At 70.0% G+C, this 56,893-nt stretch carries 53 protein-coding genes (1 of these 53 running past the window's edge); 33 read left to right on the top strand and 20 right to left on the bottom strand.

Annotated elements, in window-relative coordinates:
* The 6 genes from ACWDOP_RS26585 to ACWDOP_RS26560 form a co-directional block, all read left to right on the top strand.
* Window positions 1-703, top strand: the end of a protein-coding gene (locus ACWDOP_RS26585; RefSeq protein WP_454200735.1) for a GMC family oxidoreductase. Its footprint begins 881 nt before the window's first position; only the last 703 of its 1,584 coding nucleotides appear in the window; the start codon falls outside the window, past its left edge; its stop codon occupies window positions 701-703.
* 344 nt (window positions 704-1,047) lie between these two features.
* Entirely contained in the window at window positions 1,048-2,145 is a 1,098-nt protein-coding gene (locus tag ACWDOP_RS26580; protein ID WP_456347204.1) for a septum formation family protein, read from the top strand.
* Window positions 2,146-2,233: 88 nt separating this feature from the next.
* Window positions 2,234-2,587 carry a metallopeptidase family protein gene (locus ACWDOP_RS26575; RefSeq protein WP_454200737.1) on the top strand — a complete coding sequence of 118 codons (354 nt, stop codon included), beginning with the start codon at window positions 2,234-2,236 and terminating at the stop codon, window positions 2,585-2,587.
* Window positions 2,588-2,665: 78 nt separating this feature from the next.
* The gene (locus tag ACWDOP_RS26570) at window positions 2,666-2,977 is read left to right on the top strand and encodes a PE family protein (protein ID WP_456347203.1); all 312 of its coding nucleotides are present in this window, start codon (window positions 2,666-2,668) and stop codon (window positions 2,975-2,977) included.
* Window positions 2,978-2,988: 11 nt separating this feature from the next.
* A complete protein-coding gene (locus tag ACWDOP_RS26565) occupies window positions 2,989-4,188 on the top strand; it encodes a PPE domain-containing protein (protein ID WP_456347202.1) in 1,200 nt (399 codons plus the stop codon).
* The gene (locus ACWDOP_RS26560; protein WP_456347201.1) at window positions 4,185-5,018 is read left to right on the top strand and encodes an ESX secretion-associated protein EspG; all 834 of its coding nucleotides are present in this window, start codon (window positions 4,185-4,187) and stop codon (window positions 5,016-5,018) included. Before ACWDOP_RS26565 ends, ACWDOP_RS26560 begins: the two co-directional genes overlap by 4 nt.
* 349 nt (window positions 5,019-5,367) lie before the next feature.
* On the opposite strand, the gene ACWDOP_RS26555 is transcribed toward ACWDOP_RS26560, so the two are convergent.
* From ACWDOP_RS26555 to ACWDOP_RS26545, 3 genes are all read right to left on the bottom strand, one after another.
* Complete coding sequence (locus tag ACWDOP_RS26555; protein ID WP_454200741.1) at window positions 5,368-6,027, bottom strand: histidine phosphatase family protein; 660 nt, start codon at window positions 6,025-6,027, stop codon at window positions 5,368-5,370.
* A complete protein-coding gene (pheA, locus tag ACWDOP_RS26550; RefSeq protein ID WP_456347200.1) occupies window positions 6,024-6,941 on the bottom strand; it encodes a prephenate dehydratase in 918 nt (305 codons plus the stop codon). The genes ACWDOP_RS26555 and pheA overlap by 4 nt, the downstream gene beginning before the upstream one ends.
* A 225-nt stretch (window positions 6,942-7,166) precedes the next feature.
* Window positions 7,167-7,592: a hypothetical protein gene (locus tag ACWDOP_RS26545; protein WP_456347199.1), complete on the bottom strand. Its 426-nt coding sequence runs from the start codon at window positions 7,590-7,592 to the stop codon at window positions 7,167-7,169.
* Between the two features lie 87 nt (window positions 7,593-7,679).
* Between ACWDOP_RS26545 and ACWDOP_RS26540 the strand changes: the two genes are divergently transcribed.
* The 4 genes from ACWDOP_RS26540 to ACWDOP_RS26525 all read left to right on the top strand — a co-directional run bounded on the left by ACWDOP_RS26540 (window position 7,680) and on the right by ACWDOP_RS26525 (window position 11,552).
* Window positions 7,680-8,450 (top strand): DUF2470 domain-containing protein, encoded by a 771-nt coding sequence (locus ACWDOP_RS26540; RefSeq protein ID WP_454200744.1) that lies wholly within the window; start codon window positions 7,680-7,682, stop codon window positions 8,448-8,450.
* Between the two features lie 17 nt (window positions 8,451-8,467).
* A complete protein-coding gene (locus ACWDOP_RS26535) occupies window positions 8,468-9,265 on the top strand; it encodes a CPBP family intramembrane glutamic endopeptidase (protein WP_456347198.1) in 798 nt (265 codons plus the stop codon).
* A gap of 213 nt (window positions 9,266-9,478) precedes the next feature.
* The gene (locus ACWDOP_RS26530; RefSeq protein ID WP_456347197.1) at window positions 9,479-10,912 is read left to right on the top strand and encodes an LCP family protein; all 1,434 of its coding nucleotides are present in this window, start codon (window positions 9,479-9,481) and stop codon (window positions 10,910-10,912) included.
* 91 nt (window positions 10,913-11,003) lie between these two features.
* Window positions 11,004-11,552 (top strand): ferritin, encoded by a 549-nt coding sequence (locus ACWDOP_RS26525; protein WP_454201016.1) that lies wholly within the window; start codon window positions 11,004-11,006, stop codon window positions 11,550-11,552.
* Window positions 11,553-11,893: 341 nt separating this feature from the next.
* Here the strand turns inward: ACWDOP_RS26525 and ACWDOP_RS26520 are convergent, their stop codons facing one another.
* The 6 genes from ACWDOP_RS26520 to ACWDOP_RS26495 all read right to left on the bottom strand — a co-directional run bounded on the left by ACWDOP_RS26520 (window position 11,894) and on the right by ACWDOP_RS26495 (window position 16,416).
* On the bottom strand, window positions 11,894-12,811 hold the full coding sequence (locus ACWDOP_RS26520; protein ID WP_454200747.1) for a DUF5926 family protein: 918 nt from the start codon (window positions 12,809-12,811) through the stop codon (window positions 11,894-11,896).
* Window positions 12,812-12,971: 160 nt separating this feature from the next.
* The gene (locus ACWDOP_RS26515) at window positions 12,972-13,136 is read right to left on the bottom strand and encodes a hypothetical protein (protein WP_456347196.1); all 165 of its coding nucleotides are present in this window, start codon (window positions 13,134-13,136) and stop codon (window positions 12,972-12,974) included.
* Between the two features lie 9 nt (window positions 13,137-13,145).
* Window positions 13,146-13,859, bottom strand: a complete 714-nt coding sequence (locus ACWDOP_RS26510; protein ID WP_454200748.1) for a TMEM165/GDT1 family protein — start codon at window positions 13,857-13,859, stop codon at window positions 13,146-13,148.
* A 303-nt stretch (window positions 13,860-14,162) separates the two neighbouring features.
* A complete protein-coding gene (locus tag ACWDOP_RS26505; protein ID WP_456347195.1) occupies window positions 14,163-14,684 on the bottom strand; it encodes a peptidase in 522 nt (173 codons plus the stop codon).
* A 245-nt stretch (window positions 14,685-14,929) separates the two neighbouring features.
* Window positions 14,930-15,553 carry a superoxide dismutase gene (locus ACWDOP_RS26500; RefSeq protein ID WP_354988159.1) on the bottom strand — a complete coding sequence of 208 codons (624 nt, stop codon included), beginning with the start codon at window positions 15,551-15,553 and terminating at the stop codon, window positions 14,930-14,932.
* Between the two features lie 251 nt (window positions 15,554-15,804).
* Window positions 15,805-16,416 (bottom strand): hypothetical protein, encoded by a 612-nt coding sequence (locus ACWDOP_RS26495; RefSeq protein ID WP_456347194.1) that lies wholly within the window; start codon window positions 16,414-16,416, stop codon window positions 15,805-15,807.
* A 336-nt stretch (window positions 16,417-16,752) separates the two neighbouring features.
* Here ACWDOP_RS26495 and ACWDOP_RS26490 point away from each other — a divergent pair, with 336 nt between their 5' ends.
* From ACWDOP_RS26490 to ACWDOP_RS26480, 3 genes are read left to right on the top strand one after another with little or no spacing between them, the layout of a single operon-like run.
* Window positions 16,753-17,124, top strand: coding sequence for a rhodanese-like domain-containing protein (locus ACWDOP_RS26490; RefSeq protein WP_456347193.1), 372 nt, complete (start codon window positions 16,753-16,755; stop codon window positions 17,122-17,124).
* A gap of 18 nt (window positions 17,125-17,142) precedes the next feature.
* A complete protein-coding gene (locus tag ACWDOP_RS26485; RefSeq protein WP_456347192.1) occupies window positions 17,143-18,267 on the top strand; it encodes a DUF4328 domain-containing protein in 1,125 nt (374 codons plus the stop codon).
* Window positions 18,264-19,031, top strand: coding sequence for a glycerophosphodiester phosphodiesterase (locus tag ACWDOP_RS26480; protein WP_454200753.1), 768 nt, complete (start codon window positions 18,264-18,266; stop codon window positions 19,029-19,031). The genes ACWDOP_RS26485 and ACWDOP_RS26480 overlap by 4 nt, the downstream gene beginning before the upstream one ends.
* A gap of 27 nt (window positions 19,032-19,058) precedes the next feature.
* Here ACWDOP_RS26480 and ACWDOP_RS26475 read toward each other — a convergent pair whose 3' ends face one another.
* Window positions 19,059-19,727: a TetR/AcrR family transcriptional regulator gene (locus tag ACWDOP_RS26475; RefSeq protein ID WP_456347191.1), complete on the bottom strand. Its 669-nt coding sequence runs from the start codon at window positions 19,725-19,727 to the stop codon at window positions 19,059-19,061.
* Window positions 19,728-19,755: 28 nt separating this feature from the next.
* Window positions 19,756-20,667, bottom strand: a complete 912-nt coding sequence (locus tag ACWDOP_RS26470) for an SDR family NAD(P)-dependent oxidoreductase (protein ID WP_454200755.1) — start codon at window positions 20,665-20,667, stop codon at window positions 19,756-19,758.
* Between the two features lie 162 nt (window positions 20,668-20,829).
* Between ACWDOP_RS26470 and ACWDOP_RS26465 the strand changes: the two genes are divergently transcribed.
* Window positions 20,830-21,597, top strand: a complete 768-nt coding sequence (locus ACWDOP_RS26465; RefSeq protein ID WP_454200756.1) for an SDR family NAD(P)-dependent oxidoreductase — start codon at window positions 20,830-20,832, stop codon at window positions 21,595-21,597.
* Between the two features lie 104 nt (window positions 21,598-21,701).
* Here the strand turns inward: ACWDOP_RS26465 and ACWDOP_RS26460 are convergent, their stop codons facing one another.
* From ACWDOP_RS26460 to ACWDOP_RS26450, 3 genes are all read right to left on the bottom strand, one after another.
* Window positions 21,702-21,902: a cold-shock protein gene (locus ACWDOP_RS26460; protein WP_326312678.1), complete on the bottom strand. Its 201-nt coding sequence runs from the start codon at window positions 21,900-21,902 to the stop codon at window positions 21,702-21,704.
* Between the two features lie 343 nt (window positions 21,903-22,245).
* The gene (gene htpG / locus ACWDOP_RS26455) at window positions 22,246-24,201 is read right to left on the bottom strand and encodes a molecular chaperone HtpG (RefSeq protein ID WP_456347190.1); all 1,956 of its coding nucleotides are present in this window, start codon (window positions 24,199-24,201) and stop codon (window positions 22,246-22,248) included.
* Complete coding sequence (locus ACWDOP_RS26450; protein WP_456347208.1) at window positions 24,198-25,856, bottom strand: TM0106 family RecB-like putative nuclease; 1,659 nt, start codon at window positions 25,854-25,856, stop codon at window positions 24,198-24,200. The genes htpG and ACWDOP_RS26450 overlap by 4 nt, the downstream gene beginning before the upstream one ends.
* 466 nt (window positions 25,857-26,322) lie before the next feature.
* On the opposite strand from ACWDOP_RS26450, the gene ACWDOP_RS26445 reads away from it, so the two are divergent.
* The 8 genes from ACWDOP_RS26445 to ACWDOP_RS26410 all read left to right on the top strand — a co-directional run bounded on the left by ACWDOP_RS26445 (window position 26,323) and on the right by ACWDOP_RS26410 (window position 31,412).
* Window positions 26,323-26,958 (top strand): DUF6474 family protein, encoded by a 636-nt coding sequence (locus ACWDOP_RS26445; RefSeq protein WP_456347189.1) that lies wholly within the window; start codon window positions 26,323-26,325, stop codon window positions 26,956-26,958.
* A 100-nt stretch (window positions 26,959-27,058) separates the two neighbouring features.
* Window positions 27,059-27,643 carry a hypothetical protein gene (locus ACWDOP_RS26440; RefSeq protein WP_456347188.1) on the top strand — a complete coding sequence of 195 codons (585 nt, stop codon included), beginning with the start codon at window positions 27,059-27,061 and terminating at the stop codon, window positions 27,641-27,643.
* 48 nt (window positions 27,644-27,691) lie between these two features.
* Window positions 27,692-28,339, top strand: coding sequence for a YcnI family copper-binding membrane protein (locus ACWDOP_RS26435; protein ID WP_456347187.1), 648 nt, complete (start codon window positions 27,692-27,694; stop codon window positions 28,337-28,339).
* The gene (locus ACWDOP_RS26430; RefSeq protein WP_456347186.1) at window positions 28,336-28,869 is read left to right on the top strand and encodes a copper resistance CopC family protein; all 534 of its coding nucleotides are present in this window, start codon (window positions 28,336-28,338) and stop codon (window positions 28,867-28,869) included. The genes ACWDOP_RS26435 and ACWDOP_RS26430 overlap by 4 nt, the downstream gene beginning before the upstream one ends.
* A gap of 40 nt (window positions 28,870-28,909) precedes the next feature.
* Window positions 28,910-29,842, top strand: a complete 933-nt coding sequence (locus tag ACWDOP_RS26425) for a copper resistance D family protein (protein WP_456347185.1) — start codon at window positions 28,910-28,912, stop codon at window positions 29,840-29,842.
* A gap of 77 nt (window positions 29,843-29,919) precedes the next feature.
* Window positions 29,920-30,381, top strand: coding sequence for an SRPBCC family protein (locus tag ACWDOP_RS26420; RefSeq protein ID WP_454200764.1), 462 nt, complete (start codon window positions 29,920-29,922; stop codon window positions 30,379-30,381).
* An 83-nt stretch (window positions 30,382-30,464) separates the two neighbouring features.
* Window positions 30,465-30,845 carry a DUF5313 family protein gene (locus ACWDOP_RS26415; protein ID WP_456347184.1) on the top strand — a complete coding sequence of 127 codons (381 nt, stop codon included), beginning with the start codon at window positions 30,465-30,467 and terminating at the stop codon, window positions 30,843-30,845.
* A gap of 102 nt (window positions 30,846-30,947) precedes the next feature.
* Window positions 30,948-31,412: a DUF1707 and DUF4190 domain-containing protein gene (locus tag ACWDOP_RS26410; protein ID WP_456347183.1), complete on the top strand. Its 465-nt coding sequence runs from the start codon at window positions 30,948-30,950 to the stop codon at window positions 31,410-31,412.
* On the opposite strand, the gene ACWDOP_RS26405 is transcribed toward ACWDOP_RS26410, so the two are convergent.
* On the bottom strand, window positions 31,381-33,624 hold the full coding sequence (locus ACWDOP_RS26405; protein WP_456347207.1) for a serine/threonine-protein kinase: 2,244 nt from the start codon (window positions 33,622-33,624) through the stop codon (window positions 31,381-31,383). The genes ACWDOP_RS26410 and ACWDOP_RS26405 overlap by 32 nt on opposite strands.
* A 133-nt stretch (window positions 33,625-33,757) precedes the next feature.
* On the opposite strand from ACWDOP_RS26405, the gene ACWDOP_RS26400 reads away from it, so the two are divergent.
* Together ACWDOP_RS26400 and rraA are read left to right on the top strand one after the other, a co-directional pair.
* Window positions 33,758-34,264 carry a nitroreductase/quinone reductase family protein gene (locus ACWDOP_RS26400; protein WP_454200767.1) on the top strand — a complete coding sequence of 169 codons (507 nt, stop codon included), beginning with the start codon at window positions 33,758-33,760 and terminating at the stop codon, window positions 34,262-34,264.
* A 5-nt stretch (window positions 34,265-34,269) separates the two neighbouring features.
* Window positions 34,270-34,758, top strand: coding sequence for a ribonuclease E activity regulator RraA (gene rraA, locus ACWDOP_RS26395; protein WP_456347182.1), 489 nt, complete (start codon window positions 34,270-34,272; stop codon window positions 34,756-34,758).
* A gap of 98 nt (window positions 34,759-34,856) precedes the next feature.
* Here the strand turns inward: rraA and ACWDOP_RS26390 are convergent, their stop codons facing one another.
* On the bottom strand, window positions 34,857-35,078 hold the full coding sequence (locus ACWDOP_RS26390) for an RNA-binding S4 domain-containing protein (protein WP_454200769.1): 222 nt from the start codon (window positions 35,076-35,078) through the stop codon (window positions 34,857-34,859).
* A 101-nt stretch (window positions 35,079-35,179) separates the two neighbouring features.
* On the opposite strand from ACWDOP_RS26390, the gene lysX reads away from it, so the two are divergent.
* The 3 genes from lysX (at window position 35,180) to ACWDOP_RS26375 (ending at window position 39,600) form a co-directional block, all read left to right on the top strand.
* A complete protein-coding gene (gene lysX, locus ACWDOP_RS26385) occupies window positions 35,180-38,539 on the top strand; it encodes a bifunctional lysylphosphatidylglycerol synthetase/lysine--tRNA ligase LysX (RefSeq protein ID WP_454200770.1) in 3,360 nt (1,119 codons plus the stop codon).
* A 124-nt stretch (window positions 38,540-38,663) separates the two neighbouring features.
* Window positions 38,664-38,897 carry a hypothetical protein gene (locus ACWDOP_RS26380; RefSeq protein ID WP_454200771.1) on the top strand — a complete coding sequence of 78 codons (234 nt, stop codon included), beginning with the start codon at window positions 38,664-38,666 and terminating at the stop codon, window positions 38,895-38,897.
* A gap of 88 nt (window positions 38,898-38,985) precedes the next feature.
* A complete protein-coding gene (locus ACWDOP_RS26375; RefSeq protein WP_454200772.1) occupies window positions 38,986-39,600 on the top strand; it encodes a histidine phosphatase family protein in 615 nt (204 codons plus the stop codon).
* A gap of 106 nt (window positions 39,601-39,706) precedes the next feature.
* Here the strand turns inward: ACWDOP_RS26375 and ACWDOP_RS26370 are convergent, their stop codons facing one another.
* From ACWDOP_RS26370 to gltB, 3 genes are all read right to left on the bottom strand, one after another.
* Complete coding sequence (locus tag ACWDOP_RS26370; protein ID WP_456347181.1) at window positions 39,707-40,603, bottom strand: cutinase family protein; 897 nt, start codon at window positions 40,601-40,603, stop codon at window positions 39,707-39,709.
* 385 nt (window positions 40,604-40,988) lie between these two features.
* On the bottom strand, window positions 40,989-42,461 hold the full coding sequence (locus tag ACWDOP_RS26365) for a glutamate synthase subunit beta (RefSeq protein ID WP_454200774.1): 1,473 nt from the start codon (window positions 42,459-42,461) through the stop codon (window positions 40,989-40,991).
* A 59-nt stretch (window positions 42,462-42,520) separates the two neighbouring features.
* Window positions 42,521-47,194: a glutamate synthase large subunit gene (gltB, locus tag ACWDOP_RS26360; RefSeq protein ID WP_456347180.1), complete on the bottom strand. Its 4,674-nt coding sequence runs from the start codon at window positions 47,192-47,194 to the stop codon at window positions 42,521-42,523.
* A 900-nt stretch (window positions 47,195-48,094) separates the two neighbouring features.
* Between gltB and ACWDOP_RS26355 the strand changes: the two genes are divergently transcribed.
* A complete protein-coding gene (locus tag ACWDOP_RS26355; RefSeq protein ID WP_456347179.1) occupies window positions 48,095-50,008 on the top strand; it encodes a DUF4407 domain-containing protein in 1,914 nt (637 codons plus the stop codon).
* Between the two features lie 384 nt (window positions 50,009-50,392).
* Here ACWDOP_RS26355 and ACWDOP_RS26350 read toward each other — a convergent pair whose 3' ends face one another.
* Entirely contained in the window at window positions 50,393-51,970 is a 1,578-nt protein-coding gene (locus ACWDOP_RS26350; RefSeq protein WP_456347178.1) for an MFS transporter, read from the bottom strand.
* A 92-nt stretch (window positions 51,971-52,062) separates the two neighbouring features.
* Here ACWDOP_RS26350 and ACWDOP_RS26345 point away from each other — a divergent pair, with 92 nt between their 5' ends.
* Genes ACWDOP_RS26345 through ACWDOP_RS26325 form a run of 5 tightly spaced genes read left to right on the top strand, consistent with a single transcriptional unit; the run spans window position 52,063 to window position 56,869 of the window.
* Window positions 52,063-52,629: a TetR/AcrR family transcriptional regulator gene (locus tag ACWDOP_RS26345; protein ID WP_456347177.1), complete on the top strand. Its 567-nt coding sequence runs from the start codon at window positions 52,063-52,065 to the stop codon at window positions 52,627-52,629.
* Window positions 52,630-52,638: 9 nt separating this feature from the next.
* Complete coding sequence (locus tag ACWDOP_RS26340) at window positions 52,639-53,511, top strand: hypothetical protein (RefSeq protein ID WP_456347176.1); 873 nt, start codon at window positions 52,639-52,641, stop codon at window positions 53,509-53,511.
* Window positions 53,508-54,566 (top strand): DUF4129 domain-containing protein, encoded by a 1,059-nt coding sequence (locus tag ACWDOP_RS26335; RefSeq protein WP_456347175.1) that lies wholly within the window; start codon window positions 53,508-53,510, stop codon window positions 54,564-54,566. Before ACWDOP_RS26340 ends, ACWDOP_RS26335 begins: the two co-directional genes overlap by 4 nt.
* Complete coding sequence (locus ACWDOP_RS26330) at window positions 54,542-55,570, top strand: AAA family ATPase (protein WP_454200781.1); 1,029 nt, start codon at window positions 54,542-54,544, stop codon at window positions 55,568-55,570. Before ACWDOP_RS26335 ends, ACWDOP_RS26330 begins: the two co-directional genes overlap by 25 nt.
* Window positions 55,571-55,573: 3 nt before the next feature.
* A complete protein-coding gene (locus ACWDOP_RS26325; RefSeq protein WP_456347174.1) occupies window positions 55,574-56,869 on the top strand; it encodes a DUF58 domain-containing protein in 1,296 nt (431 codons plus the stop codon).
* The last annotated feature ends 24 nt before the right edge of the window (window positions 56,870-56,893 follow it).

The raw sequence follows: 56,893 nt of genomic DNA, 5'->3' as shown, positions 1-56,893 counted from the left end.
TCACCTGGCCGCGCCCATCGTCTACCGCACCCGCGGCGGGAGCCTGTTCGGCGCGGACAAGAGCATCCCCGAGCTGGCCAACTACCTGTTGCGCCGGCGCGGACAGCTCACCTCGAACGTCGGCGAGGCGTACGGATTCGTGCGCAGCCGTGACGAACTCCCGCTGCCGGACCTCGAACTGATCTTCGCGCCCGCGCCGTACATCGGCGAGGGCCTGGCCGAACCGGACGGGCACGCCATCACCTTCGCGGCCGTGCTGCTCAAGCCGACCTCGTTCGGCAGCATCACCCTGGCCTCGGCGGACCCGTTCACCGCGCCGCGCATCAACCCGCGCTACTGCACCGAGGCCGACGATCGCGCGGCGCTGCTCGCGGGTCTGCGGATCTGCGCGAACCTGGCGAGCCAGCCCGCGCTGAAGGAACACATCGGGGAGATCATGCAGCCGGGCGTGCCCGCGGACACCCCGATGGAGGAGGTGCTGCGGCGCTGCCTCGAGGATCACGCGCACACGCTGTACCACCCGGTCGGCACCTGCCGCATGAGCACCGGGCCGGACGGGGTGGTCGACCCGCAGCTGCGGGTGCGGGGGTTCGAGGGACTGCGCATCGCGGACACCTCGGTCATGCCGGTCATCACGCGCGGGCACACGCACGCGCCGGCGGTGTTGATCGGGGAGAAGGCCGCGGATCTGATCTACGCGTAGGCGGGTTGCCGCTCGCGGGCGGTTCCACGGGAAACATCGGGCCGGGGGCGACGTCCCCCGGCCCGAGTGGTGTTCGCGGTTTCGGCGGGTCGTGTTCGCCTCCGGCCGAGCCGTGCTCGCGTCTCCGGCCCGGCCGTGGTCGTGGCCCGCGAGCACGGCGCGCACGAGCGGCCCGCGGCCGGTGAGCGCGGATGCGGATGCCCGGACCGCACGGCGCCGCGGACCGGATCCGCTCGAATCGGGGGGTGCGAAGTCCGAACGGTAGCGGCGCCGGGCGGCGATCACTGCAATGATGGTTGGCGATGTCAGACGAACAGTTGCCTCCGCCGCCTAAGCGCGCACAGATGCCCCGGGCCAAGAGCTCGGGCACATCGGCGCTGCTCGGACCGCTGAACGCCGTGCGCCGCAGGTTCGACAACGACAGTCCGCTGTCGGCGCCGACCCTGCGCTACGGCCTGCTCGCCGTCGCGGTCGGCGCGGTGGCGGCGGCGCTCATCACCCTGTTCGTCTCCGGGTTCGACTCCAGCCGGGTCGAGGCGCACACCCCCGGCGGGGCACAGCCCACCGGCGCGGTGGCGGGCGCGGCGTTCGGCACCGCCACCCAGGGCGATTGCCTGAGCTGGACCAAACCCAACGCCAGCGACCTGGTGAAGGTCGAGTGCGACAGCAAGCACCTGTTCGAGGTCACGGCCGACGTCGACCTGAGCAAGTACCCCGGCAAGGAATTCGGCGACGGGTCGCGCTTCCCCGACTCGCTGCGGTTCTCCGAACTGCGCGACGAGCACTGCGTCAGCGCCGCCCAGAGCTACCTCGGCGGAAAGTTCGATCCGCGCGGCAAATTCGTGGTCGGCCTGATCAACCCGGGCGAGGCCGGCTGGAAGGCGGGCGAGCGCACGCTGCGCTGCGGCCTGCAGGTCGCGGGCAGCTCGGGCACCGCCACCCATCCCATCAGCGGCAGCGTGCGCACCACCAGCCAGTCCAAGGTGTACGACGTGGGCACCTGCATCGGCATCGCCCGCAACCTGCCCACCGATCCCGTGGCCTGCGCGCAGCCGCACGCCTTCGAGATCGTCTCGACCGTGGATCTCGCCCCGCGCTTCACCGCGGGCCCGCCGTCCAAGGACGAGCAGGACAAGTTCATGGAAGAGCAGTGCGCGCGGGACTCCACCGACTACCTCGGCGCGCCCGACGCGTTGCGCAACAAGACGCTCACGCTGTTCTGGGATTTCCTCGACACCCGCAGCTGGCTCGCGGGCAGCCGCGGCCTGAACTGCATGATCGGCAAGGGCGCCGATCAGGAGGGCTTCGCGACCATCACCGGCTCCGCGCGCGGGGACATCCTCGTCGACGGGCAGGCGCCGGTGCCGCCGCCGAACAACGGGCGCTCCACCCCGCAGCCGCTGCCCGGCGCCGCGCCGCCGGTCATTCCGCAGCCGCGATGATTCGCCGGCCGCCCGCGCGGTGTGATCCCGCGCGCGGGTGGCCCGCGGTCGCCGGGAACCACGCCGAGTACGCGCAGAACGGATAGCAATGGCGGTCTCCATGTCCGACGAGCGCTTCGAGGAGCTCGTCGGCGACGCACTCGACCTGATTCCGGCCGAATTGGCGCAGGCCATCGACAACGTGGTGGTTCTCATAGAACCGCGCAGCGACGAGGACCCGCATCTGCTCGGGCTGTATCACGGCATCGCCCTCACCGAACGGGACTTCAGCCACTACGGGGGCGCATTACCGGACACCATCACCATCTACCGCGAAGCGCTCCTGGAGATGTGCGACAGCGAAGCGGAGGTGGTCGACGAGGTGGCCGTGACGGTCATTCACGAGATCGCGCACTACTTCGGGATTGACGACGACCGCCTGCATCAGCTGGGATGGGGCTGACAGCTCCGGGGGAACCGATCAGCTAACCCGCGCGTCCAATCTCATATCCGGGAAGAGACTCGTGAAGGGGGCTCGATCATGGTTGGCCATGTCCTCGTACAACCCGAGGTCGTTCTCGCGGCTGCGCTGGAGCTGGACCTACTCGCGGAGCGACTCGCGGCGCTGTCCGCCACCACCGCGCCGGCCACCCACGTCCTGCCCTCCGGCGCCGAGGAAGTGTCCTTCCTGGCGGCCGCGCACTTCAATCAGGCGGCCCTGAGCCACGATCGAGCAACCGCCCAGGCTGTTCTCGAACTACACCACGCCGCCGCCACGCTGCGCAGCCAGCTCGCCCAGTATCTGATCCAGGACGCGGTGCGCGCGGCCGGGATCGCCGCTATTCCGGTGTAGGGGGTTCCGACATGACACTGGGGATCACGGGCGTCTTCTGGCTGCCCCGGATGGCCGAACTCAATTCGCTGTCGCTGAACGCGGGGGCGCACGCGGTTCCGATCGTCGCGGCCAGTACCGCGTGGGGCGCGCTGGCCGCCGGATGGGTCGACGCCACCACCACCGTGGCCCGGGTCATGGCCGAGGTCGGGGTCGGGCTCCAGGGTCTGAACGGCATCAACGTGCTGGGGCGGCTCACCGGGTTCACCGTGTGGGCGGAACAGCAGACGGTGATGGCGGGCGTCATGGCCGCCAAGACCGCCGCCAATGCCACCGCGTACACCGTGGCCTCGCTGGTCATGCCGAGCCTGCCCGAGATCGCGCTCGTGGAAGCGGCTCGGGTGGCGGCACATTCGACCGGCGGCGCGCTCAACGGCACCGCCGAGGCGGCCGAGGCGGCCAAGCTCGCCCTGGACATCCGGGCCGCGCTGGTCATGGAGACCTACGAGTTCGCGACGACCACGCTGGTCACGACGCCGGGCGAATTCTTCACACCGCCGCCGATCGCCACGGGCGCGGGGTCGGCCGAAGCCGGTGCGGCCGCGAACGCGTTCGGGGACGGGACGAGTCCGGTGCAGGCGGCGCTCGGCGCGGCGGCGGCGTTCGCGAACAATCCGGGTGTGCTGAGCGCGGTTTCGCAGGCCGCGCAGGTCGCGGGGACCGTGGTCACCGGGGTCGCGACCACCGCGGGCACCGTCGCGGAGACTGCCATCACCGCCGTGGGGAACGGGGTGGCGCAGGCCGTGCCCGGTGCGAATCCGGGGATCGCGGCCGGGCTCGGCGCGGCGGCGGCGGTGGCGGCCGGCGGGGCGGCGAGCACCCGCGCGGCGGGGATCGCCGGTGGCGGTGGCGGAGTGAGCATCGGAAACGGCGGCGGCACACTGCGATTGCCTGAGGGCTGGGGTGCGGGCAGCGGCATCGGTGGTGGTGCGGGGCCGGTCGCGCCGGTGGCACCGGTGGCCGAACCGGTGCCCGGCGCGGGAGCGGGGAACGCGGCGGCCGCGCCGGTGCGCCAGGGCCCCGGAGCCCACCCGCTGCTCGGCAATCAAGCCGCGCGGGACGAGGACGAGGCGCACGGCGGCAAGGGATTCGGGCGGTCCGAGCGGCCGTTCTCCGACGGCGACGCGCTGGTGCCCGCGGTGATCGGCGGCGAGCCGGGCGACACGAGGTGAGTGTGCTCGGCGCGGGGCGGGGGCCGTCGCTGCTGGGGGCGGTGACGCTCTCGCTCGACGACATGCAGTACCTGCTGGAGGCAGTGGGGATCGACGAGTTGCCCGTGGTGCTCGACGCCGTGGGCCGCTACGACAACGCCGCCGATCACGACGCGGCCATGGCGGCCGCCGCGGTGTCGCTCGCCGAGCGAGAACTGCTGGACGGCACCGAGATTCATCCCGAGCTGGCCGAACGGCTGCGGGTGCTGCACCGTCCGCACTGGGTGGTGGCGCTGCGCTGGTACGTGGGCGAGCAGGTCAATCGACTGTGCCTGGCCAAGGGTGACGACATCGACGTGGTGGCGCTGCGCGGGCCGCAGTCGTACGTCATCGACGAAGCGGGACACGATCTTCCGGGCACGATCATGGCCGCGCTCGGCCCCGCCGACCCGCTGGTGATCGAGGGCATGAACGCCCCCACCGCGGACCTGGCGCCCATCTTCGACGCCGCCGCCACCGACGTCACCGCCACCGCGACCCGCCTCGCCGCCGTCGGAAATCCGCCCCGCGACGCGAAAACCCTTGCCGCGGCCCTGATCCAGGTGCACTCCCACGCCGAAATCGTCGCCGTGGTCTACGCCGACGCCGCCCGCGAGGTCACCGACAACCACGTCGCCGTCTTCGACACCCGGCACGGCCGCCTGCTGGCGACCGCGACCCGCGCCGACGACGGCACGAAATGGACCGCCCTGACCGGCGCGACCCCCGCCCGCTTCCGCACCGCGCTGCAAGACCTGATCAACGCGCTCCCCCTGCGCGCGGAGTTTCCGCTGCGCCGGCCCACGGCCTGACGCGTCCGGCCCGGCAGCCGCTCACCGGCATCGGCGCGCCACAGTCGACAGGCTCGACCGGCGCCATACTTCTTTCACTTCGCGGCCCGAGTGTGCACACCGAGCCGGCGCGGCCACGCATTCGCCGTTCTGCGGATTCACCGGCCTCGCGTGCGCCACGAGACATCGTCCAGAAATCGCGGGCGTCCCATCTCCTGTTGAGCACACGGCGTGAATATCGGTGCTCCACACACACTTTCCCGCACATGTCGGTGGGAGTGGCGTTTCTCGGCTCGAGAAGTCCCCGATCGCACCGGTGGGGAGGGTCCGATGAAACCGCCTATCGGTGTTTCGCTGCGCGGCGGGCGGCTCAGCCCATCGGGTCGTCGCCGGTGGGGGCGGTGTCGCCGGCGAAGGGTGGGAGGTAGCTGCCCCAGCGGGTGCAGTCCCAGCCGCCGGGGACCGGGAGGAGCTCGATCGTCTCGGTGTTGTCCAGGTGGTTGTTCGCGGCGAATTGGCGGGGAACGCCGGTCAGTTCGCGGGAGACCAGGCGCATCGCGGCGCCGTGGCTGACCACGATCAGGTCGGGGGCCTCGGGGTCGGTCAGGTAGGTCTCGCGGAGGCGTTCCAGGGTGGGCACGTAGCGGTCCAGGACGTCGCGGCCGGACTCGCCGCCGGGGACCCGGACGCTCAGATCGCCGAAATGCCAGGCGTGGTAGACGTCCTGGAACGCCTCGTGCGCCGCGCGGGTGTTCTGGCCCTCCAGGTCGCCGAGCTGTACCTCCTGCAGATCCGCGAGCACCTCGAGGGACACGCCGGTGGCGGCTTCGATGTAGCCGCCGGTCTGGCGAGCGCGCAGGGCCTCGGAGGAGAACAACCGCTGCGGCGGGACCAGCAGGCCCGACCCGAACGTCTTCGCCTGCCCCGCACCGCGTTCGGTGAGGGGCAGGCCCGGTAGCCGGGTGTCGAGGATCTTGCCGACATTGCCTTCGGTCTCCCCGTGCCGGACCAGGATCAGTTTGCCGGTCACAGGTCGGCCTCCCCCTTCTTCAGATCGGCCAGCCAGGCCGCCGCCGGTTCGTCGGCGGGCGGCGGGGTGCCGGTCGCCGAGGTCGCGGGCCAGGAACCGAGGTAGCGGATCCGAGCCGCGGTGCGGTGCAACGCCTTCAGCGCCTCGGCCACCGCCGCGTCGTCGACGTGCCCGACGCAGTCGAGGTAGAAGCGGTAGGTGCCCATGCCGGTGCGGGTCGGCCGCGATTCGATGCGCGTCAGATCGATGCCGCGCGTGGCGAATTCGGCGAACGCGCGCATGAGCGAACCCGGCTCGTTGGCCAGCTCCAGCACGAGCGAGGTGCGATCGCGGCCGGTGCGCGCGGGCGCGGGCCGCGGCGGCGCGACCAGCACGAACCGGGTGACGGCCTGATCGTGGTCGGCGACGCCGGACGCCAGGGTGGCCAGGCCGAGGCGCTCACCCGCGAGCGCGGTCGAGACCGCGGCGTCGGCGTGCCCGGCCGCGACGTCCTCGGCGGCGGCCGCGTTGGAGGCGGAGGTGTAGAGCGCGGCGGCGGGCAGCCGGTGCGCCAGCCAGATCCGCACCTGCGCCGCCGCGACGGGGTAGGCGGCGACGGTGCGAACCTCGCCCAGCGACAGGCCCGGCCTGCCGACGATCGTGAAGGCCACGTCCAGTTCGGTTTCGGCGATGATCTGCAGGCGCGGGCCCAGGGCCAGCGCGTCCAGGGTCGGGGCGATGGAACCCTCGACCGAGCTCTCGATGGGCACCACCGCGCCCTCGGCCTCGCCGGCACGCACCAGTTCGATGGCCGCGCCCTGGCTCGGCGCGGGGACACGCTCGACCGGCCCGCCGAACGTTCCGGTGGACTCCAGTTTGGCGAGGGCCATCTCGGTGAAAGTTCCCGACGGCCCGAAGTAGGCGATGCGCGGCACGACTACGAGATTACTTGTGCCCGCGCGGGGCTCCCACGGTTTGCCTCGACCTGAACGCTTTGCCACGCCCGGGGCGGTTTTCGGCGGGCCGCGGGGGCGGTGCGGAGCGGGGATTCTGTGCGGTCCGGAGCGGGGATTCGGTTCGATCAGCCTCGGCCATCGGCCGCGGGCCGGACCCGGCGGCGGCCGCGGCGACGGGTGGATTCCGGGCGCGGCCGATCGCGGTCAGTCGGCGAGAACCGCGAGGGCGGCGCGCACGCTCTCGGGGTCGGTGGTCTCGACGGCGAGCAGGATGTCGCGCAGAGCTTCGACGGCCGGTCCCTTCAATCCCCGTAGGAACGCGACGTCCGGGCGCCGCAGGGCACGGCGGATGTCGTCGCCGCACAGGGCCGCGACGGTGGCGGCGACGATGGCCAGGGCGCGCTCGCCGGAGTCGGTGCGGGCGATGAAACCGCTGTCGCCGTGCGCGATCCGCACCAGGAACTCCGAGACGGTTTCGTCGTCGGCGGTCAGGTCGAGCACCGGTGTGGCACCGGGATCGGCGGTGATGGCCCGGACCAGGCCGTCGGTCAGGCCCTGGCCGCCGGGCTTGGCCGGAAAGCTCAATTGCAGGGGGACCGGCTCGGGCGCGGGATGCGAATCGTGGGGCACGGCTTCACGGTAGGCGAGGGCAAGGGTTGCGGAAGATCACACTCTGACTTAGCTTAGGTTTACCTAATTCCATTCCGGAGGTGTTGTATGCCCCGAACGGCCCCGGTCGTCGCCCCCACTACCGCTGAGCGTGTGCACAGCGCCTGCGCGCACGCCGACAGCGCGGTACTGGCGCTGCCCGGCCTCGACCCGGTACCCACCTCCGTCCACCTGCTGCGCCAGTGCGGCGACATCGTGATCGCGGTCCCGACCTACTCGGTCGCCGCCCAGCTCGTCGTCGGCAGCGGCACCACCGGCTCCCCCGCCGTCCTCGAACTCACCGACCACGCGCCGCTGCCGCTGCGCGAACCCGTGCGCGCCCTGGTCTGGCTGCGCGGCTGGGTGCACACCGTCCCCGCCAACGCCCAGCGCGCCCTGGCCTCCGCCGTCGCCGAGGACCACCCGCACCCGTCCCTGCTCGACGTCGGCCACACCGCCAGCCTGCTGCGCCTGGTCGTGGACTCCGCCGTCGTCGCCGACACCACCGGCGCGGATTCGGTTGGCCGGGAAGAACTCCGGCACACCCGGCCCGACCCGTTCGTCGGCATGGAAGCGGCCTGGCTGCAGCACCTGCACGCCGACCACGCCGACGTCATCGACCGGCTCGCCCGGCACCTGCCGCCCGGTCTGCGCCGCGGCGCGCTCGTGCACCCGCTGGCCATCGACCGCTACGGGGTCACCCTGCGCGTGGAGGGCACCGAGTCCGACCACGACATCCGGCTGCCCTTCGCCGCACCCGCTGACGACGTCGAATCGCTCAGCCGCGCGGTGCAGGCCCTGGCCGCCAACCCGTTTCGAGGCGGGCTGCATCGCATCTGAGCGCATAGATTGACCGCATGAGCGCGGCCGCCGACACCCCACCCCGGAAGTACCCGGTCGCCGAGACCGACGCCGAGCGGCGGGCCATCCGCCTCGAGATCGCGGTGGTGCTGGCCGTCACGTTCGGCCTGAGCGGGGCCTCCGCCGCGCTCTCCCTGATCGAGAGCGCGCTCTCCCCCGGCGGCGTCGGCGGGCAGACGGTGGCCCTGAACCCCTCGCGCGCCACGCAATCCACCATCGACCTGCTGTTCCAGCTGCTGAGCGCCACGCGACTGCTGGCCTGGGCGGCGCTCGGGCTCTACCTGTTGTGGCGCAGCGGAATCGGGCCCGCGGCCATCGGACTGGCGCGGCGCCTGCGCTGGCGGACGGACGTACTGCCCGGGCTGGCGCTGGCCGCGATCATCGGAATACCCGGGCTCGGACTGTATTTGACCGCGCACGCGCTCGGGGTGAGCGTCACCATCGTGCCGGGCTCGCTGCAGTACTGGTGGCGGGTGCCCATGCTGGTGCTGAACGCCTGGGCCAACTCGGCCGCCGAGGAGATTCTGGTCGTCGCGTTTCTGATCACCCGGCTGCGGGCACTCGGCTGGAGCGAGAATCGGTCACTGATCGCGTCGGCTCTCCTGCGTGGCAGCTATCACCTGTATCAGGGGATCGGCGGCGGCATCGGCAACGTCGTCATGGGTCTGATCTTCGGCCGGTATTGGCAACGGACGAACCGACTCTGGCCGTTGCTGCTGGCCCACGCGCTCATCGATACGGTGGCCTATATCGGGTACGCGTTACTGCGCGATCACGTCTCCTGGCTGCCATGATGTGCACAAGAGATGCACCCGAGATGAACCGTTCGGGCGGTTCGATACGTAGAGTCGTGGGTAATGAACGGCGACGACCCCCAGCAGTTTGCACGGATGCGCCGGGAGCCGCCGCCGGGACGCCCGGCGCAGCCCCCGGCTCGCCCGCAGCGCCCCGGAGCATCCCACGGGCAACCCCCGAGCGCGCACCCACCCGCTGATCGCGACAGGCGCATGCAGCGCGGCGAGCCGACCCCGAAACAGGGGTGGGGCGGGCAGCACGACCCACGGCAGCAGCCGCCGTACGGGCGCCCGCAGCAGCCGCCGCCCCGGAATCAGCCGCCGCGCAATCCGGTTCCACCGCAGCGGAACCCGAACGCGCCGCGTAATCCCGGGCAGGCGCCGGGCGGCCCGGGTCAGCGCGGTGGCGCGGCCGGCCCGCGCGGCGCGGGCCCGGCCGATCGCGTCGCCGCCCCGGGGCAGCGCAACGCCGGTTCCGGACAACGGGATCCGCGCGCGGCACCGCCCCAGCAGACCCGGCGCTACGAGCAGGCCGAGGAAGCGGCCCCCGCGCAGCGGCGACCCGCGCGTGCGAGTTCGCACGCGCCGACCCAGCGCCCCGAGCCGTATCGGGACGACGATCGGGGCACTCCCCCGCCGCCCGCGCGCCCGACCCGGCGGCGCGGCGGCGGCGGCGCGAGCGCGCCCCCGCCCCGGCGCAAACGGCACTGGGGCCGTTGGATTCTGGCGTTGCTGCTGGTGATCCTGCTGCTGCCGATCGGCGTCGGGTTCTACGTCGAGAACCACCTGGCCCGCATCGACGCGCTCACCAACTACACCGGGCGACCCACCAACACGCCCGGGACGAACTGGCTGCTGGTGGGTTCGGACAGTCGTTCCGGTCTGACGACGGAACAGGAATCCGAACTCGCGACCGGCGGTGAGGTCGGCTCCGAGCGGACCGATACGATCATCCTGGTGCACGTGCCGGAATCCGGTGAGCCGACGCTGGTCAGCCTGCCGCGCGACTCGTACGTCACCATTCCGGGCTACGGCAAGGACAAGCTCAACTCCGCGTTCTCCTTCGGCGGGCCGACGCTGCTGGTCGAGACCGTGGAGGGGGCGACCGGGATCCGCATCGACCACTACGCGCAGATCGGCTTCGGCGGCTTCGCCGACATCGTGGACGCGGTCGGCGGGATCGAGATGTGCCTGGACGACGCCATCGAGGATCCGCTGGCGGGGCTGAGCCTGCCCGCCGGCTGTCAGACGCTGAACGGCGCCGAGGCACTCGGCTTCGTGCGCACCCGCGCCACGCCGCGCGCGGACCTGGATCGCATGCTGAATCAGCGCAAGTTCCTCAGCGCGCTGCTGAAGAAGGCGGCCGGCCCGGGCACGCTGATCAACCCGTTCCGGTCGTGGCCGCTGATACAGGGCTTGACGAAGGCATTGAAGGTCGACACGAGCGATCACGTATGGAATTTGGCGTCCTTGGGCCGCGCGCTGGCGGGCGAGCCGGTCGCGACGACGGTGCCGATCAGTGGGTTCGACGACACCGACGTGGGCAACGTGCTGCTCTGGGACAAGGCCCGGGCCAGCAGGTTCTTCGAAGCCCTCGCCCAGGACGAGCCCATTCCGGCGGACCTCATCACGACCGTCGGCAATTAGCGAAATTAGGCAATACTTGCCTCATTTAGGCTGTGCTCAATAAGGCTGCACTTGGATGACACGCGCTCTGACCAGGGCTAATGTCGTCGCCATGTCGAGCCAAATCCAAACCAAGCGCAGCAAGTTCCACGGTTTGCTGCACGACCAGATCCGCAACGAATTCAATGCCGAACACCAGTACATCGCGATCGCGGTGTGGTTCGACAATGCGGATCTGCCCGTGCTGGCCAAGCACTTCTACAAGCAGGCGATCGAAGAGCGCAATCACGCGATGATGATCGTGCGCTACCTGCTCGATCGCGACATGACCGTCGACTTCGCCAGTGTCGACGCCGCCAAGTCGCAGTTCGAGAACGCGCGCGAGCCGATCGCGCTGGCGCTGGCGCAGGAGAAGACGGTCACCGACCAGATCATCCAGCTCGCCAGCACCGCCCGGGAAGAAGGCGATTACCTGGGCGAACAGTTCATGCAGTGGTTCCTCAAGGAGCAGGTCGAGGAAGTCGCGCATATGAATACGCTGCTCACGGTCGCCGACCGGGCCAGCGCCAATATGTTCGACCTCGAGAATTTCGTCGCGCGCGAACTGAGCTCGCCGCCGGATGCCTCCGGCGCGCCGTCGGCCGCGGGCGGCTCCATTTAGTTCTCGAATAGGAAAGGCCCGGTCCCTTGCGCTGGACCGGGCCTTTTCTGTTGCACTACAGCAGCATTCCTACTTCGCAGACAGGCTGCTGAAAAGGCCCTTGAGCAGACCGAGAATTGCGTCCATGGTGTTCTCCTCATCAGGTTTGCCCCGAGTTTCCGGGGTGACTCCCCGGTGTTCGGGGGCGAAGAGAACGTAACTCGAGTTCAGCGACCGAAATAGTGTTTTTTCAAAAATTCTTCCGGTAAAAATTTCGGGCCGTTCGCCGGCGGTCGCAACCGACCGGCAAACGGCCCGGAGATCGCCCGCTCAGCGCCCGGATGGGGGCTCGGACGCGGGGATCAGCGCAGCGTCACCTGGCGCGAGCGCAGGCCGTCGCGGGAGCGGCGCTCATCCGAGGTGAGGGGTTCGGTGTTGGCGAGCGCCGCGGACAGGCGGGCGCCGAACGCACGGGCGCCGGCCTCCCACTCGGTGGCGTGCTTCTCGGGATCCAGGTCGAACACCGGCACCAGCAGGCCGTGCGTGCGGAACGAGCCCGCGAAGCGCGAATCCTCGCCCAGATGCAGTTCGCCGGCCGCGTGCAGCCGCGCCAGCGCCAGCATGAGCTGATCCTCGTCCTCGGGCCGCACCCAGCGCAGATGCGCCTTCTCGCCCGCGTCGACCCACCAGGCCGCGCCGATCGCGTCCGCGCCCAGGTTCAGGCGCGCCGACGGCATGATGGCCTGATTGGCCTGCTCGATGGTCGCGGCCACCTGCTGGTCCGGGGTGACGCCCTCGGGCACCCACCAGTTGAAGTCCTGATGCACCGTGAGGTCCAGTGCGGCACCGGGATCCAGGACGTCGGCCAGTGTCGGCGCGCCGTCCACGCTCGCGGCGGCCAGCGACTCGCCCGGCTCCGCGGACTGGGTCCACAGGATCGCGGTGGCCAGATCGCTCGCCGGGTTGTCCGACTGGAACTGCACCTGCGTGCCGACGAAACCGATCGGCTCGTCGCCCGCCCGCACCAGTGCGGCAACCGCACCCGGCAGCACGGTCGCGAGGGTGACCTCGCGCTCGGCCGCGACGCCCGGCGACAGCTTCAGCGTGGCGGTAGCCGACGGCACGAATTCCCGTAGCGCGACCAGATCGCACTCCGCGGCCAGCCCCGCGAACGGCCGCGTGACGACCTGCGAAGCCTGCTCCTGCTCGGCCCGGCGCGCGGCCAGCTTCTGCGCCCGGTTGCTGTCCGGCTTGGGACTGTTGCGCTTGCTCTTACCCATGACGCGGAACAGTAGCAGGGCGACGTTTGTTTCCTTGCTTTGACCTGCCTGTTTGCCGCCCGGAACCGGAGCGGAACCGTCCGGGTTCCCCGAGACGTTCCGGCTGGTTCGCGAGTTGCTCTGATCGCGGCGGGTGGCTGCCCGCCGGCCGGCAGTGCCGCTACCCGCTCGACTCCCGTTGCCAGTAGAAGAAGTGGGTGGCCCCGTTCCCGGTGACCGTCGAGGTGACCAGCTCCCACCCTGCGGCGCTCCACTGATCAAGATGGGCCTGGATCTCCTCCGGGCCCGCACTCACCACGAAGCTGAGCTTGTAGCGCTCTTTCATCCGACCAGGTTAAGTGCGGACGGTCGGCTCTTCGTCGATCGCGGTGCGGGCGGCCGCACGGCGGCGCAGGAGTAGCAGGACCGCGCCCGCGGCCAGCGGGAGCAGGGTGCCGGTGGCGAGCATCGCCGGTGTCGCCAGATCGGGGGCGAGGGTCCCGAGCAGGGTGGTCGCGCCGAAGTAGAGGAACAGCAGGCCCGAGCAGACGGCGATCGTGCGTTCCGGGACGTGCTTGCCTACCGTGACGCCTACGAGGATTGCCAGGCCGCCCGCGGCCACCATGCCCAGGACCGAGCCGATCCAGACCGCGACCCAGCCGTTGTTGGTGGCCAGGGCCACGGTCGCGAACATCGTGCGGTCGCCCAGCTCGGCCAGTAGGAACGCGGACAGGACCACGAAGAAGGCCGAGCGGGAGGACGAGTGCGGGGTGTCGGGCGTCTCGTCGCCGTCATCCGCGCCGGGCAGCGTCTCGCGCAGCGTCCACAGGCCGACGGCTATCAGAATCGCCGCCGCGAACAGGGAGATGAGGTCGGTGGGCAGGGCCGCGCCGAGGAAGTGGCCGACACCGACGGCGATCAGGTTCACCAGCACGCTGGCCACGGTGATCGCGCTCAGCACCACCCACCAGCGGTAGCGCAGGGCGAAGGTCAGGGCCATCAGCTGTGATTTGTCGCCGAGTTCGGCGAGGAACAGCACGCCGAACGTCAGCAAAATCGTGGTGATCACATCAGCTCCCAGGGTTTCCGGCCTGTCGGCTGAAGATGCGGGGGCGCTTCAGCCGACGCCGCACCGTGTTTCGGTTTGGTTCTCGTCGGCCGAAGGTCTCGCCCACCGGTCGCCGTTCGAGGCGCTGACGGTTCACGCAGCCGGACCCGCGGGGGATCAGTATGTCGACTACGCGATTGGGGGCTACTCCCCTTCGCTGTCGGAGACTTTACCCCGACAGACCCGGTGGAGGCAAACACCTATCGCTGAAATCGCAATGCGCGCAATAAGTTTGGGAACGCTGCCGCGCGGTTTCGGGTACCCTCACGCGGCCAGCAGCATGGCCAGAACCGCGGTGTCGGGATCACTGATCGGGTCGACCCCGACCCGGCTCACCATGGAGGTGACCGTGCCGTCGGTGTCGGTTTCCACCCACGCCGCGCGGTGTTCCAGCCCCAGATGCGGCAGGCCCGGAAGCAGCAGGCAGCCCGAGGCGGCGCCGGTGCATTCGGGCAGTGACGGCCGGGTTTCGCGCGGTGGGTGCAGCATGATCAGCGCGGGTGGCACATGCTGGGCAAACCGTCCCGGTGCCAGCGCCTCCTGCCCGAGCACGGTGCCCTCGGCGATGACCAGCCCCACCATGCCCGGGTCCGGGTCGTCAGGGAGTTCCTCGCGGGCCCCGAACACGGTGGTGGTCGGCAGCAGTCCGGGCAGGCTGGCCACCCGCACCGCCAGGACCAGCACCTGGGCCCATTCCTTGGTCGAATCCGGCCATCGGCCCGAAATCACGAATCCGCGTAGCGACCCACGCGACTGAAACGGCAACACGCCGATCTGTTCGCTCATCACGCCCTCCCGAAGTGCGGAAATGCGGGGGCGGCCCTGCCCGTCCTGGTTGTGGATTCAGAGAATGCCCCGAAATCGGACTGGCACACAAGTACCAAAGAGTGCTAGCAGACGGGCAGGTCGGCGAACATCGCGCCGGTCAGGGTCCGGAAAAAGCAGAAGACCCACGAACCGGGGTCGGTTCGCGGGTCGCTGCGCCGGGCGCGTCGCGGAATTCGCTCCCGCTACGCGTTGCGACGGGCTGCTCAGCCGAAGATCAGGCCCTTGCCCTGGTTGACGGCGCGACCGAAGCGGTCCTGCACCTCTTCCCAGTTCACGACGTTCCAGAACGCCTTGACGTAGTCGGCCTTGACGTTCTTGTACTGCAGGTAGAAGGCGTGCTCCCACATGTCCAGGCCGAGCAGCGGGATGATGCCGAGCGGCACGTTGCCCTGCTGGTCGGTCAGCTGGAAGGTCAGCAGCTTGCCGGCCAGGGTGTCGTAGCCCAGCCAGGCCCAGCCCGAGCCCTGCAGGCCGTTGGCGGCGGCGGAGAACTGCGCGACGAACTTGTCGAACGAGCCGAACTGGTCGTCGATCGCGGCGCCCAGGTCGCCGACCGGCTTGTCGCCGCCGTCCTTGGACAGGCTCTTCCACCAGATGGAGTGGTTGACGTGGCCGCCCAGGTGGAAGGCCAGGTTCTTCTCGTTCAGGAAGATGGCCGCGTGGTCACCGGACTCACGGGCGGCTTCCAGCTTCTCGACGGCGGCGTTGGCGCCCGCGACGTAGGCCGCGTGGTGCTTGGTGTGGTGGATCTCGTTGATCTGCCCGGAGATGAACGGCTCCAGGGCGCTGTAGTCGTAATCCAGTTCTGGCAGCGTGTACTCGGCCACGATGTCCCTTCCTCAATGCTCAGTGTCGGAGCTGTGTGCCCTCGGCCCATGCCGCGGCGCACCCAACCTTCATTCGTACACCCGCTCCCGTGCAACCGGGCCGCGTGCCCCCACATTCCAGCGGTTACCCGGTTTTCCCAACCTATGGACACAGGCTGATCCCAACTCGGGCGGAGCGAGGGGAGAGAACGCAGACAAGGGCCGCCCGGTGCCTGATCCGGTGCGGCCCGTTCGAGATGCGAGGTCGGAAGTTACAGCGGCGGAACGATATTCGGCCGCATGGTGCGGGGGTCGCCCGCGGCGTGGGCCTGCCACCAGCGCACTCCGCCGGCGACGAACTCGTCCAGCGGAATCTCCAGGCCCGCCTTGTCCTGCACGGCGATGCCGTCGAACCACACCCGCATGTCGAGTTCGCGGGGGTCGATGCCCTCCTCCTGCGAGAACTCGAGCATGTGCGCGGCGGGCCGGTCGGACAGGACGGTGTCGAAGCTGAGCAGTTTGCGCCACTGCGTCCAGGCGGCGTCGTCGAGGTCGAAGAATTCCCAGCCGTGCAGCGAGCCGCCGCCGAAGCTGCTGACCGCGTCGTGCAGTCCGTCCAGCGCGAGCGGGAGCACCACCGGGTCCAGGTCGTCCCAGCGCTGCCGGCGCAGAGAGGCCGCGACCCGGGTGACCCCGGACAGGATCAGGAAGACGTCGCAGCCCGCCGGCGGCGGGCCGTCGGCGGGCAGGGTCAGCACGTCGAGCTCCAGGCGTAGCTGGGCCGCCGCGGTATCCACCTCCACCCCGAGGCAGGTCGCCTCGGAGAGAGCGGTGTTGAGTCCGGAAATGTCCACGCCGTCGAGTAGCCCCCTGCTCACAGTCATAGCGTCAGGCTACCGATCTTGCGTTGGCCGTCAGAGGATTTCCGATTATTGGTAGTGTTGTCGGTTTTTTCGGGGACCGACCGGCCCGCATCCTGTGGGTAACCGCTGTTATCCACAGCCCGGCTGTGGATCAGCCTGTGGATTATGTGGATAACTACAGGCGAGATATGCACAGACCCACCGCAACGGGGTGGGCGACGGGCTTCCACCGATGGGAACCGACCGGCGGTTTCGTGGCGTTCGGCGAGTTCCGTGCACACGGAATGTGAATGCGGCAGGCCGGTTCGAGGGGAGAGAACTCCCCGGCTCCCCGGCACCCGTGGCAGGATCGAAACCGTGACCAGTTCCCACGTCCCCTCGGTACCGATCGATGCCGTGCCAGCGGAATTCGACGCCGCCGAGCCGTGGGCCGACGCCGCCCCGCCCCCGGCCCTGCTGCTGGACGTGCGCGAGGACGACGAATGGACTCTGGGCCACGCACCCGGCGCCATCCACATCCCCATGGTCGACGTGCCCGCCCGGCTGGACGAATTGGACTACGACTCCGAGATCTACGTGATCTGCCGGCAGGGCGGACGCTCGATCCAGGTTGTGCAGTATCTGACGCATGTCGGTTTCGATGCCACGAATGTCACCGGCGGCATGGTTGCCTGGCAGCAGACGGGACGACCGCTCACCGGAGACGGTGACGAGGCGAAGGTCTACTAGGCGCAGAATGATGGAGCGATGACAGGGGGAAATGTGGGCCAACCGCGATCCGCGGTCGTGCAGCCGTGCGCCCGCTGTGGCGCGCGCTGGGCCGTGCAGGGCAAACCGCTGCACTGGTGCCCGCGCTGCCACGGTGTGCTGCTCTCACCCGCCCCGGTCGACGCCCCGCCCGAACGGCGCAACTACCGCTGGGTCGCCCGCCCGCCGGGCCGCCGGACCCCGCCTACCGGCGCACCGCGCCGCACCGCGGCGAGTCTCGAAACCCCGCGCTACACCCAGGTTCCGCGCTGGGGTCTGCAGGATCGGCCACCGCAGGCCGCGGCGGAACCGGTGCACCGGATCGACCGGCTCGTCGCGCGCCTGCCCCGCCTGCTGATCGCCACCGCGGTGATCTTCGGCGTCGCCGCGCTGGCCGAACTGGGCCGGTACGCGATTCTGCTGCGCAATCGCCGCCGGCTCATCGAGCCGTGGCTGCTGTGGACATCCGACGCCGCGGTGATCGTCGCGGCGGTGGCGGCGATGGTGGTGGCGCTCGTCACGGCCGTGGCGGTCGTCGGCTGGCTGTGGCGCACCCGGACGAAGATGTATGCCGCTGCGGGACGCGAGGATTCGCGCTCACTGCCGGAACTGCTCGCGGGTTGCCTCGTACCCGGGGCGAATCTGGTGTGGCCGGGCGTCTTCCTGACCGAGATGGTCCGGCTCGGGGCCACCGGGGACGACACGCCGCGTTTGCTTCGTACCGTGCGAATCTGGTGGGGCGCTTGGGTTCTCAACGGCCTGCTGGTGGTGATCGCGATCCTGTACCGCTTCGCCGATTCGCTGCAGGTGCGCGCCGACGGGGTCCTGATCACCATGTGGACGAACGTGTGCGCGGCCGGGATGGCCGTGCTGACGCTGTGGCTGGTGCGCGGTTTCGCGGGGCGGGATCTGCGCGGGCGCGAGCTCACCACGCACCGCTGGCTGATCGCGACCACACCCGCCACGCCGGTCATCGAACCGGTGCAGCCGGGCGTGCCGGGTTCCGCCGGGCGGGCGCCCGCGACCGCCGTCGGCAATGATGGGGCAGTCGCCGCGGACGAGGCGGCCGGCCCGGAGTCCACGGGGGCGCCGGACGCCGAGCATGAGGAGGTATTGGCGAAGTGAGCCGGGCCAGTCGCGCGCCGTTCGTGGTCGCGCACCGGGGGGCGTCGGCGGCGCGACCCGAACACACCCTCGCCGCATACGAACTCGCCCTGCAGGAGGGCGCCGACGGCGTCGAATGCGATGTGCGGCTGACCAAGGACGGTCAGCTGGTCTGCGTGCACGACCGGACCGTGGATCGCACCTCCGACGGTGTCGGCGCGGTGTCGGAGATGACCCTCGAGGAGCTCGAGGCCCTGAATTTCGGTACCGCCGAGGAGCCGTCCCCGGTGCTCACCCTGGCCCAGCTGATCGAGCTGGTGCTGGACTGGAAGAGCCGGCCGACCAAGCTCTTCATCGAGACCAAGCATCCGGTCCGCTTCGGCGCGCAGGTGGAGACGACGCTGCTGAACGAGTTGCAGCGCTACGGCATCGCCGCACCGGCCTCGGCCGATCACTCCCGGGCGGTGGTGATCTCCTTCGCCGCGACCGCGGTCTGGCGCATCCGCCGGGCCGCGCCGCTGCTGCCGACGGTGCTGCTGGGCGAGTCGTCGCTCTACCTCTCCGGCGGCGCGGCGACCACGGTGGGCGCGACCGCGATCGGGCCGTCGGTGCGGACCCTGCGCGAACATCCCGATCTGGTGGACAAGGCCGCCGCGGCGGGGCGCGCCACCTACGTGTGGACCGTCGACGAACCGGAGGACGTGCGGCTGTGCGCCGATCTCGGCGTCAGCTGGGTGGCCACGAACCTGCCGGGCCGCACCAAGACGGTGCTCTCGGACGCCTGAGCGAGCGCGCTCACCCCGTCAGGGCGCTCACTCCGCCGGGGGCGTTCCGTCCGTCAGCGGGATCGTGCCGAACAGCCCGCCGCTGCGGCGGACCAGATCCATCAGGGGCTCACGGAGATTGCGCAGGCCCTCCAGATCGCCGACGGCGATGCGGTTGGTGACCATCGCGCTCAGCGCGGCCACCAGGGTCTGACAGGCGAAATGCTGCTGCTCGGTGTCGGCGTCGAGAATGTCGGCGACGATCGCGACGAAGGTCTCCTGGAGCTGGGTGCGGCGGGCGATGGCCTCGGGGCCCACGGCGTAGACCTCCACCAGGAACAGGCGGGCGTACGCGGGCTCGGCGGAGAGGGCGTCGAGGTAGGCGCCGAGGACGCGTTCCATGCGGGCGGTCTCGGACTCGCCCTCGATCTCCAGGCCGGTGACGGCGAGCATGCCGGTGAGCATGAGTTCCACCGCGCGCTCGTAGGCGGCCTCGAAACAGTCCTCCTTGGAACGGAACTGCTCGTAGAAGGTTTCGCGGGACACGCCCGCGCGTTTGATGACCGCGGCGACCGGGGTGCCGACGTAGCCGTTCTCCGCCATCGCCTCGGCCATGGCCAGCAGGATCCGGTCGCGCTGGGCGGCGACCACGATCTCCCGGGGCAGACCGTGGCGGCCGCGGGGCAGCTGGCGGGCGGTGACAGCCGATTCGGGCATGCGGTGAACTCCGTTGGGCCGGGACGGGTCAGGCGAACTTCCCCATTCTGCTCGGTCGGGCGGGCTGTTCGGTGGTGAAACCGACCTGTTCGGTGCGAGCTATGTCGAGACCGGACGCGACGCCGTGGCGCAGAGCGTAGTCGATCACCCGCTGGCCGATGCCGCGGAACTCGAGGACCACGCGCACCCAGGAGGGTGAGACCACGCGGCGGGTGCGGCGGGCCAGCGCGCGTTCCACCGCGTCGATGGCCGGGCCGAGCGGTGCGATGCCCGAGACGGTGGAGCGGCCCAGAATGCTGTGCGCGGCATGGGTTCCGAAGCCGCGACTGGTCATGTCGGTGTCGAGTTCGGCGAAGTAGGCGAGGCCGACCTTCGCGCCGGTGTGCCGCAGTTCGATGCGCAGGGTGTTGCCCAGCGCCTCGACCGCGGCCTTGGAGGCGCTGTACGCCCCCGCCAGGGGTAGGTGGACCGCGGCGGCGAGCGAGGTGACGATCAGGACGTAGCCGTCGCGGTGCGCGAGATGCGGGCCCGCGGCGCGCAGGGTGTAGTAGAGGCCGAGCACGTTGACGGTGAGGGTCTGTTCGAGCACCTCGGGATCGCCGCCGAGCAGGGCCATCTGGCGGGCGATGCCGGCGTTGGCGACCACCGCGTCGAGGCCGCCGAGTTCGGCGGTGAGGGAGTTGATCGCACGCTCTACCTGTGCGGGATCGCCGACGTCGCAGTAGCGCCAGGGGGCGTCGCCGCACTCGGCGGCGACCTCGGCCAGCAGCGCCTCCTCGATGCCGAGCAGAGCCACCCGGGCGCCGTGGGCGTGCAGCTGGCGGGCCAGGGCCGCGCCGATGCCGCGGGCTCCGCCGGTGATCAGGATGCGCTGACCTGCCACGCGCGGGGCCCGGCGGCGGAAACCACGATGCTGACGTGGGGCTGGGCCGACGTTCATGAGGTGACGATAGCACTCGGCGAACATTCGTGTTCGCAAACTGGAGGGACGGCGCGAACCCGTACATACCCGGCCCCCCTCGAGGCGGCCACACCGCCCCACTATGGTGCCTATTGACGGAAGGCCAGTGAGAGGGCCGTCCACGTTCGAGAGGACCACCCCGTGGAGATTTCGGGATCTGCCGCCATTGTCACCGGAGGCGCTTCCGGCCTGGGCGCGGCCACCGCCAAGCGCCTCGCCGACGCCGGCGCCACCGTGTTCGGCCTGGACCTGGCCCAGTCGATCGAGCGCGCGGGCGACAGCGTCCCGGCCGGGATCACCCTGATCCCGACCGACGTCACCTCCGGTGACGAGGTCGCCGCCGCGGTCGCGCAGGTCGTGGAATCCGGTGTGCCGCTGCGCATCGTGGTCAACTGCGCCGGCGTGGGCTGGGCGGGCCGCATCCTGTCCAAGAACGGCCCGCACGATCTGGAGCTGTTCCGCACGGTCATCACCGTGAACCTGCTGGGCACCTTCAACGTCATGCGCCTGGCCGCGGACGCGATCTCCAAGACCGAGCCGGTCGACGAGTACGGCTCGCGCGGCGTGGTCATCAACACCGCCTCGGTCGCGGCGTTCGAGGGCCAGATCGGGCAGATCGCCTACTCCGCCTCCAAGGGCGGCGTCGCCGGCATGACCATCCCGGCCGCGCGCGACCTCGCGCAGTTCGGCATCCGCGTCAACACCATCGCCCCCGGCATCATCGACACCCCGATGCTCGCCGGCGTGACCGAGGAGTACCGCAAGGGCCTCGAGGCGGGCGTTCCGTTCCCGTCGCGTCTGGGCCGGCCGGACGAGTACGCGCAGCTGGCGCAGTACATCACCGAGCACGACTACCTGAACGGCGAGACCATCCGCATGGATGGCGCGCTCCGGATGGCTCCGCGCTAAGAGCCTTCGGCTCGAACGAACAAGGCCCGCACCGGAACACGGTGCGGGCCTTGCTATTTCACGAAATCGGCCGACGCGGAGGCTTCAGCGCCTGACCGGAAATCTCAGTGCGCGCGAACGGCCGCGGCCTGCGGGCCCTTCTTGCCTTCGGTGATCTCGAAGCTCACGGCCTGGCCCTCTTCGAGCTGGCGGTAGCCGTTGCCTTCGATCTCGGAGTAGTGAACGAACACATCGGGGCCGTCCTCGCGGGCGATGAAGCCGTAGCCCTTCTCCGCGTTGAACCACTTGACGGTGCCCTGAACCATAACTTTCTCCTGCTGGATGTTGCATCGGCCGCCGCGGTCACGGTGACCGGGTCGAAATCAGAAGGCGACTTGCAGCTTGCCTGGCAAGAGAAGCGCCCGCACGATGTTCAGCGCGAGCATGTGAGACACGAACACGAAAAACTTACGACCAAGACGTACAACGTACGCCGGGGGCGCGGGTTCCCGGAATCGGAAAAACATTGCGAGGGTCACATTTCGGACCGTGCGGCAATGACCGTTTTCCGCCGGAAACGACCGTGCTCCCCGCTGCCGGAACAGCGGGGAGCACCGGGTTTTCAGCGAACACGCAGGTCGGAGTAACCGGCCGCGCGTTCCGCGGTGATCAGAGGGTGCGGGCCAGGCGATCGGCGAGCACCCGGGCGAACTGCGCCGGATCCTTGAGCTCGCCGCCCTCGGCCAGCACCGCGGTGCCGTACAGCAGCTCCGCGGTCTCGGCCAGTTCGGCGGGCTTGTCCGCCTCGTCCTTGACCTTGGCGTACGCGTCGCGCAGGCCCGTGACCAGTGGATGCGACGGGTTCAGCTCGAGAATGCGCTTGGTCTCGGGCAGTTCCTGACCCGAGGCGCGGTACATGCGCTCGAGCATCGGGGTGAAGTCGAAGACGTCGCCGACGATGCAGGCGGGCGAGGTGGTCAGTCGAGCGGTCAAGCGGACTTGCTTCACGCTCGAGTCCAGGGTCTGTCCCAACCAGCCGAGCAGGTCGCCGAAATCCTTCTCCTGCTGCTCGCGCAGCGCCTCGGACTCCTTCTTCTCGTCCTCGGTCTCCAGGTCCACCTCGCCCTTGGCGATGGACACGAACGGCTGACCGGCGAACTCCGGGGTCTGGGTCGCCCACATCTCGTCGACCGGATCGGTCAGCACGAGCACCTCGAGGCCCTTGGCCTTGAACGCCTCCATGTGCGGGGAGTTCTCGACCTGCTCGCGCGATTCGCCGGTCATGTAGTAGATGGCGGTCTGGGACTCGGGCATCCGCTCGACGTACTGCGCGAGGGTGGTGAGCTCCTCCGCGCTGTGCGTGGACGCGAAAGACGAGACCTTCAGGATGGTTTCGCGGTTGTCGGTGTCCGACAGCAGGCCCTCCTTGAGAACCCGGCCGAACTCACGCCAGAAGGTCAGGTACTTCTCCTGATCCTCGGCGGACTGCAGCGACTGCACCGTGGACAGGACCTTCTTCACCAGGCGCTTGCGAATCGCCCGAATCTGCCTGTCCTGCTGCAGGATTTCGCGCGAGACGTTCAGCGAGAGATCCTGCGCGTCCACCACGCCCTTGACGAAGCGCAGATACTCCGGCATCAGCTCTTCGCAGTTGTCCATGATGAACACGCGGCGCACGTACAGCTGCACGCCGCGCTTGTGCTCGCGCTGGAACAGGTCGAACGGGGCGTGCGAGGGCAGGAACAGCAGGGCCTGGTACTCGAACGTGCCCTCCGCCTTCATCGGAATGATCTCCAGCGGATCGTCCCAGGCGTGCGCGACGTGCTTGTAGAACTCCCGGTACTCCTCCTCGGAGACCTCGCTCCTGGAGCGGGTCCACAGGGCCTTCTGGGAGTTCAGGGTCTGCGTCTCGGTGATGGTCTTCTCGACGGCGTCTTCACCCTCGCCGTCCATGATGGTCCGCTCCACATCCATGCGGACCGGCCAGGCGATGAAATCGGAGTACTTCTTGACGATTTCGCGGAGCTTCCACTCCTGCGTGTAGTCGAAGAGGTGGTCCTCGTCGTCGGAGGGCTTGAGGTGCAGGGTGACGGTGGTGCCCTGCGGGGCGTCGCCGAGCTCCTCGATCGTGTAGGTGGAGCTGCCCGCCGCCGATTCCCAACGGGTGCCGGTGGTTTCGCCGGCCTTGCGGGTGGTGAGCGCGACCTTGTCGGCCACCATGAAGGTCGAATAGAAGCCGATGCCGAACTGGCCGATGAGTTCCTCGGCGGCGGCGGTGTCGGTCTTGCTCTCCAGCAACTGCTTGCGCATCGCGGCGGTGCCGGACTTGGCGAGGGTGCCGATGAGATCCACCACCTCGGCGCGACTCATGCCGATGCCGTTGTCGCGGACGGTGAGCACACGCTCGTCGCGGTCCACCGAGAGCTCGATATGCAGGTCGGAGATGTCCGCCGACAGGTCCTTGTCGTGGAACGTCTCCATGCGCAGCTTGTCCAGCGCGTCCGAGGCATTCGAGATCAGTTCCCGCAGGAACGTGTCCTTGTTCGAATACACCGAGTGGATCATCAGCTCCAGGAGCTGGTGGGTCTCGGCCTGAAACTCCAGGTGTTCGACGTGTTCGGTCACTCCGCGATACTACGACGGCCGAAATCGGAGATGGCCGGAACCTCGGCATCGGCCCGATCGGTCATCCAGTCGCGCAGCACCTGGGTGGCGAGCACGTCGTCCTCGTTGTACTCCAGGATGCGGGTGCGCTGGGACAGGTCCGGTTCGCCGCCCTCGTAGGCGACGGCCAGGCGGTACCAGCTCATGGACGCCTCGCCGCCCGCCTCCGGATCGCGCCAGGAGAACCCGGCCACGGGGGCGATCTTCTTCAGGCCCTTGCCGTTCGGGCAGATGAACTGCTCGGAGACGGCCTGGAACATGTCGACCCACTGCGGGCTGTCGACGAAGCGCTGGATCTCGCGCTCGGTGGGTATGCCGGGCATGCCCGCGAAGCGACGGGCGGACTCGTAGAGCCACTTGTCCTCGGCGGTGCGCGAATAGCAGTAGGCGGCAAAGGTTTTGCCGTCCGCGGCGGCCTGCGCGCGGATCTCCATCAGCCAGGTCCAGAACTCGGCGAAGGAGCGGCCCTCGTCGCGGGTCGGCAGCGGATCCCAGGTGACGAAGCCGCGGTAGACGCCGTCCAGCAGCGTGCCCCACAGGTAGGCGCCGTGCTCCTGGTACGACTCAAGGTCGACGTCCACCTCGACGTCGGCGCGGGTGACCTGTACCCGGTCCACCCGGCGGACCAGGGGCGCGCCGGTCGCCCAGGCGCGGGCGGTGACGATGGCCTCGGTGAAGGGCTCGTACTGCCAGTCGTCCGGGTCGTCGCCCTCCCAGGCGGCGAGGTCGTCGATGGTCTCCACGCCGTGCCTGCGCAGCACCTCGGCGCGAGATCCGGGCGCCACCAGGCTGATATCGCGCTGGGCCACCAGCCACTGCTCGCAGCTCTGCCCGCCCTCCTCGGGAGCACGGGACCACCACGGGCACTGGCGGCATTCGGGAACCTTGGACGGAATCGTGGGGAGCTCGCCGCGCACCACCGCGATGCGGTCGGCGTAGCGCCGGTCGTACTCGTCCAGGATCGGGCCCAGATCGTGCAGCAGGACGCGGTCGAAGTGGTAGCCGATGGCGCCGCCGACCAGGGCGGGGCTGGCGTAGCCGTGGCGCTGCAGCATCCGGTACAGGTGCGCCAGGCGCTGCTGATCGCGCGGCTGCGGGCGATTGCGGACGTGCTTGTCCGGCTTGGGATTCCACGCGTACAGCTCGGTGGTGAGCGGGTGGAAGTCGGCCGGGTCGGGCTGGCGCGGGTCGGTGACCTTGTGGTTGACCACGATGATCGGGACGTAGCCGCCGCGGTCCGGATCCCGGCGCAGGATCTCGCAGCCGCCGCGGCGGCCGGTGTCGAACTCCTGCGGCAGCAGCCCGCCCCAGATCCGTTCGATCCCGGCCTCCATGGCGGCCATGGTCTCGGCCGCACGCTGGGCGGCGGTCTGCTCCGGCGCGATCACGAGCCAGCGGTCCGGGTCGGCGGCGACCAGGGTGTCCCGCACCAAGATTCGGTGCGCGGCCGCGGCCTCGCGCCGCTGCTGCACGCCGGCATCCTCGCTGACACCGGTCAGCACCCGCGGATGGGTGGAGTCCAGTAGCAGCCGGTGCCGGCAGCCGATCAGCGCCCGCGCGTCCAAGAACGCGGCGCGCTCGCCATGGTCACCGATGCCCGAATACACGACTAGCAGTATGGCGTTAGCTCCCGACACACCCACCCTCGCGGGTGCCGCCACGCCGCCGCTGATCGGGGGTAGGCCCCCGAACCCCCGAAGAGGAGAACCTGGGGGCAAGCCCCCGGACCCCCGAAAGAAAGAGATCCGGGGACCCTGTCCCCGAACCCCTGAGGACGAGGAAGCCGGACCGGCTCGCGAGGAGGAAAACCGCTCGCCCGAGGGGAGGAACCAGTCCCACCCTGCCCCGCGAGAGAAGTCCTTCCGGGAAGCGCGGCGGAAGCCCGCGCGGGCGCCCGGGCCGAAGGTGGTGTGAGCGGGGCGGTTCGGGGTGGGGGGCGGCCGTTTTCCGCCACGAGGTGGCAGGCGCTCGCGGGGGGTCGGCGGGACGCACTAGGGTGGGCGGAAACTGTGTTTCATGGGCGGACAGGCATTTCCCCCGGCCCTGTGCTGCCATGGCGAACCAGCATGACGGAGGCCATCTATGGGGTTGTTCACCAAGCGGAAGAAGAAGGTCAGCCGGCGGGCCGAAGCCAAGGCGCTGAAGCACAAGGCCGGGATGGAGGCCAAGCTCGGTGCGCGCAACGAGCGCAAGCGCAACCGGAACGAGGCGCGGACGCAGGCCAAGGTCGCCAAGGCCGAGATCGCCAAGCTGCAGGCCGAGGAGAAGGCCGCGCTCAAGGTGGCCGCCCGGGCCGACCGCGAGCTGTTCAGCGCCACGCAGGTGCGCAAATACCTGGGTGTGGCGCGCATCCTGGTGCCGGTGCTGGCGCCGCTCGCCTACCGGGCCGCGACGCTCGTGCGCGGGCAGCTCGACACCCGCCGGGCCGCGCAGCTCGGGATCGGGGTGAACCAGCTCGGTGAGTTCTCCGGGCCGGGCGCCCGACTGCAGGCGCGCGTGGCCAACGTGGAGTCGACCGTGGCCGAGATCGAGCGGAAGAACCCGCAGGACAGCAAGAAGTTCGTGGCCGACGTGCGCGACCGGCTGGAGAGCCTGTCCGCCGCGATCCGCACCTCGGACCAGATGCCGGTGCAGCGCCGCCGCGCGGTGCACGCCTCCATCTCCAACGAGCTCTCGGGCATCGAGACCGACGTGCTCGCCCGGCTCGGCGTGAACTGAGCCGGTGCCCGCGCGCCGCCGACGCCACCACCGCCGGGGTCTTCGCCCCGGCGGTGACGGCTGTGCCGGGGTAGGCGCACCCGGGGATCGAAAACAGCGGGTGGACAGCCGGTCCCCTCGCACCGGCGCACCGGCGGTCGCCTACGCGGCGGCCATACGAAGCACCGAGGTAGCGGGCGCCCACCAGGTGAACCCCGCCCGCGGTGTCGTCGCGGGCGGAACCGTGGCCGTGCTGGCGGTCGCCGCGCACGGTATCGCGGGCGGCGGCGTACCCGGTTCGGCCGGGCTCACCCTGCTGATCGCGGCCGCCGCGGCGATCGGGGCGCTGGCGGCGACGCTGCGCTCCCCCGGTGCGCTGGTGGCGCTCATGGCGCTCGGCCAGCCGGTGGGGCACGTGGCGTTGAGCGGGCTCGTGCACGACGGGCACGGTTCGCCCGCAAGGGAATTGGTGGGCGACGGCGCGATGGCGGGTGCGCACGCGCTCGCGACCGTGGTGTTCGCGGCACTGCTGCTGCTCGCGGAGCGGCTGTACGGGTTCGTCGCCCGGGCGGTACGCGCCGTCCTGTCCCGGCCGCGCCCGGCGCCGGTGGCGACGGAGGGGCGCTGGGCGCGCACGGCCGCGGCGATCCGGCCGGCGCGCGGGTTCGGCGCGGGTGCGCCGCGCGCGCCACCGATTACGGCGTGAATCTCTCCCACACCCCGTAATCCCTTTGTCAGAGAAGGCTTATCACCCATGCACACCTCGCTTTCGCGTGCGCTCGGCACCGTGACGGTCGCCGCCGCGGGCCTGACCCTGCTCGCCGCGGGCCCGGCGTCCGCCCACGTCACCGTCGACGCGCCCGGCGCCGCACAGGGCGGATACACGGTCGCCACCTTCAAGGTGCCCACCGAATCCGATACCGCGTCCACCACGAAACTCACCGTGGCCGTACCGAATTTGAAGAGCGTCCGCACCGAGCCGCTGGCCGGCTGGTCGGAGAAGATCGACCGCAACGACAAGGGCGAGGCGGTCTCGGTCACCTGGGCCGTCGAACCCGGCAACACCGGCGTCGGCCCCGGCCAGTTCCAGCGCTTCGTCATCTCGCTGGGCCCGCTGCCCAAGACTGAGACGCTGAGCTTCGCCGCCACCCAGACCTACAGCGACGGCAAGGTCGTGAAGTGGGATCAGCAGGAGAACTCGGACGGCAGCGAGCCCGAGCATCCCGCGCCCGCCGTGCAGCTGGCCGCGAACTCGGGCGACGGCCACGACGCCGCCGACAGCCCCGCCGCGCCGAAAGCCACCGACGACACCGCCCGCCGGCTCGGCGGCATCGGCCTGGCCCTGGGCGCGCTCGGCGCCGCCCTGGGTCTGGGCAGCGTGATCCGGGGGCGCAAGGCATGAGCCGCAAGATCATCGCCGGCGTCCTGACCGGCCTGCTGCTGACCGGATTCGCGCTGCTGGGCGCGGGCACCGCGAGCGCCCATTCGGCCGCCATCGGCTCGACCCCGGAGAACGGCGCGCAGATCGACACCTCGCCCGCCCGGGTCAGCGTCACCTTCAACGAGGAACTGCAGCCCAGCTACCCGTCCATGACGGTGACCGGCCCGGACGGCAACCTCTGGTCCAAGGGCGAGCCCACGGTCGAGGGCTCCACGGTGAGCATCGAGGTCGGCGAACTGGGACCGGCGGGCGTGTACACCATCGCCTACCGCGTCACCTCCGCCGACGGGCACGCGGTGAAGGACAAGCGCACCTTCACCCTGACCAAGGCGGGCAACGGCACGCCGGGCGCGAAGGCCGGTGCGGCGGGCTCCTCGAACGGGGACGACGGCGGCGTGCCGCTGTGGGTGTTCATCGTCGGCGCGGTGGTGCTGTTCGGCGGCGGCCTGGCCTTCGCCCTGCTGGGTGGCCGGAGCAAGCGGCGTTCGTGAACCGGTTCGACCCCGTATCGAGCACCGCCGAGGGCCCGCGATGAACAGAACCCCCGGCGGCAGCCGCGCCCGCTGGGCGCTGCTGCTGATCGTCCCGCTCGGACTCGCCGGGGCGGGTGCGGCCTGGCTGCTGGCCGCGAACGATCCCGTCCAGCCCGAGGCCCCGATGCGGGCGCTCGCGGACTGCGCGGGGGCGACCGTGCTCGGAGCGGCCGCGCTGCCACGGCTTTCCGATCGCCTGTCGCCGCCGTGGCGGCTGCTCGCGGTCGCGGCCGCGGTGTGGGCGGCCATGGAGTTCGCGATGCTGGCGATGGAGTCCGCCGAGGTGATGGGTGTGCCCGTCACCGCGCTGGGCGCGGGCCGCTTCGGCGAGTACCTGACCACGGTGAGCGGCGGGCAGATCGGCATCGCCATCCTGCTGGGCTGCGGTGCCGTCGCGGCCTACAGCGCCTTCGGTTTTCGCAGCCCGGATCGCGCGACCGCGGATCTGGTGCTGGTGTTCACCGCGGTGACGCTGGCGCTGCGGCCGATCACCGGGCACATGTCGCAGCAGGCGTTCGGCTCGGTGCTCGGCGCGGTGCACGCGCTCGCGGCCTCGGCCTGGCTCGGGGTGTTGCTGGCGCTGGCGCTGACCGTGCGCACGCGCGGGGAATGGGCGAAGCTGCTGCCGCTGTATTCGCGCTGGGCGCTGCCGCTGGCGGTGACGGTGGCGCTGACCGGGCTGGTGAACGGCCTGGTGCGGCTCGGCGGCGTGGCGGAGCTGGCGACCACGGGGTACGGGCGCATCCTGCTGGCCAAGACCGTGTTGCTGATCGTGTTGCTGGCGCTGGGCTGGTGGTGGCGGCGGACCTGGGTGCCGGTGGCGGCCGATCATCGGATGGACGCGGAATCCTCGCTGCGCCGTGCGATTTCCGAGGTGTTGCTGATGGCGGTAGTGTTCGGTGTGGCGGCCACGCTGGCGGTGACCGCGTGAGCACCGCCCATTTCGGGTGAATGTGTCCCTCACCTCATCATCTGCGGACAGAATTAGAACACGTTACTGTCGATTGCATGACCGAAGTGAAGATCGTCGCGGAGTGCGCCGCCTCGGCCGAGTCCGCCTATTCCTATGTCAACGACTACCGGAATCTGCCCCGATTCATCAATGAGATCAGCGCCTTCACCCCGCTGACCGACCAGGTCGAGGGCGTCGGGGCCACCTTCGACGGCACCATCGCGCTGGGCCCGGTCACCCTGCATTCGACCATCGAAATCGTGCGCCACGAACCCGGATTCGCCATCGGCGTGAAATCCATCAAGGGTTTCGAGATCGAATCCACCTTCCTGTTCCAGGCCAACGGCGATCAGTCCTGCACCATCGACGCCATCGTCGATTACCGGGTGCCCGGCGGCATCGCGGGCAAATTGCTCGGCAAGACCATCGAGCCGTTCGTGAAGCTCGCGGTGAAGAGCTCCACCAAGAATCTGGTGACCCAGGTCGCCGAATTCCACGCCGCTCGCACCTCCGCCTGACCACCCGGGGTCGTCAGAGCCGCCGGCCCCGCCCCGGACCGCCCGACTTGTCCGCACCGCGCCCGCCCGGGGATGCTGGGCACATGTCCGAACGCCGCACCCCGACGCCGAGCCAGCGCCTCGGCTACATCTGCGGCCGCACCCTCCCGCCCGCCATGGCGCCGTGGGTGCTGCGCGATCTGACCGGACCCGGCGCCACCCGCCGCTACCTGTTCCGTGTCCTGGTACCCGTCATCCCCTTCCTGTGCCTGTTCCTGCTGGTCCCCGGACCGCCCTGGATGGGCCCGGCCATGATGGCGCTGCTGTACCTGCCGCTCATCTATTTCACCGTCGCCCTGCTGTACGTCTACCGGCGCAACCGGCTCATCCGGCACGGACTCGATCCGGCGCTCGCGGACTCCGATCGCCGCCGCCGCGAATCCGCCGACCGGCGCGCGTACGAACAGCGGCACGGGCGCGGCTGACGACTTCCTGTGCTTCCGGTCTCGATCCGTACCCGGTGAGCGCAGCGAGGAATACGCTCGGGGGGAGAGAGTTTCACCGCTTCGGGTTCGTTGGAGAACCATATGCAACCTCATTGGACGGACCCGCGCATCCTGGCGGGCGACGCTGATCGGGAACGCGCGATCGAGACGCTGAAGAAGTGTTTTCAGGACGGTCGCATCAACGCCCAGGAACTCTCCGACCGAATAGGGCTGGCGCTCAACGCCAGGACCTTCGGCGACCTGCACACGGTGCTGCAGCACCTGCCCGTGCCGCGACCGGTCCCGGCACCCGTGTACGTCAATCCCGTGTCGTTCCAGTCGTATCCGTCGATGTCGCGGGCGGCGCGCTGGAACGGTATGGGACTCACCGCGTTCCTGCTCGGGGTGTTCGGATTCCTGTGCGGCATCACCGCCATTCCGGCGATCGCGCTCGGCGCGGCGGCGCTGAGCGTGGACACCCAGCGCGAGGACAAGGGATTCGCCGTCGCCGGCATCGCCGTCGGCGCGTTCTGGATCATTCTGATCGTGCTGATGTTCCTGAACTGACCGCGCGTTCGAAAGCCCGCAGATCCGCCTCCAATTGGCGGAAGAGCCAGTAGTCGCCGAGGAACCCGAGCACGCCCGCCAGGCACAGCCACTTGATGGGGCCGATCACCAGCGACACCTCGTGCGGGGTCAGGAACAGCAGGCTCGTGACCACGCCGATCAGCGGAATCGCGCCCGCCACCGCGAGATAGCGGGTGCAGCGCCTGCCCAGCGACCGCAGCGCGTCCTGATCCGCGGCCGTCTCCCCGTGGGTCAGCAGGCGCGGATAGAAGCAGCGGACCACGAAGAACGTCACCAGGAAGAACGGGTACGCCACCGCGATCACTCCCGAAACCAGCAGGGTCGCGGTGAGATTCACCAGCGGGCCGGCGGGCAGGCCGGTGAACGCGACCAGCGCGACCGCGGCCACGATCGCCGAGATCACCCACCACAGGAACGCGATCACCGCGACCCGGTCGCCGTTGACCAGGGTGTCGCGGCGCGCGGCGGCCAGCTCGTCCGGATCGTAGACCCGGCCCCGGCGCAGCCCGCGCCAGACGAGAAAGGCCCGGCGGCACAGGTAATTCGTGACCACGACCGCCGCCGGGGTGGTGCACAGCGCCAGGCCCGCGCCGACCGCCTGCATCGTCGACCGCTCATCCGCGGTGAACCAGAGGTTCCAGAGCGGGCCGTTGTGCAGATTCGCGTACAGCATGCCGAGGAAGCAGCCGAGGAAACTGGCCGCGGTGACCAGCAGGAGCAGCGACCACGGACCGACCTTGGCGCGCAGGCTGTTTCGCGGCGGATCCACCAGATCGCGGGCGCGGTGATCCAGGCACAGATCCAGCTGCTGGGCCAGGGCCGCGCCGGTGCGCCAGCGATCCGCGCGCTGGGGGGCGAGACATTTCAGCAGGACGCGGCGCAGGGTCGGCGGGCAGTCCGGGGGCAGCTCGGCCAGGCGGCCCGGGTCGAGCTCCCGCAGGCGCAGGCTCAGCATGCGTTCGAGCGAGGACTCCGAATCGCCGGCGCGCGTCTCGTCGTCGAAAGGCCGTTCCCCGGTGAGCAACTCCCACAGCACCACCCCGAGCGCGAAGATGTCGCTGCGGCCGTCCAGCTCCTCGGCGCTGTCCGGCAGCTGCGGGTGGCAGGCGGCCAGCTGCTCGGGCGACATGTACGCCAGCGAGCCGCCGAAGTACGCCAGCGGACTGGCGCCGGCGACGTGCAGGCTGAAACTGATGTTGAAATCCGCGAGCTTGGGCACGCCGTCGGCGGTGAGCAGGACGTTCGCGGGCTTGATGTCGCGGTGCAGCACGCCGTTGTCCGCCGCGTAGTCCAGCGCGCGGGCCAGGCGGCTGCCCAGCCAGGCCACCGTCTCGGGCCAGGACATCGCGGCGATCGCGGACCGGGTGAGCGACTCGCTCGGGGACAGCCCGCCCTTGTCCCGCATGGCCGTATCGACCGCGTCCAGCAGCAGGCGGCCGTCACGCTCGGCGACCGGGCGCTCGCGCACCAGGCTCAGCACCTTCGACAGCGTGCCGCCGGGCAGATACTGCATGTACATCAGCTTCAGTTCGCGTTCGACCATGAGCCGCTGGTCGAAGACGCGCACGATGTTCTCGTGATCGAGCTGGGCCAGCGTCTCGGACTCGGTGCCGTGATTCTGCGACACCTTCACCGCGACCAGGCGCTGCATGGAACGCTGCCGGGCCAGGAACACCCGCGCGAAGGCGCCCGCGCCCAGCTCGACCAGCAGATCGAAATCGTCGACCCGATCGCCGACCTCGATACCGTCCAGGGCCTGCTGCGCGAGCGGGCGGGCGATCCAGGTACTGCGGTAGTCGCGCTCGCCCCAGGCGATCTCGGTGCCCGCGGCCTCGGTCGGGAACCCGCTGTGGTCGACCGGACGGCCCGAGCGGCGCAGCGCGTGGAACTCCTCGTACGCCAGATCCGGCGGCAGCGGGCCGTACCGCAGTTCGTCGTACTCGGCGCGGTAGTCGGCCAGCCGCTTGGGGAAGTCGTAGCGGATCCAGCGGTACTCGAGGTCCACCTTGATCAGCTCGATCAGGCACAGGCGCCGGAACTCGGGCGCCTCGGGCAGGTACTCCCCCAGCTCCGGCGGCGTGCCACGCGCCTCCCAGGCCGCGGCGAAACGCGCGGCCACCGCCGCGAGCAGGGAACGGGCCGCGCCCACGGCATCGGATTCGATTGCCGCGTCGAGCCGTTCGCCCTCCATACGCACCATGGCTACCGGTCCTCCCTCCGGTGGGCCCACTGTGTCAAGTATGCGCTCGCCACAGGTTCGCGGAAAGTCGAATATCCGCCGCTCCGGGATACCGCACCGCACGACGCGCACTACAGTCCCGACCATGAGTGAGCAGTTTCCGGACCGCATCTGGGGTTCGCGCACCCACCCGCTGTCCCGTGCCGCCAGCCGATTCGCCGCGACCCGCCTCGGCTCCCGGGTGATCCGTGCCCTGACGCCGCTGGATCGAAAGGTGCTGGAGCGCACCGCGGGCCGCTACACCGTGCTCGGGCCGATCGGCGCGCCCGTCATGCTGCTCACCTGCGTGGGCCGCACCTCGGGCGAGCCGCGCACCACGCCGCTGCTGTACGTGCACGACGGCGACGTGATCTACGTGATCGGCAGCAATTTCGGGCAGGAACGGCATCCGGCCTGGACCGGGAATCTGCTGGCGCGCCCGGACGCCGAGATCACCCTCGCCGGTCAGCGGATCGCGGTGACCGCGACCCCCGTCGTGGACGAAGCCCGCAAGCAGGAGATCTTCGCGCGATTCGTGGAGACGACCGAGGCGTATACCGCATACCGCAACCGCACCGCGCGCGAATTGCGTATTTTCGCCCTGACAAGATAGGCACCGTGACCGAATCAGCGAAAGCAGTCGCCACTGCCGACCTGGCCGATGAGATCGGCCCCGAGATCCGCAGCTGCGATACCCAGTTCATCCAGTTCGGTGGCCGCGAGAGCTTCGCGGGCCGGATCGTGACCATCCGCTGCTTCCAGGACAACCTCCTGGTCAAGCAGACCCTCGGCGAGCCCGGCGCGGGCCGCGTCCTGGTCGTGGACGGCGGCGCGAGCGTGCACACCGCACTGGTCGGCGACATCATCGCCGGGCGGGGCGTGGACAACGGCTGGTCCGGCGTCGTCGTGAACGGCGCGGTCCGGGACTCGGCGATCCTGCGCACCCTCGACATCGGGGTCAAGGCGCTGGGCACCAACCCGCGCAAGAGCACCCAGACCGGCTCCGGCGAGAAGGATGTCGAGGTCGAGTTCGGCGGCATCACCTTCACCCCCGGCGACATGCTCTACAGCGACTCCGACGGGGTCGTCGTCCGCGCCGAGGACTGAGAGCTTCGGGGCGCCGAGCCCCCGGAACACCGGCGGGACGGCGGGTTTCGGGGGCCGGGCTCCGGCCCACCGGCGGTCCGGGCGGACACGCCCGGGATTCAGTGGGCAGTGACGCGGGCCTGATGGCCGGCGAGCTGAACCACGTCGCCGTCGCGGAGCTGGCGGCCGCGGCGGAGTTCGACCTCGTCGTTGACGCGAACCAGGCCCTCGGCGATGACCGTCTTGGCCTCCGCGCCGGAGTCGATGAGGTTCGCCAGCTTCAGGAATTGGCCGAGACGGATGACATCGTCCTCGATCGGCACGTCGACTGGATCCGGCATGGGATACATCCTCACCCGTGCGCCGCGGCAAGACCAAATACGGACCCGGCAACCTGCCGGTAAGCTGTCTCACCCCGACACGAAGCGGGTGCTGAGTGCACATGGGCGAAAACACGAGACACACTGGTGCGGTGACTTCGACGCAGGACCGGCAGCACCACGACACCGACCACAGAACCACCGGCCGGTCGCCGGAGGTACCGCATCGCGGGCACGGCCGCCTGGGCGAGGTTCCGCACGTCGCCGGGCTGATTCTGGGCGTTTTCGCCGGGTTCTGCGCACTCTGGAGTGTTTCGCCCGCCCTGCGCTATCTGACCTCGGGGCTGCGGCACTACGTCGACACCTATTACTTCGACGCGCCCGACACCTCCCTGGTCTGGGCCGTGTTCGTCGGCCTCCTCGCGGGCGCGACGGCCAGCCGTAAGCGGATCGCCTGGTGGCTACTGGTCGGCTACATGGCCATTTTCGCGCTCGCCAACGGTCTCGGCTTCGCCGCCGAGCGCGACTACAACGATCTCGTCGCACTGTTCGTGCACCTGGGCGTGATCGGCGTGCTCATCGCCGCCTGGCCCGAGTTCTACACCCGCGTGCAGCGCGGCGCGGTGCTGCGCGCGCTCGGATTCCTCGCGGCCGGCCTCACGCTCGGCTGCCTCGTCGGCTGGGGTCTGGTGGAACTGTTCCCCGGCACCCTGCAGTCGGGCTGGCAGCGGCCGCTCTGGGCGGTCTCCCGGGTCACCGGAGCCATCCTGGTGAGCAACGAGGACTTCGACGGCAAACCGAACCATCTGGTCAATCTGCTGCTCGGCCTCTTCGGCGCGGTCGCGCTGCTCATCGCCGTCGCGGTGCTGTTCCGCTCCCAGCGCGCCACGAACGCGCTCACCGGCACCGACGAATCCGCGCTGCGCGGCCTGCTGGAGCGCTCCGACGTGGAGGACTCGCTCGGCTACTTCGCGACCCGCCGCGACAAGGCCGTGGTGTTCGCGCCCAGCGGCAAGGCCGCGGTCACCTACCGGGTCGAACTCGGGGTCTGCCTGGCCTCGGGCGACCCCATCGGCACCAAGGAAGCCTGGCCGCACGCCATCGACGCCTGGCTCCAGCTCGCCGACCAGTACGGCTGGGCCCCGGCCGTCATGGGCGCGAGCGAGATCGGCGCGACCGCGTACCGCCGCGCCGGACTGTCCGCGCTGCGCCTGGGCGACGAGGCGATCCTGGAGACGCGGACGTTCTCGCTCGCCGGGCCGGAGATGAAACAGGTCCGCCAGGCGGTCAACCGGCTCGTGAAACAGGGCATCGACGTGCGGGTGCGCCGGCATCGCGAGATCTCGCCCGAGGAGATGCGCGAGGTCATGCGCCGCGCCGAAGCCTGGCGCGACACCGAGACCGAACGCGGCTTCTCCATGGCCCTGGACCGGCTCGGCGATCCGCTCGACGGGGACTGCCTGCTCGTCGAGGCGGTCGACCGCAACGATCGCGTCCTCGGCATGCTGTCGCTGGTGCCGTGGGGACGCACCGGCGTCTCGCTCGATCTCATGCGCCGCGACCGCCAGAGTCCCAACGGCGTCATGGAACTCATGATCTCCAAACTGGCGCTCGGCTCCGAGCAGTACGGCATCACCCGAATCTCGTTGAACTTCGCGGTCTTCCGCGCCGTCTTCGAAGAGGGCAGCCGGATCGGCGCGGGCCCGGTGCTGCGGCTGTGGCGCAGCATCCTGATGTTCTTCTCGCGCTGGTACCAGCTCGAGGCGCTCTACCGGTCCAACGTGAAATACCAGCCGGATTGGGTGCCGCGCTTCTCGCTCTTCGAGGAACGCCGCCAACTACCCCGGGTCGCGCTGGCCAGCGCACTGGCCGAGGGCTTCCTGCCGCGCATCGGCCGGGAATCGAACACCTCCGCGCACACCGGCGTTCGCTCCTCGGTCCCGGCCACCATGACCGGACTGCACGCCGACGGCAGCCTCCCCGATCTGCCGCCCGAGGAACTGGACGAGACCGGCCCCCGCCGCCCCGAGCAGGTGCGGGTGCGCATGGACAAGCTCGCGAAACTGAACGACGCGGGCATCGACGCGTACCCGGTGGCCTATCCCCCGACCCACACCGTCGCCGGCGCGCGCCAGTCCCCGCAGGGCACCACGGTGCGAGTGTGCGGGCGGCTCCTGCGAATTCGCGACTACGGCGGGGTCACCTTCGCCCTGGTGCGGGACTGGTCCGGGGAGATCCAGCTCGTCATCGACCGCGGGCGGGTCGGCGCCGAGCGCAGCGCGGCCTTCGACCGCTACTTCGACCTCGGCGATCTCATCGAGGTGAGCGGTCAGATCGGGCGCAGCCGCAACGGCGAACTCTCCCTGCTCGCGGCCGACTGGCGGATGATCGGCAAGTGCCTGCATCCGCTGCCCGACAAGTGGAAGGGCCTGGCCGATCCCGAGGCGCGGGTGCGCCAGCGCTACGTCGACATGGCCATCAACACCGACATCCGCGAGGTGATGACCAAGCGCAGCGCGGTGGTGCGCTCGATGCGGGACACGTTGCACGGCTGGGGATTCCTGGAAGTGGAGACCCCGGTGCTGCAGCAGGTGCACGGCGGCGCCAACGCCACGCCCTTCACCACCCACATCAACGCCTACGACCTGGATCTGTACCTGCGCATCGCCCCCGAGCTGTATCTCAAGCGACTGTGCGTCGGCGGCATGGAGAAGGTCTTCGAACTGGGCCGGGTGTTCCGCAACGAGGGCGTGGACTTCAGCCACAATCCCGAGTTCACGGTGCTGGAAGCCTATGAGGCGCACAGCGATTACGAGCGCATGATGCACGTGTGCCGCCAGCTCATCCAGGCCGCGGCCACCGCCGCCAACGGGCGGATGGTGGCGCTGCGGCCCGGTCCGGACGGCGACCTCACCGAGGTCGACATCTCCGGTGAATGGCCCGTCAAGACCGTGCACGGGGCGGTGTCGGAGAAACTCGGCGAGACCATCGCACCCGACACCGACGCCGAACGGCTGCGCGTGCTCTGCGACAAGCACGGCATCGCCTGGCAATTGGGCTGGGACGTCGGGCAATTGGTGCTGGAACTGTACGAGCACCTGGTGGAATCGCAGACGCAGGAGCCGACCTTCTACATCGACTTCCCCACCTCGGTCTCGCCCCTCACGCGCTCGCACCGGCACATCGCGGGCGTCACCGAGCGCTGGGACCTGGTCGCCTGGGGCGTCGAATTGGGCACCGCCTACAGCGAATTGACCGATCCGGTGGAACAGCGCCGCCGGCTCACCGAGCAGTCCATGCTCGCCGCGGGCGGCGATCCCGAGGCCATGGAACTCGACGAGGACTTCCTGCAGGCCCTGGAACACGCGATGCCGCCCACCGGCGGACTGGGTGTCGGCGTCGACCGTGTCGTCATGCTGCTCACCGGCCGCAGCATTCGCGAGACGCTGCCGTTCCCGCTGGTCAAACCCCGGACGGGCTAGGCGATTCGAGGCGAGATCACGATCGTTGTAAACGTTTCGGCGTCCCCGACATATTCACAGTGGACTCCTCGAACCGGAGTGGCCAGCTAACCTTGATTGGCCCCGGGGAGGGGGTGACCGACCGATGAGATGGGGTTTCCCGATGCACTACCTCGACCTGATGACCCAGGCCAGCCTGCTCGACCACCACGTCTGGGCCAGCCCGGACACCTGGAACTCCGCGCTGGAACTGGCGGCCAAGAAAAAGAAGAAGACCAGCGGCGGACTGATCTTCGGCCTCATCTGCTGTGTCGGCCTCGTCGTCGCCATCGCCGCCGTCGTCTACTTCCTCACCCAGAAAAAGAAGAAGGGCCAGTAACCACCCGGGTCGCCCGGGCAGCCCTACGGCCCGGACGGCCCGGCCCCCGCGACGCCACGTCCCGGCGGGGTGCGGCAGAGTGATCCCCGTGCAGTTGATCCTCGTTCGCCACGCCCAGCCGCTTCGCGTCCAGGGGCTGTCCGGCCCGGCGGACCCCGATCTCACCGAGGTCGGGGTCGAGCAGGCGGCGCGGGTGCCCGCGGCGCTGGCCCAGCACCGCATCGCCCGCGTGGTGAGCAGCCCGCAGCAACGGGCCCGCTCCACCGCCCGGCCCACCGCCGAGAAGGCCGGGCTGGCGATCGACATCCTCGACGGTCTCGCCGAATACGATCGCGACCTGCCCGCCTACATCCCCATCGAGGATGCCCAGCAGGAATTCCGCGAGGTGTACGACCGCATCAAGGCCGGGTATCTGCCCGAGCAGATCGACGGCGACGCCTTCGTCGCCCGGGTGCGCGCGGCCGTGGCGAGCATCGTCGACGCCGCCGGCCACACCGAGACGGTGGTCGTCTTCGCGCACGGCGGCGTCATCAACGTGCTGTTGCAGGACGTGCTCGGGCTCGACCGCCCGCTCACCTTCCCGATCGACTACTGCTCGATCACCCGAATCCTCTACTCGCGCACCGGCAGCCGCACGGTGTCGACCGTGAACGAGAACGGTCACGTCTGGGACCTGTTGCCGCGCAGTCTCGCTCGCGGCTGAACGTCCCGGACCCCGGCAACGGCGAAGGCCGCCTCCCCACCCGGGGAAGCGGCCTTCGTTCGTGATCGAGCGCGGGCGCCCTGGAGAAGCGTTGTCGCGCGGGCTCTTACGCGGCCTTGGCCAGCCAGCCGTGCATCCAGGTGAGCGCGGTCTGGCCGCCGCCCACGCCGTAGCTGCCGTAGCTGGTGTGCCGTCCGGTGCGGAAGAACTGCTCGAACTGCTTGACGCGGGCCTCGTTCGCGCCCTCGCTGAGCTGGGCCTGCAGGGTGGGGATGCCGCCCTGTGCCATCAGGTCGTTGATGATCGCGCCGACCTCGAGCTGGTAGCGCCAGATGTTGGCGGGGTTGGGATTCGAGGTCTGGGCCAGGAATCCGGCGAAGCGGCTGATGAAGTCGCTCTCCTCGGTGGAGCAGTAGAGGTCGCCGGAGGCGCAGACGGTGCGCACGCGGTCGGCGATCCAGCCGAAGCCGCCCACGCGGGCGCCACCGGCGCCGGCGCCGGGCACCGGCTGCCCGACCTGGATGTCGGTCGGCGAACGGCGCGGGTCCGAGATCAGGGCGACGGCCCCGATCCGCTCGGGCCGCACCACGCCGAGCCCGCTGCCGATCTCGGCGGCGAGGTCGCCCGCGGCGTCGGCGCCCTGGCTGTAGCCGGTGATCGAGATCTTGGTGTCGGCGCAGCGGTTGGCCATGTTCTGCACCAGCGCGCGGGCCTTGTCGGTCGCTTCCTTCTTGGAGGCGCCGTAGACGTCGCCCTCCCACGGGAAGGCGGTCGCGGCGTAGGTCACGTAGTCCACGTCGCCGGGTAGCCCGTTGGTCACCGCCGACAGCATGCCCGGACCGGGCTCCTTGTCATGCCCGGTTTCCCAGGTACCGGGGATGGCCACGGTGTACATGACCGGGCACCCCGGATCGGCCGTAACGGAACCGCTGCCCACCACGATTCCAGCCATGAGCACACTCGCCGCCGCACCCGCGGCCGCGATGATTCTTTTGACCCGCATTCTGCTCCAGTTCACGCCTGCCCGGGACTGCCGATTCCGTCCCGATTCCCGATCATGGTGAAGTCGCCGGATGTCCATCCGGTGCATATGGGGTTAACCGCAGTTACGCCCCCGTATGAGATGTGCGAACCCGACCGCATGACCGAGATCAACAACACACGCGAATAACAATAAAGGGGCCTTACGAGCGACGCCATGCGTGTTTCGTAAGTTGTCCGATTTCACTCGTATGCCGTGCCGTAACTGGAATGTGATTCGTGTCACAGCGCTGACCGGGCGAAGTGATCGAATAGCAATTCGGCCCAGTCCGAGCGGCCCCCGATAACGAGAAAGCGCCCGCGGACACGAAGTCCGCGGGCGCTTTCCGACTACTGCGGATTACCGCTTACCGCTGTGCGACATCGGTCGGCCGCACCGGGGTCGGCAGCGCCGTCTCGCCCTCGAGGAACTTGTCCACCGCGGACGCGCAGGAGCGGCCCTCGGCGATGGCCCACACGATCAGCGACTGGCCGCGGCCCATGTCACCGGCGACGAACACGCCGGGCACGGTGGTGGCCCACTCGCTGTCGCGCATCACGTTGCCGCGCTGGTCGTAGCCGACGCCCAGACCCTCGAGCAGACCGTGCTTCTGCGGTCCGACGAAGCCCATGGACAGCAGCACCAGATCGGCCTCGAGGGTGAAGTCGGTGCCCTCGACCTTCTCGAAGCGGCCGTTCACCATCGACACCTCGTGCGCCTGCAGGCCGGTGACCTTGCCGTCCGCGCCGATGAAACGCTCGGTGTTGACCGAGAAGACGCGCTCGCCGCCCTCCTCGTGCGCCGAGGCGACCCGGTACATGAGCGGATAGGTCGGCCACGGGGTGGACCCGGCGCGCTCCTCCGGCGGACGCGGCATGATCTCGAACTGGTGGACCGACTCCGCGCCCTGACGGTGCGAGGTGCCCAGGCAGTCCGCGCCGGTGTCGCCGCCGCCGATGATGATGACCTTCTTGCCACGCGCGTTGATGCGCGGCAAGCCGTCCTCGTCGGTGATGTCGTCACCCAGCTGCACGCGGTTGGCCAGCGGCAGGAACTCCATGGCCTGGTGGATGCCGTCCAGGTCGCGGCCCGGGACCGGCAGGTCACGCGCGATGGTCGCGCCACCGGCCAGCACCACCGCGTCGAACTGCTCGCGCAGCTGATCGGCGGTGATGTCCACGCCCACGTTCACACCGGTCTTGAAGACGGTGCCCTCGGCCTCCATCTGCGCCAGCCGGCGATCGATGAAGCGCTTCTCCATCTTGAATTCCGGGATGCCGTAGCGCATCAGGCCGCCGATGCGGTCGTCGCGCTCGAACACGGTCACGGTGTGACCGGCCCGGGTCAGCTGCTGCGCGGCGGCCAGACCGGCGGGGCCGGAACCGACCACGGCGACCTTCTTGCCGGTCAGACGGGTCGGGTACACCGGGGTGACCCAGCCCTCGTCGAAACCGTTCTCGATGATCTCGACCTCGACCTGCTTGATCGTCACCGGATCCTGGTTGATGCCCAGGACGCAGGACGCCTCGCACGGCGCGGGGCAGAGCCGGCCGGTGAACTCCGGGAAGTTGTTCGTGGCGTGCAGCCGGTCGAACGATTCCTTCCAGGAACCCTTGTAGACCAGGTCGTTCCATTCGGGAATCAGGTTCCCGAGCGGACAACCGTTGTGGCAGAACGGGATACCGCAGTCCATGCAGCGGCTGGCCTGGCGCTGGAGGGTCTCGTGGGAGAACTTCTCCTCCTCGTAGACCTCTTTCCAGTCCAGCAGGCGCAGCGGCACCGGACGGCGCTTCGGCAGTTCCCTACTCGTGTGCTTCAGGAAGCCCTGTGCGTCACCCATTTACGACTCCGTACTTCGCGCCGACTCCGGCGCACCCAACAAGATCGGTGCGTGTCATGTCAGCCACGAGCGGCCTCCATGATCGCCGTATCGACGTCCCGGCCGGCCTTCTCGGCCTCGGAGATCGCGAGCAGGACCTTCTTGTAGTCCCGCGGCATGACCTTCACGAAGTGGCCCACCTGCTGCGCCCAGTCGCTCAGGATCGCCTCCGCCACGGCGGAATCGGTCTCGTCACGATGCTGGGTGATGGTGTCGCGCAACCACGTGGTCTCCTCCGCCGAGAGCTGCTCCAGATCCACCAGTTCGGTGTTCAGGTTGGCCTCGAAGGTGCCGTTCGGGTTGTAGATGTACGCGATGCCGCCGGACATGCCCGCGCCGAAGTTACGGCCGGTCTCGCCCAGGATGACCACCTTGCCACCGGTCATGTACTCGCAGGCGTGATCGCCCACGCCCTCGACCACCGCGGTCGCGCCGGAGTTGCGGACGCTGAAGCGCTCGCCGGCCACGCCGCGGATGAAGGCCTGGCCGCTGGTGGCGCCGAACAGGATCACGTTGCCCGCGATGATGTTCCGCTCCGCGACGTACGCCTCGGGCGCGGACAGCGACGGGCGCACGATGATGCGGCCGCCCGACAGGCCCTTGCCCACGTAGTCGTTCGTGTCGCCGACCACCCGCAGGGTGATGCCGGCCGGGACGAACGCACCGAACGAGTTACCGGCGGAACCGGTGAACGTGATGTCGATCGTGTCGTCCGGCAGGCCGACGCCGCCGTACAGCTTGGTCACCTCGTGGCCGAGCATGGTGCCGACGGTCCGGTTCACGTTGGTGATCTTGGTGTCGAACTTGACCGGCTTGCCGCGCTCGAGCGCGTCGGACGCCTGCGCGATGAGCTGGATGTCCAGGGCCTTGTCCAGCCCGTGGTCCTGGCCCTTGGTGTTGCGGCGGTCCTGCTGCATGAACGCCGTCTCGACATCGTCGAGGATGGGCGACAGATCCAGCTTGGCGGCCTTCCAGTGCGCCTTCGCCTCGGCGGTGTCGAGCAGATCGACCCGGCCCACGGCCTCGTCGATGCTGCGCAGACCCAGCGACGCCAGCAGCTCGCGGACCTCTTCGGCGATGTACATCATGAAGTTCACGACGTACTCGGCCTTACCGGTGAAGCGCTCGCGCAGCACCGGGTTCTGGGTCGCGACACCGACCGGGCAGGTGTCGAGGTGGCACACGCGCATCATGATGCAGCCCGAGACGACCAGCGGAGCGGTCGCGAAACCGAACTCCTCGGCGCCCAGCAGCGCGGCGATCATGACGTCGCGGCCGGTCTTCATCTGACCGTCGACCTGCACGACGATGCGGTCGCGCAGACCGTTCAGCAGCAGCGTCTGCTGGGTCTCGGCCAGGCCGAGCTCCCAGGGACCGCCCGCGTGCTTGAGCGAGGTCAGCGGCGAGGCGCCGGTGCCGCCGTCGTGACCCGAGATCAGGACCACGTCGGCGTGCGCCTTGGACACACCCGCGGCGACGGTGCCGACGCCGGGCTCCGCGACGAGTTTCACGTGAATCCGCGCCTGCGGGTTCGCGTTCTTCAGGTCGTGGATCAGCTGCGCCAGATCCTCGATCGAGTAGATGTCGTGGTGCGGCGGCGGGGAGATCAGACCCACGCCGGGCGTGGAGTGCCGGACCTCGGCGACCCACGGGTACACCTTGTGCGCGGGCAGCTGGCCGCCCTCGCCCGGCTTGGCGCCCTGGGCCATCTTGATCTGGATGTCGGTGCAGTTGGTCAGGTAGTGCGCGGTCACGCCGAAACGTCCCGAGGCCACCTGCTTGATCGCGGACCGCCGCCAGTCGCCGTTCTCCTCGGGCTCGAAGCGCGCCGGATGCTCGCCGCCCTCACCGGAGTTGGAGCGGCCGCCGAGGCGGTTCATGGCGATGGCGAGGGTCTCGTGCGCCTCGGCCGAGATGGAGCCGTAGCTCATCGCGCCGGTCGAGAAGCGCTTGACGATCTCGCTCGCGGGCTCGACTTCCTCGATCGGAATCGGGTTGCGGCCCTTGGACTTGAACTTGAACAGGCCGCGCAGGGACGCCAGGCGCTCGGACTGATCGTCGACGAGCTTGGTGTACTCCTTGAAGACCTTGTACTGGCCCGAGCGGGTGGCGTGCTGGAGCTTGAACACCGTGTCCGGGTTGAACAGGTGGTACTCGCCCTCGCGCCGCCACTGGTACTCGCCGCCGACCTCGAGCTCGCGGTGCGCGCGCTCGTTGCGGTTCTCCAGGAACGCGACCTTGTGGCGCTCGGCGACCTCGCGGGCGATGTCGTCGAGACCGATGCCGTTCAGCGGCGAACGCAGACCGGTGAAGTACTCGTCCACCAGCTCCTGGGCCAGGCCGATGACCTGGAACAGCTGCGCGCCCCGGTAGGAGGCGATGGTGGAGATGCCCATCTTGGACATCACCTTGAGCACACCCTTGCCGGCGGCCTTGTTGTAGTTGTAGACGGCCTTCTTGAAGTCCTCGGCGATATCGCCGGTGCTTCCGGGCATCTGCAGCGCGCCGCGCTCGAGCATGTCCTCGATGGACTCGAACGCCATGTACGGGTTGATCGCCGCCGCGCCGAAACCGACGAGCAGGGCCATGTGGTGCACCTCGCGGGCGTCACCGGCCTCCACGACCAGGCCGACCTGGGTGCGGGTGCGCTCCTGCACCAGGTGATGGTGCACGGCCGCGGTGAGCAGCAGCGACGGGATCGGCGCCAGCTTCTCGTTGGATTCGCGGTCGGACAGGATGATGATGCGCGCGCCGCCGTCGATGGCGGTGGAGACCTGGGTCTGCACGGCCTTCAGGGCCTTGCGCAGTCCCTCGCCGCCCTCGGCGACCGGGTACAGGCCGTGCACCACGACCGAACGCAGGTCGGGACGCGAGCCGTCGTCGTTGATGTGGACGAGCTTGGCCAGCTCGTCGTTGTCCAGAATCGGCTGGGTCAGGGTGATCTGACGACAGCTGTCCTGGCTGGGGTGCAGCAGATCCGACTCCGGGCCGACCATGCTGCGCAGCGAGGTGACGACCTCTTCGCGGATGGCGTCCAGCGGCGGGTTGGTGACCTGCGCGAACAGCTGGGAGAAGTAGTCGAACAGCAGGCGCGGACGCGCCGACAGCACCGCGATCGGGGTGTCGGTGCCCATCGAGCCGAGCGCCTCGCCACCGGTCTGCGCCATGGGCGAGATCAGGATGTTCAGCTCTTCGGTGGTGTACCCGAAGATCTGCTGGCGAATGAGCACGCGGTCGTGCGACATGTGCACGTGCGGGCGTTCTTGCAGGTCCGACAGCTTGGTCGGGCCGTTGTCCAGCCACTCCTGGTACGGGTGCTCACCGGCGAGTTCGGACTTGACCTCGTCGTCGCTGATGATCCGGCCCTGGCTGGTGTCGACCAGGAACATGCGGCCGGGCTGCAGGCGGGTCTTCTGAACCACGGTGGCCGGATCGATGTCCAGCACGCCGACCTCGGAGGCCATGACGACCAGGCCGTCCTCGGTCACCCAGATGCGGCCGGGGCGCAGACCGTTGCGGTCCAGCACCGCGCCGACGACCGTGCCGTCGGTGAAGCACACCGAGGCCGGGCCGTCCCACGGCTCCATGAGGAACGAGTGGTAGCGGTAGAAGGCGCGCTGGGCCGGGTCCATGGACTCGTGCCGTTCCCACGCCTCGGGGATCATCATGAGCACCGCGTGCGGCAGGCTGCGCCCGCCCAGGTGCAGGAGTTCGAGCACCTCGTCGAAGCGCGCGGTGTCGGACGCGCCGGGGGTGCAGACCGGGAAGATCTTCTCCAGGCGGTTGTTGCCCTCGCTGTCGTTGCCGAACGCGTTCGACTTCAGCAGCGCCTCGCGGGCCCGCATCCAGTTCTCGTTACCGGAGACGGTGTTGATCTCGCCGTTGTGGGCGACGCGCCGGAAGGGGTGCGCCAGCGGCCACGACGGGAAGGTGTTGGTGGAGAAGCGCGAGTGCACGATGCCCAGCGCGGACTCGACGCGGTCGTCCTGCAGATCCAGGTAGAACGCGCGCAGCTGCGGGGTCGTGAACATGCCCTTGTAGACGAAGGTCTGCCCGGACAGGCTCGGGAAGTACACCGACTCCTTGCCCAGACCGCCCGCGCCCGCGCCGGCCTTGCCGAGCTCGTGCTCGATGCGCTTGCGCACGACGTAGGCGCGACGCTCGAGGTCCATGCCCGAGAGCTGCTCGGCGCCGTCCTTGGGGGAGGCGATGAAGATCTGCCGGAAGGTCGGCATGGCGTCACGGGAGAGCGCGCCGAGCGACGACTCGTCGATCGGGACCTCGCGCCAGCCCAGGACCTCGAGGCCCTCTTCGCGGACGATCCGCTCCACGCCGTACCCGGCCCGGCCCGCTTCGCGGCGAGCCTGCGGGAGGAAGGCGATACCGGTGGCGTACGAGCCCTCGGCCGGCAGGTCGAAGTCGACGACCGCGCGGAAGAACTTGTCCGGAAGCTGGATCAGGATGCCCGCGCCGTCGCCCGAGTTGGGCTCGGCGCCGGCGGCGCCACGGTGCTCCAGGTTCAGCAGGGCGGTAATAGCCTTGTCGACGATGTCGCGGCTACGACGGCCGTGCATGTCGACGACGAATGCGACGCCGCAGGCGTCGTGTTCATTCGCCGGGTCATAGAGCCCGCGGGGTCCGTGCCCATAGCCGGCACCGCCGGTGGGGGACCTGTGGCCGGGAAGTTGCGTCATGCCTCTGCCTTCACAAAAAACAGGCCTTCGAAGAATTGCGGCCTTCGTCGAACGCCTCCGTCGGACTGCGCCCGGACGTGTCTGGAGACCAGCGGCGCTGATGGTCGTCCCGTGCAGTCAACTCTCCAGTTGTTTTCACCCGTTTCGAGTTCTCGTCGGGTGCTCGGCGGTAACCGAACGCTTACGTGCTCGCCACCAACCGCGCCGTTCTCGCCCATTACGCTGAGCGCCGGTGGGCCTCTGACGGTTATTGAGCGATATGCCGAACTTGTCGTGTTCGGCGTAAGAGCAAACGATAAGTCCAGACCTGCGACCCAACCAACTTAGGTTGCACTAATACCAACCTCTAGCTGGGCTTCTGCATCGATCCTCCACTACCTGCGCGTTGTCCAGTGTAAAGCAGGAGTGCAGGATGGCCCGAGTTGACTTGCCCACTGGATGTCGCGCGCGCGAGAACTCGGGCGGTTGGTTCCGGCGCAGCCCCGGAACACCTCCCACCTGCATCGAAACTGATTTCCCCACAGGGGCATCCGGCAAACCGGGCGAAGGGCGGCTAACTTTCCGGAGACGTCGAGTCGGCGTCGCGGCGGTCCGGGCGACATGCTCTCGCAACGTTCCGACCGTACGGAATCTTTATCGAATGTGCGCTTCAGCACATGTCTGGCAAACAGTGAACAGCCGTCGAGTCACTGATTTCCCGGCCGTTTCGCCCGGTACCAGCGTGATCAACACCACGTCACACGCTGGAAACACGCCGATGTGAGGCTGGCCACATCCCAGCCGCCACAGTCGGTGGAACGGGCACGGGCCTGTCACGCTGAGACAAGACCGTGACCTTTCACCGATGAGCGACGCTCGAGAGAACCCGAATAAGCCTGGGACTTAGAGGATGTGAGCCCCGTGACCGCTCTGCTCACCTGGCTCGGGGGCGCGCACGCGGGCCTGTCCGACCGCCACGAACGCACCGGCTATTCGGTGACCGGAACCGTGGTGGCGCTGTTCGCGGTCACCGCGGGTGTGGTCATCGCGCTCGCCGGCGCCGCCGCGCACTGGCATCCCATCGCCGTCGCCGGCGCGGCCCTGCTCTCGACCCTGTTGGTGGGGGCGGTATCTCGCGCCCTGGCCACCGCCGCCACGCCCGAGCGCGAGGAGAACCAGCGCGGCGGTTCGGTCTTCGCGAGCCCGGCCGGAGCGCAGTTCGCCGCGCGGATCGTGGTGGCCGCGCTGGCCGGCGTCGTGGTCGCCGAATTGGCGGGCACCGTGCTCTTCGGCGGCACCGTGAACCGCCTGCTGGACGAAAAGGCCGGGCGCGGAATCGAATCCGCGCCGGCGGTGATCGCCGCGCGGGACGCCGCCGACCAGGCGCGAGCCGACCGGACCGCGCTGGATCAGCAGATCGTCAAGGCGCAGAACGACGTCGACAAGGCGATGACCCTCGCGCGCTGCGAATCCAACCCGCGACCCGAGTGCACGCGACTGCCCGTCACCGGGGTCCCGGGGCGCGGGCCCGAGGAGCGCACCGCCAATCAGCTGCTCACCGACTACCTCGCACAGCTGTCCGCCGCGCAGGGCCGCACGGCCGGGCTCGACGCGCAGATCACCGAGCAGAACGACACGCTGAGCGCGGCCCGGGCGGGCGCCTACACCGGCGGCGACCGCGGGCTCGGGGCGCGCTGGGTCGCCATGAACGACCACACCACCGCGCACGCCGGACCGCTGGCGCTGCGCGTCGTGCTGGCGCTGCTGTTCATCGTGCTGGCGCTGCTTCCGGTGCTGCTGCGCTGGTGGCGCGGGGAGACCTCGTTCGATCGCGAGATCGCCACCCGCACGATCACCGACCGGGTCGAGCAGGCCGCCGACACCGCCATCGCCGTCAAACAGGCGGAGGTGCGGGTGGAGGCCGAGACGCTGCGGGCCGACCAGCAGCTCACCGCGGCCAAGCTGGCCGCGCACGCCGACACCGCCATCGATCGCGAGCGCCAGCGCACCCGCATCATCGCCGCGATCGGCAATTTCGAGATCGGCATCACCGAACCGGCGCAGCGCGCGATCGACGAATTCGACCGTGCCGCACAGCGTGAGCTTCCGGCGGCACGGGGGGAACTACCGGCCGGGAGCACGGCCGGCAACGACATGCCTCAGGAGGGGACCGTGACTCACACGCCGAACTTGCCCGACCGCTACGCCCCCGGCCCGGTGGCGCCGGTCGGCGCCGGCGGGGCGCTCGCACCGGCCGCGCCGGCGCCGGTCGCGGCGCAGGCCGCGCCCGCGAACAAGGGTGGCGGACTGGAACTTCCGATCATCGGCACGGTGCCGTTCACCGACACCGCGGCCCGCTGGATCCGCCCGCTGGTGCCCTCGTTCGTGGCGAACGCGATCGACACCGCGACGCATCCGCTGCGCACGGTGCGCCAGGCGTTCGAGGAGGCCGAGGAGATCACCTTCACGCTGCGCCGAACCCGCAAGGTGACGGTGGATTCGGAGGATTCGGCCGCGCAGCGGGCGCAGCAGCAGGTCTACGGCGCTCCCCCGCAGTACGGCTACCAGCTGCCCGCGGGGTCGCCCCAGCACGTGTACGCCCAGCGTGTGGCCGCCGACGTCCTGAATCCCTATCCCCAGTACCAGCCCTACGCCGCGGCCCCGGGCTACCCCGCGCTGCCGCCCGGCCAGGTCGTCGAGCCCGGCTACCCGCTGCCGCCCGCCGACCGGCAGGGATCGCTCCCCGCCCAGTACCGCCCGGAACTCGACCACCGGCACACCCCCGAACTGGGTGGCCGCGATCAGCGCGAATTGCCCCCGGGCACAAGCTCTTAACCGTCCACCGGTGCTGCCCCGGCACTACCACCCCCTCGCCCGGTGCCGTGGCAGCGACCATTCGGCCGTGGCAACTCGGCCTCGCGCGACCCGCGCGGTTGCCACGGGGCGCGAACGATCCAGGAGTTCCGGGCCGCATCGACGCGGTAGGAGCCACACCGATCCCGCGGAGCTCTACCGATCGCGACGAGACAGTCGTCATGTACCGCTCGTACCGAGAAGCACAGCGCGTCGGTGATATTCACGACCGGCGGTCCGGGTGGCTCGCCCGGGGACCGGCACCGGGCCCGAATGACACCGCGGCCCGGCGTTTCCCTCGGAAACAGCCGGGCCACAGGAGTTTTCGGTTGTCTGTTCACCGCACCGGGTGCGATGCGGTGAGGGTCAGCGCGTCTTCGCCCGCGCGCTGCGGTAGGTGAGGTACGCGGTGATCAGCAGGATCACCGTCGTGCCGGTGGCGGCCACGTGCACGCCGTTCACGAAGGCGTGGTGGGCGCCGTCGGCCAGGGCCTGCCCCGCCGCGGCGGGGAGCTGCCGGGCGGTTTCCAGTGCGCCGCCGAGGGATTCGCGGGCGGCGGCGGTCTGCTCGGCGGGGACGCCGGTCAGATCCAGGCCGCGGCGGAACACCGCCATGACGGCGCTGCCCAGCACGGCCACGCCCAGGGCGATGCCCGCTTCCATCGCGGTCTCGGAGATCGCGGCGGCGTTGCCCGCGCGTTCGGCGGGGGCGGTGCTGACGATGAGGTCGGACGACACCGTCAGCGCCACACCGACTCCGAGGCCGATCAGGACGAAGCCGAGCACGAACGGCAGCACCGTGCCGGTGGGCTCCGCGCCCAGCAGCCAGAACAGTGACGCGCCCGCCGCGGCCGTGACCAGCGCCGCGGTCAGCACCGTCACCGGCCGCCAGTAGCGCACGGCGTAGGCGGCGGCCAGCGAACCGGCGATGCTGCCCAGGGTGCCCGGAATCAGCAGCAGACCCGCCTGCAGGGGCGTGCGGCCCAGCACCAGTTGCAGGTACTGCGAACCGAAGAACAGCACGCCGGCCAGCGCGAAGACGGCCAGCAGGTTCGCGAACACCGCGGCGCGGAACGGCGGCAGCCGGAACAGGCCCAGGTCGATCAGCGGTGCGGTCAGCGCGCGCTGGCGGCGGATGAAGAGCCACCCGGCCACCACGCCGGTCGCCAGGAACGCGAGCAGGCTCACCCGCGGCCCGTGCGCGGCGAATTCCTTGACCGCGTACACGATCGGGATCAGCGCCAGCATGGACAGCGCGGCGCTCACCAGGTCGAAGCGGCCCGGGTTGGGGTCTCGCGACTCCGGCACCAGGAACGGCGCGGCGACGATCAGGCCCGCCATGACCGGCAGGTTGATCAGGAACACCGAGCCCCACCAGAAGTGTTCGAGCAGCCAGCCGCCCAGCAGCGGCCCGAAGGCCGCGCCGCTGCCGGCCATGGCGCCCCAGACCGAGATGGCCAGGGTGCGTTCGCGGGAGTCGGTGAACATCGACCGGATCAGGCCCAGGGTGGCGGGCATGAGCGTGGCGCCCGCGACACCCTGCAGCACACGCGCGGCGATGAGCATCTCGGGGCTGACGGCCCAGGCGGCGAGCGCGGAGGCGATGCCGAATCCGGCCGCGCCCAGCAGTAGCAGCCTGCGGCGGCCGATGCGATCGCCGAGGGTGCCCATGGTGATGAGCAGTCCGGCCAGCACGAACGAGTAGACGTCGATGATCCACAGCAGCTGCGGCGTGGTGGGGGCGAGGTGCGCGGTGATCGCGGGGACCGCCAGGTCCAGCACGGTGGCGTCGACCGAGATGAGCAGCAGGGCCAGCGCGAGCACGCCGAGGCCCGCCCAGGTGCGGGCGGTCGCCTTTCCGCCGGGTCGCGGCGCGAGGTCTTTCGTCGTGGCGTGCTCGTGCGGTGACACGGGTCCGGAACGTGCCGTGGTGTCGGGGCTCATTGTCTTTCTCTTTCGGGGTTGCTGGGGTCAGATTTGAACCGTCCAGACGGTACAGTAACAGATCAACCGTCCAGACGGTACAGTTGTTCGCCGTGACCACCCGCGATCCGTCCGGCACGCGCAACCGGATCCTCGACGCCCTCGAGACGCTGCTGCTGGAGAAGGGCATGTCCCAGGTGACGCTGGAGAGCGTCGCCGCCGCGGCCGGCGTCTCCAAGGGCGGCCTGCTCTATCACTTCAAATCCAAGGACGCCCTGCTCGCCGGCCTGGTGCGCCGGCTCGGCGAGCGCGCCGACGAGCAGGTCCGCGCCGCGGTGGACAGCGGGCAGTCGGTGGCCGAGTGGTACCTGCAGAACCCGCAGCACTACGACGCCGCCGACGCGCACGAACTCGCCCTGTACCGCTCGATGCTCGCGGCGATGCGCACGGTCGACGGACCCGTCGACGGCAGCGCCGACGAGACCGACCGGGCGCTGTTCGAGGTGCTCGACGCCTGGAAAGGCGTGCTGGACAACGAGATCGAAGATCCGGTGGAGGCCGAGATCATCCGGCTCGTCGGCGACGGCGTCTATCTGCGCGCCCTGCTGGGCATGCCGCCGGTCGACGCGGAGCTCTATCGCCAGGTCGTCGCACGGCTAACCGGTGGTTCGTCCGGTTAGACTCGGGCCGTGTTGCCAGCCGCCGCCGACTCCGTCGGTCCGTCGACCGGCTCGGTGGGGGGGACGACCACCGATTCGGTGATCGTGCCCGTTCGCCCGATGCAGTTCCGCGAACTCCTCGATCTCCCCTTCGCGCTGATACAGGCGCGCGTCAAACCGCTCGCGGCGATCGCCGCGGTGACCGTGGCCGTCGCCGCGGCGATCGCCATCGCGGCGACGGTCCTGATCTCGGTCGCCACCGGGGATTCCGACGACGGCGTGCTGGTCGGCGCGATCATCACGACCCTGGTGTGCGCGTGGCTGGTGCGCCTGATCATGCGCGGGGTCACCGTGCCGCTGGGTCTGGGCGTGGTGCACCGGCGACCGCTGACCTGGCGCGCCGCGTTCACGCGACTGTCCGAGGTGTCCGGGCCGGTGCTCGGCTACCAGGTCGTGTTCACCCTGATCGGCCTCGGCGTGCTGGCGCTGGGCACGCCGCTGATGATCACCCTGCCGTTCGCGGTGCTCTGGCTGGCGTGGCTGCGCGCGCGCCGCTCGCTGATGCTGCCGCTGATCTTCGACGAATCCGCGCCCTACAAGCTCGCCGTCGGGCGCTCGCGGGTGCTCACCGGCGGCACGGAATGGCAACTCGTCTGGGTGTTCATGTACCTGCGCGCGCTCATGGTGGTGCTGCTGGTGCCGCTGTTCGCGCTGTGGAACTACGCCTCCGACATCACCGGCACCCGCCGGTGGACGGTGACGGTCCTGCTCATCACCCTCGCCCTGCTGATGGTCGCCTTCGCGGAAATGGTCGAGTCGGCCGCGCAGGTCGTGGCCTACGTCGACCGGCGCTGCCGGCGCGAGGCCTGGGACATCCGGGTACCCGGGCAGGCGCGGCCGTGACCGAATCCCAGCCCGGACAGCACGATCCGGCCCCGCCCGAACCCGCGCTCGGCCCCGCCGCCGCACACCTGGCCGCCGCCGAGGAGGCCGCCCGCCGCGCCGACTTCGGCACCGCGGTGCGCGAGCGCTACCGCGCGGTCACCCGCGGCCTGGAACAGCGCGGCATTCTCGAGGAACAGCGCGCCCGCACCGCCGGGGAGACCGCCCGCGCGGCCACCACCGCCGTCCCCGAGGACGCGGCGGAACTGCCGTGGGCGGCACACAGTTTCGACGAGATCGTGTACGGCGGACGGCCCGCGGGCGAAGCCGAGTACCGGCGCCTGGCCGCGGCCGACCGCTTCTCCACGGCGCCGCCGCCCAAGGACGCGCCCGCCGAGATCGTCTCCGCGAAGAAGCGCAAGAAGCGCGTCCGCAAGACCAGGGACAAGCGCGAACGGGAGCCGTTCGAGTGGCCGCCCATCCTGCGCGACTGGCGTTTCTGGGCCGCGGTCGGCGGCACGCTCGCGGTGTTCCTTGTGATCTACGTGCTGCTCAATGCCGGTGCGCCGCCGGACGTTCCGGATGTGCCCGACACGCCGAAACCGCCGACCGAGGCGCCCGATCCGCCGGAGCGGCCGCGCGAATTCGGCGCGGGCCAGGACTCGATCTTCGAAACCATGCCCGCCTGGGCGGCGTTCGGCGGACTGCAGTTCCTGATCGCCTGGGCGCTGGTGCTGTGCTGGCGCGGCCGCCGGCGCGGCACCGTGGTCGAGGAACCACTGCCGGTCCGCGCGCCCGCGCACGAACTGCTCGAGGGACAGGCCGGGCTGTACCGCCGGTCCCGCGATCACGATCACGTGGCGGGCAAACTGCGCGCGGCCACGCTGCGGCGCCTGCGCCCGGTCCTGAGCCTGACCGCCGACAGCACGCCCGAGATGGTCGTCGGCGCCGTCACCGCGCGCACCGGCACGGACCCGGCCCTGGTCCGGGCCGCCCTGTACGAACCGGTCGCCGACCGGGCCACGCTGGAAGTCGTGGCCGCACAACTCGAATGGATCGAAGCGGAGGTCCTGTGACCCGATCGGAGCCCCAGGTGGACGCGTTCGCCAAGGCCAATCACACCGTCACGGCCGAACAGGCCCAGCAGGCGCTGCTCGCGCTGCGCGGTGAGATCGGCAAGGCGGTCGTCGGCAACGACCAGGCCGTGATGTACCTGGTGCTGGCCCTGCTGTGCCGGGGCCACGTACTGCTGGAAGGCGTTCCGGGCGTGGCCAAGACGCTGCTGGTGCGCGCGCTCGCCACCGCGCTCGACCTCGAGCACGCGCGCATCCAGTTCACCCCGGACCTGATGCCCGGCGACGTCACCGGATCGCAGATCTACGATCCGCACTCGGCCGAGTTCACCTTCCGGCGCGGCCCGGTGTTCACCAATCTGCTGCTCGCCGACGAGATCAACCGCACCCCGCCGAAAACCCAGTCCTCGCTGCTGGAATCGATGGAGGAGCGCCAGGTCTCGGTGGACGGCGTGCCGCAGGCGCTGCCCGACCCGTTCGTGGTGATCGCGACGCAGAACCCCATCGAGCAGGAGGGCACGTATCCGCTGCCCGAGGCACAGCTGGACCGGTTCCTGTTCAAGGTCGACATCCAATTGCCCGGCCGCGACGACGAATTCCGGATCCTGCAGCGGCACGCGGCCGGGTTCGATCCGCGCGACCTGGTCGCGGCGGGCCTGCGCCCGGTGGCCGGGCCCGCGCACATCGCCGCCGCCCGGCGGGCCGTGGCCGGGGTGACGGTCAGCCCCGAGGTCCTGGCCTACACCGTCGACCTGTGCCGGGCCACCCGCACCTCCCCCGCCGTCACGCACGGCGCGTCCACCCGCGGCGCGACCGCCCTGATGGCGGCGGCGCGCGCCTTCGCCTGGCTGAACGGCCGCGGCTTCACCACCCCCGACGACGTGAAAACCGTTGCGACGGCGGTGCTCCGGCACCGGCTGCAACTGCGGCCCGAGCACGAGGTCGAGGGCGTGACGGCGGAGGGCGTGATGGCGTCGCTGCTGATGTCCGTGCCCGTCCCGGTGTAGCGCGTGATCGTCACCGGCCGGCTGGCCGCCGCGGCGGGCCTCGCGGCGCTGTTCGTCACCTTCGTGCTGCCGTCCTGGCCCGGGGTGCTGCTGGCGACCGGCGTGCTCGCCGCGCTGGCGCTGACCGACCTCGCGCTGGCGGGTTCGGCGGCGGCCCTGGAGCTTTCGCGGGAACCGGTCACGACGGTGCGCAGCGGGCGCACCGCGGAGGTCGAACTCACCGCGCTGAACACCGGCGCCCGGACGCTGCGCGGCGTGCTGTGGGACGACTGGCCGGCCAGCGCGCACGCCGATCGGCGCGGGCACGCGCTGCGGCTGCCGCCCAACACGAAGACGCGGCTGCACACCGAACTCACGCCGCGGTACCGCGGCGATCGCGTCGCCGGACCCGTCACCGTGCGGCTGTACGGGCCGCTCGGCCTGGCCGGGCGGCAGACGCGGCGCCCGGTTCCGGCCCGGCTGCGCGCGCTGCCACCGTTCCGGAGCGAGAAACTGCTGGCCTCCAAGGTGAAGCGACTGCAGCACCTCGAGGGCCGCAACACCACCGTCATGCGCGGGCAGGGCACCGAGTTCGACTCCTTCCGCGAGTACGTGGCCGGGGACGACGTGCGCACCATCGACTGGCGCGCCACCGCCCGCGCCAACGACGTGCTGGTGAAAACCTGGCGGCCCGAACGCAATCGGCACGTGGTCATGCTGCTGGACACCGGGCGGGTGAGCGCGGGCCACGTCGGCGCGGGCACCCGGCTGGACGCCACCATCGAGGCGGCGCTGCTGCTGGGTGGTCTGGCCGCGGCCGGCGGCGACGCCGTCGACCTGCTCGCCTACGACCGCCGGGTGCGCGCCGAGGTGCGCGGGGTCGGCGGAAAACGCCTGCAGCTCAAGCTCATGCACGCGCTCGCCCCGGTCACCCCCGAGCTGGTGGACACCGACTACCAGGGGCTGATGCGCACCACGCTGCAGCGCGCGAAGCGGCGCAGTCTGGTGGTGTGGTTCACGCATCTGGACGCCGCCACCGTGCAGGAGGGACTGCTGCCGGTACTGCCGGTGCTCGCCGAACGCCATCGGGTCCTCGTGGTGTCGGTGACCGACCCGGAGGTGGCCGACGCCGCGGGCCGCCGCTCCGGTCTCGCCGATCTCTACGCGGCCGCCGCCGCGGAGAACGTCGTCGCCGACGACGCGGTGGCCCGGGAGACGTTGCGGCGCATCGGCGTCCGGGTCATCACGGCCGCACCCGACCGGCTGCCCGAGGCCCTCGCCGACGAGTACCTCGAACTCAAGCGCACCGGCGCGGTCTGAGTTCCCCGGCGCGGACGCGCCGTC

It is taken from the genome of Nocardia sp. NPDC003693 (genome assembly GCF_053981095.1).
This window is presented reverse-complemented; position numbering and strand designations above follow the sequence as displayed.

Coding starts and splice junctions, on each gene's coding strand:
- ACWDOP_RS26505 (WP_456347195.1), bottom strand. CDS start 14,684: ATGAGCGAACAGATCGGCGTGTTGCCGTTTCAGTCGCGTGGGTCGCTA.
- ACWDOP_RS26485 (WP_456347192.1), top strand. CDS start 17,143: ATGACAGGGGGAAATGTGGGCCAACCGCGATCCGCGGTCGTGCAGCCG.
- ACWDOP_RS26575 (WP_454200737.1), top strand. CDS start 2,234: ATGGCGGTCTCCATGTCCGACGAGCGCTTCGAGGAGCTCGTCGGCGAC.
- ACWDOP_RS26425 (WP_456347185.1), top strand. CDS start 28,910: ATGAACAGAACCCCCGGCGGCAGCCGCGCCCGCTGGGCGCTGCTGCTG.
- ACWDOP_RS26570 (WP_456347203.1), top strand. CDS start 2,666: ATGGTTGGCCATGTCCTCGTACAACCCGAGGTCGTTCTCGCGGCTGCG.
- ACWDOP_RS26525 (WP_454201016.1), top strand. CDS start 11,004: ATGTCGAGCCAAATCCAAACCAAGCGCAGCAAGTTCCACGGTTTGCTG.
- ACWDOP_RS26580 (WP_456347204.1), top strand. CDS start 1,048: ATGCCCCGGGCCAAGAGCTCGGGCACATCGGCGCTGCTCGGACCGCTG.
- ACWDOP_RS26365 (WP_454200774.1), bottom strand. CDS start 42,461: ATGGGTGACGCACAGGGCTTCCTGAAGCACACGAGTAGGGAACTGCCG.
- ACWDOP_RS26515 (WP_456347196.1), bottom strand. CDS start 13,136: ATGAAAGAGCGCTACAAGCTCAGCTTCGTGGTGAGTGCGGGCCCGGAG.
- ACWDOP_RS26415 (WP_456347184.1), top strand. CDS start 30,465: ATGTCCGAACGCCGCACCCCGACGCCGAGCCAGCGCCTCGGCTACATC.
- ACWDOP_RS26470 (WP_454200755.1), bottom strand. CDS start 20,667: ATGAACGTCGGCCCAGCCCCACGTCAGCATCGTGGTTTCCGCCGCCGG.
- ACWDOP_RS26540 (WP_454200744.1), top strand. CDS start 7,680: ATGCCCCGAACGGCCCCGGTCGTCGCCCCCACTACCGCTGAGCGTGTG.
- ACWDOP_RS26410 (WP_456347183.1), top strand. CDS start 30,948: ATGCAACCTCATTGGACGGACCCGCGCATCCTGGCGGGCGACGCTGAT.
- gltB (WP_456347180.1), bottom strand. CDS start 47,194: ATGACGCAACTTCCCGGCCACAGGTCCCCCACCGGCGGTGCCGGCTAT.
- ACWDOP_RS26460 (WP_326312678.1), bottom strand. CDS start 21,902: ATGGTTCAGGGCACCGTCAAGTGGTTCAACGCGGAGAAGGGCTACGGC.
- ACWDOP_RS26520 (WP_454200747.1), bottom strand. CDS start 12,811: ATGGGTAAGAGCAAGCGCAACAGTCCCAAGCCGGACAGCAACCGGGCG.
- ACWDOP_RS26430 (WP_456347186.1), top strand. CDS start 28,336: ATGAGCCGCAAGATCATCGCCGGCGTCCTGACCGGCCTGCTGCTGACC.
- ACWDOP_RS26380 (WP_454200771.1), top strand. CDS start 38,664: ATGAGATGGGGTTTCCCGATGCACTACCTCGACCTGATGACCCAGGCC.
- ACWDOP_RS26400 (WP_454200767.1), top strand. CDS start 33,758: ATGAGTGAGCAGTTTCCGGACCGCATCTGGGGTTCGCGCACCCACCCG.
- ACWDOP_RS26405 (WP_456347207.1), bottom strand. CDS start 33,624: ATGGAGGGCGAACGGCTCGACGCGGCAATCGAATCCGATGCCGTGGGC.
- ACWDOP_RS26330 (WP_454200781.1), top strand. CDS start 54,542: ATGGATCGAAGCGGAGGTCCTGTGACCCGATCGGAGCCCCAGGTGGAC.
- ACWDOP_RS26535 (WP_456347198.1), top strand. CDS start 8,468: ATGAGCGCGGCCGCCGACACCCCACCCCGGAAGTACCCGGTCGCCGAG.
- ACWDOP_RS26495 (WP_456347194.1), bottom strand. CDS start 16,416: ATGACTGTGAGCAGGGGGCTACTCGACGGCGTGGACATTTCCGGACTC.
- ACWDOP_RS26350 (WP_456347178.1), bottom strand. CDS start 51,970: ATGAGCCCCGACACCACGGCACGTTCCGGACCCGTGTCACCGCACGAG.
- ACWDOP_RS26370 (WP_456347181.1), bottom strand. CDS start 40,603: ATGCGGGTCAAAAGAATCATCGCGGCCGCGGGTGCGGCGGCGAGTGTG.
- ACWDOP_RS26565 (WP_456347202.1), top strand. CDS start 2,989: ATGACACTGGGGATCACGGGCGTCTTCTGGCTGCCCCGGATGGCCGAA.
- ACWDOP_RS26530 (WP_456347197.1), top strand. CDS start 9,479: ATGCAGCGCGGCGAGCCGACCCCGAAACAGGGGTGGGGCGGGCAGCAC.
- ACWDOP_RS26420 (WP_454200764.1), top strand. CDS start 29,920: ATGACCGAAGTGAAGATCGTCGCGGAGTGCGCCGCCTCGGCCGAGTCC.
- ACWDOP_RS26390 (WP_454200769.1), bottom strand. CDS start 35,078: ATGCCGGATCCAGTCGACGTGCCGATCGAGGACGATGTCATCCGTCTC.
- ACWDOP_RS26445 (WP_456347189.1), top strand. CDS start 26,323: ATGGGGTTGTTCACCAAGCGGAAGAAGAAGGTCAGCCGGCGGGCCGAA.
- lysX (WP_454200770.1), top strand. CDS start 35,180: ATGGGCGAAAACACGAGACACACTGGTGCGGTGACTTCGACGCAGGAC.
- ACWDOP_RS26435 (WP_456347187.1), top strand. CDS start 27,692: ATGCACACCTCGCTTTCGCGTGCGCTCGGCACCGTGACGGTCGCCGCC.
- ACWDOP_RS26475 (WP_456347191.1), bottom strand. CDS start 19,727: ATGCCCGAATCGGCTGTCACCGCCCGCCAGCTGCCCCGCGGCCGCCAC.